We start from the raw sequence: 56758 nt of genomic DNA, 5'->3' as shown, positions 1-56758 counted from the left end.
ATCTCGGCCATATAGTCCACATAGTCGTCAGACAGGGCGTAATCGGCCACGATGGTCTCGCGATCCACCTCCAGAAGGCTCAGCAGCAGCGCCGCCGCGACGCCCGTGCGGTCCTTGCCCGCCGAACAATTGAAAGCCAGGGGCAGATCGCCCTCGGCCAGACGGTCAAACATCACCGCATAGCGGTCAGCGAACTCGTAAGGCGTCTGACGATAAAAGCCCATGAAGGCCTGGCGGGACCGCTCCGCGCTCATCTCGCCGTCTGCAAACGCGCTCATGAAGGCGGACGGATCCATCTCATAATCCCAGGCGACATAGTCGATTTCGCCGGCCTGCCAGTCCGTCGGCTCGTTATCGCGTTCGGACGCGGCGCGAAAATCACAGATGACGCTGATGCCGAGCCCCGACAGATAGCGGTAGTCATTGGCGGTCAGGCTGTTCATCACGCCCGAGCGATAGATCTTGCCCCATTGAACGGTCCGCCCGTCGCGGGTCTGGTAGCCGCCCAGATCGCGGAAATTGCGGCCGCCTTCCAGCGGCAGCAGGCGCAGGGCCGTGACGGTTTCAGCGCCGGTTTCGTCGCGGAGCAGGAAATAGGTGCGGTCTTGCGTGTCAGAGCGGGGCATCGTGTGAGTCCCATCTGAGTCGTTCTCGCTGACAAGTTGTGCGTCGTCGCCGCTCGGCGAGCGGGCGACATAGACGTCGACCGGCGTTTCGGCGGTCCATTCGATCACATACTGGTCGGTCTCCAGCGTGGCGCTGGCGTTTTGGGGCGCGGCCGTCAGGGCGAGCGCGAGGGTCAGGGCGAACATGTCAGCTCCTTATTTGTTTTGAGAAAAGAAACGGCGCGCCAGACCCCTGCCTGGCGCGCCGTGGGTCTTGGATCAGAAATCCAGGCGCACGCCCGCCAGGAAGCGGCGGCCATAGCCTTCCACCTGGTTCGGCGTGGCGCGTTGCCCGGCGTAGCGGACATCGACTTCGTCGGTGAGGTTGTTGGCGTTGGCGAACAGGGTGACCGCCACGCCGCCCGGCGCGGTGGGCAGGCTGTAGCGCAGCGAGGCGTCCAGACGCTGCTGGGCGTCCCAGTATTCCGCCAGGGAGTCGTTCTCGGTCGTCGACAGCCAGGCGTCGCGATACTGGTAATTCAGGCGGGCGGAGAGGCCGAAGCGTTCGTAAAACACAGACGCGTTCCAGATCATGTCCGAAGCGCCCGGCAGTGAGAAGGTCACGCCCGACTGGGTTTCAAACTCACTGTCCAGCAGGGTGAGGTTGGCCGAGGCGCCGAAGCCGCTCAGCGCTTCAGGCAGGAAGCTGGCCTGGCCGATCAGGTTGATCTCGAGGCCGGAGAGCGAGCCGTTGCTGCCGTTCACCGGGCCGGACAGGGTCCAGACTTCACCCGCCGCGCTTGGCAGATAGACGCCGCCGTCAATACTGGTGCTGTCAGAATAGATGACATTGTCCACAGTGCGGTGGAACACGCCGGCAGACAGGATGCTTGCGGGGGCGAAATACCATTCCAGCGCCAGATCGCCGCCCCAGGTGGTTTCAGGGTCAAGCGTTGGATTGCCGCCCGCCACGGTCTGGCTGGTGGGGTCGACCGAGGCGCTGGCGCGCAGTTCGTTATAGGTCGGGCGGCTGATGCCGGTGGACGCCGAAGCGCGGAATTTCAGCGTATCGGTCAGATCGAAATTGAAGTGCAGGCTGGGCAGCACGGTGACGTAATCGTCTGAATAGGCGGTCTGCAATTGCGGGCCTTCGGACGTATAGTCGGTGTGCTCGACGCGGGCGCCGAAGACGACGCTGCCGCGGCTGAGTTCAACGGTCGCCATGCCGTAAAACGCGATGATGTCTTCTTCCAGCGCGATCAGCTGATCGTCCGCCGGCGTGACGGCCAGCCCGCCGGCGGCGTCAGACCAGGCCTGACGCAGGCCTTCATTGTCGTAATAGGTTCCGCCAATGGAATTGTTGAAGTCCGACCGCCAGGGCGTGCCGTCATCAAAGCTCGCGATATCGACACTGGCGGGGAAGCCGCCAATCGCTTGCGTGACGCCATAGCCGGTGGCCTCGCGCGCGTCATATTGCAGGCCGAAACCGATGACGCTGTCACGTCCGAACAGGCTGACATCGCGTTCGACATCGCCTTTCAGCTTGTAGCTTTCCGTATCGAGGGTCGCATCGACGACCAGGCCAAGCGTCGCAGCATAGCTGAGGGCGTCCAGACCAATCTCAGTCTGGCTGAACGGCGCGAAGACGTTCAGCTGCGGGTCTTCGACATTGGTGATGTCATAGCTGACCGCAGCCTGACCCGCGGCGGAATAGGGGATGGGCAGGAAGGTGCTGTTGCGCGTCTCGGTATAGTTGAGCCGCCCTTCCATCCGCCAGTCGCCGAACTCGCCGTCCAGGCCCAGCGTGTTGGTCCAGGTAGAGTTGTGATACCGGCCGTCTTCCAGCAGGCGATTGACCAGCGCCAGCGGCTGATAGCCGGTGTCGCCGGGCGCCACGGCGCCGCCGATGGCGCCGGCGCCGCCCGCCAGATCAAAGACGTACTGATTGCGTTGTTCGCGATCGATGAATTCGCTGAAGAGCGTGGAGAAGAAGACCCGGCTCACCGCGCCATCGGGGCGGAACTCGGCTGTGCCGCCATAGGCGTTGTCTTCGCGCTCGACGATGTAATTGCGGAAGTCGACTTCGTTCAGGATCAGCTCGCCGGAGCTGTCCAGCTCCAGATCAAACTCGCGATTGTCGGTGATCTGCTTGCGGCGATTGTGAGAGCCGAACACCACCAGGCCGAACTGGTCGCCAGACCAGGAAGCGCGGAAATTATACTTGTTGATCGGGCCGCCGCCCAGTTCCTGCTCGCCATAGCCTGCTTCGCCCGAGGCGGAAAAACCCTCCCGGTCAAACGGGTTGAAGGTGTTGATATTGATGAAGCCTGAGACCGCTTCGCCGGGCATGTCAGGCGTGATCGCCTTGTTGGCTTCCACTGATGAGGTGATCACGGACGGGAAGGAGTCAAAGCGCGGAATGCGGCCGTTCTCGGCGCCCAGCACGTCAATGCCGTCAAAGGCGATCGCGGTCCAGCGGAAGGGCGCGCCCCGGAAGTTGATGAAGCGCGCCTGTCCCTGGTCGCGCTCAATGGCGAGGCCCGGCAGGCGGCCCAGGCTGTCAGCCAGGTTCTGATCGGGGAAGCGCCCGATCGTGTCGGCGGCGATGATGTCGGCGACATTGTCCGCCGCGCGCTTCTGATTCAACGCTGCAGCCTGGGAGTCGCGGATCGGCGTGCCGGTCACCCGGATCACATCAACGGTTTCATCGGTGGTCGCCGATTGCGCCATGGCGGGCGCGGCGGAGAAGAGAACCGTCATGGAGACGGTGGAAATCAAAGCGCTACGAAACATGGTTTCCCCCTTGAGCAGCGATTGGAACGCATGGGGCTCATGCCAAATATATACACTTGTACGAAGTGAACTTTTGATGGAGGATTGATGATGCTTTGGTGTTCAAATCCAAGACACTTTTATAAGTACTTGTAATTAAACAAGTTAAAGGCGCACTTTTTGACGTTTTTATAACCGCGTAATGGTTTGAAGGGGGTGGTTGGGTTGGTGGTGTATACGAATGTGCAACACGTGTTCGGCGCTGGAATCTGCCGTGTCGCGGGACTATGGTCCGCGCATGAAGCGCTTGAGAACTGATTCAAAGGGATCCGCCGCGTCGCGGTTGATCGACGCTGCGGCCCGTCTGGCGGCGGAAGGCGGGGTCAAGGCCGTCACCACGCGCGCCGCGGCGCAGGCCGCCGGCACCAGCGCGTCGGCGGTGACGACCGCGCTTGGCGGGCGGCAGGAGCTTCTGGTCGCGGTTTTCGAGCATGCAAGAGCGCAAGCGCTGGCGCGTGATCAGGCGGCGCTGGCGGATTTGAGCGGTCTTGGCCTGACGCCGTGCATGATGGGGGACTGGCTGTCCGCCTATCTCTATGCCGAGGCGCATGAGGGGCGCGGCGGTCTCTTGCTGCGGCGGGAGATGTATCTGCAGGTCGGCCGGATTCCCGAATTGCTGCCGACGGCCCGGCTCTGGCGAGACCAGGATCTGGCGTTCGCGCGCGCCGTGCTGGAGCTGTTTGGTGTGGATGCGGAAAAGGCCGGGGTTCTGGTCGAGGGGCTGCACGCTCTGGTCGGACTGTTTCCGGTCGTGACGCCCTCGATCAGCCGGACCGCCTGGGCGCAGCAGGCGATCCGGCATTTCTGTGCGCGGCTCTGCGAAACCTCGCCGCCATCTGCGCCCTGGCGGCCTTTGATCGAGGCGCGCGCGGGTGAAATGGCGGCGTCCTTTTATGAGGACGAAGCCCTGTCGCCACAGGCTGAGCTTATACTGGAAGCCGCGGTGCGCTTGCTGGCGCATGTGGGGGCGGCGGGCCTGTCGCATCGGCAACTGGCCTCGGAAGCCGGCGTGCCGCTTTCGGCGACCACCTATTATTTCAAGAACCGCGAAGCGATCCTGGAAGCGACGTTCAAGCGCGTCTATTCAGGGCTGGCCTCGGAGGCGCGCGAGATCACGCCGCAAATGAGTGCGATCAGCATCGACCAGCTGTCCGAGGCCAGCTCAAGCATTTCGCTGGATGCTCAAGGCGGGCTGAGCGCTCCGATGGTGGTCATCGACGAGTTGCTGGCCGCGGCCTTTCGCGACCCCGAGCTGGAGCCGTTCGCCGCGCACATCCTGTCGTCCCGGGGGCAGACCACCGCCTTGATCCTCCCCCATCTGACCGGAGTGACGCTTGACGACTGGGTCCGAGAGGATGCGTTCTTGCTGTCCTTGCTGGGATTGTCATCCATGAGCGCGCTGCAGGTTCTGCCTGCACAGGCCCGATCAGCCGCCGCACGGGACTTCTACCGTGACCGTCTGCTTACGCTATTGCCCAGGGCTTAGGGCGTGAACCAGTTGAGCATGGCGGTAGTCTGGCTGCCGCTGGGCTGGGCCGCGCCGCCGATAGTGGCGATTTGTGATCCCACCGTGACCGCGCCCAACCCATGCCGCGGCGTGGGCATGCGGCCCATCTCGGTCCAGGCGTCGGTTTGCGGATCATAGCGCCAGACCTGGGCGTAGACGCCGCCGCCGGAATTATCAAACCACTCGCCGCCAAACACATAGAGCGCGCCATTGACGCTGGCGGCGGCGAGGCCGCCGGCGCCGCGCGGCCCGGCTTCAGGCGCGGGCAGGGGCGCGCGGGTCTCCCAGCTATCGCTTTGCGGGTCATAGGCTTCATGAACCGGCGTGTTGCCGCCTGTCACGGTGCGCCCGCCCACCACATGCAGGCGCCCGTCCAGCTCTGCGCCCGCCGCGGAATTGCGCGCGGTGGGGGCGGGGGCTGCGACCGACCAGGTCTGGGCGGCGGGGTCCATGACGATATGGGCGTTGGTGTCGGCGTGATCAGACCAGGCCTTGTTTGACAGCCCTGCCGGGCGGCGGCCGGTGACCACGTGCAGACGCCCGTTCATCGCGACGGCCACCGTCTCGGCGTAAGGCTCGGCCATGGGGGCGCCGTTGCGCCAGCGATTGCGGTCCGGATCATAGACCCGTACGCCATTGCTCATCGCCCACATCCCGCCGGTCTGCGCGGTGAAACCGCCGACGGCGTAGATCAGGCCCTCAAGCCCGACCAGATTGGGGTGGTGCAGCGGCACGGGCAGGCGCGCCCGCTCCCGCCAGCGATTCGCGCCGGGCGCCAATGAGAAAACACGATCCGAGACGCCGATCCGGTCGCGCCCCACATCCGGGCTCAAGCCGCCCGCCACATACAGCACGCCGTCAAGGACAGCCGGATAGATTTCCTGAACGCGCAGCGGCAGGTCGGGGCCGGCGCGCCAGGGCGATGCGCCCGCGGCCTGACCGAAAGCGCGGCCTGGCAAGGTCAGAGCCAGGCCGGCAGCGCCCAATCCGGCGAATGTCGCGCGCCGGGTCAGCATCAATGCGCCGCCTCGACCACGCCGCAGACATGGCGCGCGCCAGCGCCGCCAATGGGCTGGGTCGAATGATCGTCTTCATTGTCATGGATGACGAGCGCGGAGCCGTTGTCGTCCAGCAGGGCCGGGGCGTCATATTCGCCATTCAGGCTGACGCGGTCCGTGAACAGCTGAGCGCGCAGTACGCCGTCTTCATGCACATAGATATTGGGCAGGTCGGCGTTGTCCGGGCCTTCGGGGTTCAACAGGCCGTGGCTGCGACCTGACGGATTGATATGGCCGCCGGAGCTGGTGAAGTCCGCGTTCGAGCAATCGCCGATCATATGCAGGTGTACGCCGTGCCAGCCGGTCGCGCTGTCAGGCAGGCCGTCCATCTCGATGGTGATCAGAACACCGGTCGGACCTTGCTGGAGGCGGGCCTGGCCAATTTCGTTGCGCTCCCGGTCGATCAGCGTGGCGTGCGCTTGCATCGCGCCGGACATGCTCTCGGCATGATGGTCGGCGGCGAGCGCGGGGGCGCTAAACGTCGTGGCGGCGAGGGCTGTCGTCAGGGCGAGACTGCGAAGGGCGCAGGTCATGAGGCGTCTCCTTTGAAAGCTACGCTATCAACGTAGGCGGCGTCGGGCGCGATGCGACCCTTAGAGCGGCAGTCTGTGATGATTTTCAACAAAAAACAGGCCAGGTCGCAAATCTGTCGGAAATCGGTGGAGGCAGCCGCGCACCGTGTTTGCCGCCTGTCTCTGGCCTTGCTAGACATAACCCTTAACCGTGCGCAGGTGATTCACGCCTTTTGGGGTGAACTGCGACCGACCGACGCCTCTTTACGCGCGCTGTCCCGCTTGGCGAAGACAGGCGCGCGCCAGCCAGGACGAAACGACTTTGAGCGATTTGCCCCCTGAAACGCCCATGGATGAAGACCTGCCCGCCGCTCCGACCGGCCCGATGGTGTCCATCGAAGACGAGATGAAGCGCAGCTATCTCGATTACGCGATGAGCGTGATCGTCAGCCGCGCCATCCCAGATGCGCGAGACGGGCTGAAGCCCGTGCACCGCCGCATTCTGTGGGCCATGCATGAGGGCGGCTACACCAAGGACAAGGCGTACAAGAAATCCGCCAACGTGGTCGGCGACGTGATGGGTCGTTATCACCCTCACGGCGACAGCGCGATCTATGACGCCCTGGCGCGTATGGCGCAGCCCTTCTCCATGGGACTGCCGCTCATGGACGGCCAGGGCAATTTCGGCTCCATGGACGGCGATCCGCCCGCCGCCATGCGTTACACCGAAATCCGCATGGACCATCCGGCCGAAGCGCTGCTGGCCGATATCGACAAGGATACGGTCGAGTTTCAGGACAACTATGACGGCTCCAAGCAGGAGCCGATCGTTCTGCCGGCGCGTTATCCGAACCTGCTGGTCAACGGCGCTGGCGGCATCGCTGTGGGCATGGCCACCAATATCCCGCCCCATAACCTCAACGAGGTGGTGGACGCGACCATCGCTCTGCTCGACACGCCGGACATCACCGATGTGGAGTTGCTGGAATTCGTGCCGGCGCCGGACTTCCCCACGGGCGGCGAGATCATCGGCCGCTCCGGCGCCCGCAAGGCGCTGCTGGAGGGTCGCGGCTCGGTCATCCTGCGCGGCAAGACCTCGATCGAGGATATTCGCCAGGGCCGTGAAGCCATCATCATTCACGAAATTCCCTATCAGGTGAACAAGGCGTCGATGATCGAGAAGATCGCCGAGCTGGTGCGGGAAAAGCGCGTTGAGGGCATTTCCGATCTGCGCGACGAGTCCGACCGTTCGGGCGTCCGCGTCGTCATCGAGCTGAAGAAAGACGCCAACGCCGAGGTGATCCTGAACCAGCTGTATCGCTGGAGCCCGCTGCAAACCTCGTTCGGGGTGAACATGCTGGCGCTGATCGGCGGTCGCCCGCAACAGGCGGGGATGCGCACCTTCCTTGAGACCTTCATCAGTCACCGCAAGGAAGTGGTGGTCCGCCGCACCAAGTTTGACCTCAAGAAAGCGCGCGACCGGGCGCACGTCTTGATCGGTCTGGGCGTGGCTGTCGCCAATATCGACGAAATCATCGCCATGATCCGCAAGGCGCCCGACCCGCAGACCGCGCGCCAGCAATTGCGTGACAAGGCCTGGCCGGCCAAGGACATCGCGCCGCTGGTGGAGCTGGTGGCTGATCCGCGCTCGCGGATCAAGGATGGCGAGATCCGCCTGACCGAAGAGCAGGCCAAGGCGATTCTGGATCTGCGCCTGCACCGCCTGACGGCGCTGGGCCGCGACGAGATCGGCGATGAAGCCAACAAGCTGGCCGAGACCATCGCCGAGCTGCTGGAAATCCTGCGCAGCCCGACCCTGATCCGCGACATCATCCGCAATGAGCTGCTGGACGCCAAAGCCAAGTTCGGCGTGGAGCGTCGCTCGATCATTATCGAGGGCGATCTGGGGATTGAGGATGAAGATCTGATCCCGCGCGAGGACATGGTCGTCACCCTGACCCATGGCGGCTACGTCAAACGCACGCCGCTCTCCACCTATCGCGCCCAGAACCGCGGCGGCAAAGGCCGCGCGGGCATGGCGATGAAGGATGAGGATTTCGTGGCGACCCTGTTTGTCGCGTCGACCCATGCGCCGCTCTTGTTCTTCAGCTCTGACGGCATGGTCTACAAGACCAAGACCTGGCGCCTGCCGCTGGGCGCGCCCAACACCAAGGGCAAGTTCCTCACAAACCTGCTGCCCAGCCTCAATGAAGGCGCGTGGATCACCTCGGTGATGGCGCTGCCCGAGGATGAGGATCAGTGGAGCGAGTATGACGTGATGTTCGCCACCACGGCGGGCACGGTGCGCCGCAACAAGCTGTCGGACTTCGTTCAGGTCAACCGCAATGGCAAGATCGCCATGAAGCTGGACGAAGACGGCTCCGAAATCCTGGATGTGCGCCTGTGCAACAAGGATCAGGACGTGCTGCTGGTGTCAGCGGCCGGCCGGGCGATCCGCTTCTCGGTGGAAGATGTGCGCGTCTTCGCCTCGCGCAACTCCACCGGCGTGCGCGGCATTCGCCTCAAAGAGGGCGATCGCCTGATCTCCATGGCGATCCTGAACCATATCGACGTCACCACGGATGAGGCCCGCGCCTATATGAAGCACGCCAACGCCATGCGGCGTGCGGCCGGGCTGGACGAGGACGACGCCGTCGTCAGCACGCCGGAAGACGGCGAAGCGGCGGCGGAGGTGGCGCTGAGCCCCGAACGCATCGCCGAGCTGGGCGCCGCGGAAGAGTTCGTGCTGACCGTGGCCCAGGACGGCTTGGGCAAGCGGTCCAGCGCCTATGATTACCGCGTCATGGGACGCGGCAATCAGGGCGTGGCCGCCCATGACATGAGCAAGGTCAAGGAGCTGGCGGCGTGTTTCCCGGTCATCGACGGCGACACCGTGATGGCGGTCACCGATGGCGGTCAGCTGATCCGCTTCCCGGTGGACACTGTGCGCATCGCCGCCCGCGCCACCAAGGGCGTGCGGCTGATCCGACTGGCGGAAGGCGAAAAAGTCGTGTCTGTTGTGCGCATCGCGGAAAGCGATGACGACACCGGTGTTGATGAAGGCGATGAGGGCGAAGCCCCGGCGCCGGATGCGCCGCAGGACGAGCAATAGACCGAGCCAAGACCTTACGGGCTTTGGGGAGTACGCCATGAAACGCCGCGTCGCGCTGTATCCGGGGACTTTTGACCCGGTGACCAACGGCCATCTCGATATTATCGGCCGGGCTGTGAAGCTCTATGACAAGCTGGTGATCGGGGTGGCGCGCAATGACGCCAAGAACCCGCTCTTCAGCTTTGACGAGCGGGTCGAGATGGCGCGTGAGCTGGCGGAATCCGTGGCGGGCGACACCGAGATCGAAGTGTTGCCGTTTGAAGGCCTTTTGATGCATTTCGCCGAGAAAGTCGGCGCCAGCTCGATCATTCGCGGTCTGCGCGCGGTGTCGGACTTTGAGTACGAATTTCAGATGGTGGGGATGAACCAGCGCCTGAATGCGGATATTGAAACCGTGTTCCTGATGGCCGATCCACGCCATCAGGCGATCGCTTCGCGCCTGGTCAAGGAAATCGCCAAGCTGGACGGGGACATCACGCCTTTCGTTCCCGAATTGGTCAAAGCGCGTTTGATGGAGAAGTTCGTCTAATGGCCCAGTGCGCCCGTTTGTTCGCCACCGCCTGCCTGTCCGCCTTGATGTTGACGGCGTGCGCGGAAGCTGAAACCGACAGCCAGACCCAGGACGCGGCGCCAGCAAGCGAAGCGACTGAGCCCGCTGCGCAAGAGCCGGTCGCAACGCCGGGCGCTGACATCATTGCGGATGCGCCTGACAGCGCCTGGCGGACGGTGGACGCTGAAGACCTGATCCACATGGTGACCAGCAAGGGCGAAGTATGGATCGAGCTGCAGGACGAGTTCACGCCGGTCCATGCCGCCCGTGTGCGGGAGCTGGCCGAAACCGATTGGCTCGACTGGAAAGTCTTTCACCGCGTCATCGACGGCTTCATGGCCCAGGGCGGCGGAGCTGTGGACAATCCCAGCATTCAGGCGCCGTTTGATCCGATCCAGGCGGAGTTCGGCATTCGCCGCGATCCCAACGCCATCATCGTCAATGAGCTTCAGGAACGCCGCGCCACCCGGGACGGCCCCATGGCCCAGGCCGGGTTCTGGGACGGCTTCCCCGTCGGCACCCAGCCGTCAGCGCTGGCCGGCATCGTCGCCGATGGGCGTGTGGAGAGTTGGCTGCTTCATTGTAACGGCGCCGCGGCCATGGCGCGCACCAATGATCCCAACTCCGCCAACGCCCAGTTTTATATCGTGCGGGGCGAAGCCGAGCATCTGAACACCCAGTACACCGTCTGGGGCAAGGTGCGCGTCGGGCAGGATGTGGTGGACAGCCTGAATGTCGGCACCCAGGGGCAGACCCTGGGGTTCCGCCCTGACATCATTGAAGAGTTCGAACTGGCCCGCGACATGACCGATGCGCCCACGGTGCAGGTCATGGACACGCGGTCCCCCAGCTTCACCGCCTATCTCGAAGCGTTGGCGGCCAGCCGTGATAACGGCCGCCTGCCGGATATTTGCGCCATCGACGTGCCTGTGCGCGTCCTCGATTAAGAACCCATCCTCCAAAGGAGACCGTCGTGTCCGACGCCAAGCAAGAACTCGTGTTCACCCTGGAAGGCGGCGATGTCGTCATTCGCCTGCGCCCCGACCTAGCGCCCAAGCATGTCGCCCGGATCTCTGAGCTGGCCGCTGACGGCTTCTATGACGGTCTGACCTTTCACCGTGTGATCGATGGCTTTGTCGCCCAGGGCGGTTGCCCGAACGGCAATGGCATGGGCGGCTCAGGCCAGAATATCGAGGCTGAGTTCAGCGAAGAGCCGCATGTGCGCGGCACCATGTCCATGGCGCGCGCCATGGACCCCAATTCCGCCGACAGCCAGTTCTTCATCTGCCTGGACGCCGTGCCGTATCTCGACAACCAGTACACTGTCTGGGGTGAAGTGATCTCCGGCATGGAACACGTAGATGCGCTGCCCAAGGGCGAGCCGCCCGCCGAGCCGGGCAAGATCGTCAAGGCGTCCGTGCGCTAGATCTGGTTTCTGCGATGATGTGTGAAACGGGCGGCTCTCAGAGCCGCCCGTTTTCGTTGTGGCGATCAGTCAGGCCTCGCACCGCTCCACCAGCGTGAAGACGGGGCGGTGATCAGAGCCTGCGTCGGGCGCAGCGCCGGTCTGGGAGGCGCAGAGCCCGTCACTGACCCAGATATGGTCAATCCCCAGCATGGGCAGAGGGATCAGGCGTTTGGACGGCCAGGTCCGTAAGCCATGGGTGACGCGTCTAAGCGGCGCCAGCGCCTGTGTCAGCGCCCGCATCGAAAACCCTTTCTCTGCGGTATTGAAATCCCCCGCCACGATCTGGGAGTGCTCAGATTGCGCTGCGATCAGCGCGGACAGGCGTTCACGATGATACTGGTAGAGGTCCGGGCGTGTCGGGCGGGCGAAATGGGTGCTGGTCAGCCGCAGGGGCGCGCCCTGGAAGTCGATCTGCATGAAGGCGATGGGCACGGTCCGGTATTCATCACAGCCCTGATCCAGCACCGGCAGGCGAGAGATCATGGTCGCCCCCCAAGGACAGCGCACCTGATAGGGATAGGCATCCTGAAGGCTTGCAGGGACATATTGCAGCGCGCCGCCGGTTTCCTGAAGGAAGACCAGGTCAAAATCGCCGTCGCGCAGGAAGGTGATGGCGGCGTCCGGGTCGCGATTGAGGTTCCACAGATTGAATGTGACGAGCCGCAGGGCCTCTCCGGTTTCACTGCGCGGCGGCAGACTGTCTGGATGCGGGCGAAGCTGGGCGTAGGGAAAAGCCAGAACGATCAGCAACGCACTGGCGGCGAGGCCGACACGGCGCAGCAGCGTCAGCCCTGTGGGGCGCAGGACAAACAGCGCCGTTCCCGCCAGGGCGCCGGCTGCTGCAGGCACGGGCCAGATCATGTTGAAGACGTCGGCTTTGGGAAAATAACTGCCGGACATCAACACGCCATAGGTCAGCGCCAGGCACATGCAGGCTCCCAGACATGCCGTGTATGCGGCAAGGCGATAGACCGCAGTCAATAAGGGGGGCGGTTGAAGCATGTGGGATTTATGTCCGGGTGTCTGGCGGGCTGGCGTTGCTATGCGTATATCACCGCCAGCTTGAAGGAATGTTATGACTCAATTGCGACTGACCGATTTTGATTTTCACCTGCCCGAGGACCGGATCGCCTTGCGTCCGGCGCGTCCGCGCGACAGTGCGCGCCTGTTGCAGGTGAAGGATGGCGGATTGTCGGATCTGGGCGTTCTTGACCTTCCGGACCTGCTCGAACCCGGTGATCTTCTGGTTTTCAATGACACCCGCGTCATTCCGGCGGCGCTGACGGGCGTGCGCCCGGCCCGCGCTCATGGCGGCGGCGGTGATGTGGAGATCGAGATCAATCTGCACAAGCGTGACGACGAAGCCGTCTGGCGCGCCTTTGTGCGTCCCGCAAAGCGCCTCAAAGAGAACGATACGCTGCAGTTCACAGGCGGGCTGACCACTAAGGTGTCTGAGAAGCGCGAGGGCGGCGAGGTCGTGCTGACGTTTGATCGCGCAGGCGTTGAGCTCGATAAGGCGATTGTCGAGGCGGGCGCGCCGCCGCTGCCGCCTTATATCGCCTCAAAGCGCGCCGCCGATGCGGCGGACCTTGAGGACTATCAGACGGTCTATGCCGCGCCGGACAAGGCGGGATCCGTGGCGGCGCCGACCGCCGGCTTGCATTTCACCGATCGCTTGTTTGACGCGCTTGATGCGCGCGGGGTCAAGCGCACCCATGTGACGCTGCATGTGGGGGCGGGCACGTTCCTGCCGGTGAAAACCGATGATCTGTCCGAACACCAGATGCACGCGGAATATTATGAAATCAGCGAACAGACGGCGGAGTTGATCAACCAGACCCGCAAGGCGGGCGGCCGCATCATCGCGGTGGGCACCACCTCGATCCGCACCCTTGAAAGCGCCGCGGAGGATGACGGCACGGTCCGCGCCGAAGCCCGTGACACCGCGATCTTCATCACGCCGGGTTACCGGTTCAAGGTGATCGACGCGCTGATGACCAATTTCCACCTGCCCAAATCCACGCTTTTCATGCTGGTCAGCGCGCTGGCGGGGTTTGAGGAGATGCATGCGGCCTACGATCACGCCATCCGTGAGCACTACCGCTTTTTCTCCTACGGGGATTCCAGTCTGCTCTGGCGCAAAGGCTAGTCCTGCGCGCCGCAAACGCCGCCCGTATCCACCTCGTCATAGCCCTGACGGCTGAGATAGACCGCGCAGCCGCAGGCGAGATCGGGATCCGCTTTCACGGTGGCTTCGTCATCCAGCACCATCAGGCACAGATATTCGTATTCGTCTTTCATCATGGCGGGCTCCTTTGTGTTGAGCCCATCCTGCGCCTGCCCTGTGATCACGGTCCAATCGATAGTCTGTGTAGTTTGTAGTGAGCCGGTCTATGGTGCGCTCAGCTGATAATGGGACATGCGTCATGACGGCGAGCTGGACGGAATGCAAAGCAGGGAGCGGCGTCTACCGGGCGGTCTATGACTGCCCGGCCTTTGGCGAGGTCAATGCGCTGGCCGTGAAGCTGGGGGAGCTGGAAGTGGGCGTGATCAGCCCGCCGCCGGATCCAGATGGCGCGTATCTCGAGGCCTTGAGCCATCTGGGACGCGTCACCGCCCTGATCGCGCCGAACGCGGCGCATACTTCGGGGCTTGCGAGCTGGAAGGCGCGCTGCCCGGACGCGGTGATCTATGCGGCGGACGCCGTGACGGCGAAAGTGTCCAAGGCGTGCGCCGCGCCGGTTCAGCCCATCTCCAAGCTGGTATGCCCGGACGGGGTGAGCGTCTACTCGGCGCCGGGCGTGTCGAGCGGCAGCCTGTTCATGGTCTCGGCTCGTGGCGGCAAGGTCTTCGTCTATCTTGATGAGCTTGTCGTCTGGATGACCGACTGGCCGCGCAACTGGCTGTCAATAGCGCTCTATTTCCTGACGGGGACCCATCCCGGCCTGACCCTGAACGCCCTCTTCCTGCATGTGTTCGGGCAGGACAAGCTCGCACTCCTCAACCATGCCGAAAGGCTGGCGGGCAAGGCGGACGTCATTTGCGGCGCGCACGGGAGCCTTGTTGAGACCATCGAGGATATCAACAGGGTGCAATCCCTGATCCGGGCCGAGCGAGAGCGCCGCGATCAGGGTCGATAGCGCGTTCCCGGCTTCTCCCGCGTACGCAGCTTGGCGGTCAGGTTCGCGAATTCTGTCAGAAGCGGCCGGGTCTCGGCGGGATCAATGATCTCCTCGATCCAGAACCGCTCGGCGGTTTTGAACGGGTCGGAGAGGTCACGCATCCGCGTGCGCAGCTCTTCTTTCAGCGCTTCGGGGTCTTCAGCTTTTTCCAGCACGGATTTGAACGCGGCCTCCACACCGCCTTCGAGCGGCAGGGAGCCCCAGTCGCCGGACGGCCAGGCATAGCGATAGCGAAAGCGGGTATGGTCCATCATCGCAGCCCCCGCCACGCCATAGGCCTTGCGGATCAGCATGGTGCACCAGGGCACGCTGGCTTGATAAATGGCGGATAAAGCGCGCGCGCCATGACGGATCGTGCCGGCGCGCTCGGCCCGGGTTCCAATGACAAAGCCCGGAACGTCCACAAAATGCACCACAGGCAAGCGGAAGGTTTCCGCCAGGTCCACAAAGCGGATGATCTTTTGCGCCGCTTCCGCTGTCCAGCCGCCGCCATAGACATTGGGATTGCTGGCGAGCACAGCGACCGGCCAGCCATCGAGGCGGGCGAGGGCGGTGATCACCGAGCTGCCGAAATGACGGCCCATCTCAAACACGCTGCTCTGATCGAGCGTCGTATTGAGGATGGCGCGCATGTCATAACCGAAGCGCTTGTCGCGCGGCACGATCTCACGAAGGCTTTCGTCAATGCGCGCGGGATCATCGCTGGGCGGCGTGCGGTCCGCCGCATCGCCCGCCATGTCGGGCAGATAGGAAAGAAACCAGCGCGCCGCCTCCATGGCGTCCGCTTCGCTGGCGTAGGCGTCGTCCGCGGCGCCCGCGGCGAGCTGCAGGTCCGATCCGCCCAGCTCTTCCTTGGTGACATGCTCGCCCACGCCCGCCACCACGGGCGGCCCCGCGATGAACATTTGCGACTGGCCTTTGACCATGACGCAATAGTGCGACGATACCGCCCGCGCCGCGCCTAGACCCGCCACGGGGCCAAGCGCGAGGGAGACTACAGGCACGCGTTCGAGATTGGCGACCACCTGATCCCAGGCCGGATTAAACGGCACATAGCTGGCGCCCATGTCGAGAATGGATTTGACCGAACCGCCGCCGCCCGTGCCCTCGATCAGACGGATCAAGGGCAGGCCCAGCTCGCCCGCCATCTTCTCGGCTTCGACCTGTTTTTCGACAATGGCTGCGTCCGCCGCGCCGCCGCGCACGGTGAAATCATCCGCTACGACCGCCACCGGGCGCCCGCGCACCGTGCCGCGTCCGAAGATGCAATTGGCCGGAGAGAAGCCCTCAAAGCCGCCGTCTGCATTTGTGCGCGCCTTGCCGGTGAGCGAGCCGATTTCCCGAAAACTGCCCGGATCAAGCAAAAGATCCAGTCTTTCCCGAACGTTGAGCCGGCCTGCAGCCTTTTGACGGGCGAGCTTTTCAGCTCCGCCCATGTTATGAGCCAGCGCCTGACGCTTGCGCAAATGGGCGATTTCGTCTTTCCAACTCACTCAACTCTCTCCCGCAGTATCGCCAGGTTCTGATGCCCAGCTTTGATTTTGATCTTCACGCCACCGACGGCGCCGCCCGCACCGGCGTGCTCAAGACCCCGCGCGGGGATATTCGCACGCCCGCCTTCATGCCGGTCGGCACGGCGGCGACGGTGAAGGCGCTATATCCTGAACAGGTCAAAGCCGCCGGCGCTGACATCATTCTGGGCAACACGTACCACCTTATGCTGCGGCCTGGGGCGGAGCGGGTCAAACGTTTGGGCGGCCTGCATCATTTTATGCGTTGGGATGGGCCGATCCTGACTGATTCCGGCGGCTTTCAGGTCTGGTCGCTGTCTGATCTGCGCGACATGACCGAAGAGGGCGTGGCGTTCAAAAGCCATCTCGACGGCTCCAAGCACATGCTGACGCCCGAGCGCTCCATCGAGATCCAGGCCGACCTTCTGGGCGCGGACATCTCCATGCAGCTTGATGAATGCACGCCCTATCCCTGTGAGAGGGACGCGGCGGCGAGCTCGATGCAGCTGTCGCGCCGCTGGGGGCTGCGCTCCAAAGAGGCGTTCGGCGAGCGCTCAGGCCAGGCGCTGTTCGGCATCGTTCAGGGCAGCACCTATGAGGATTTGCGCCGCGAAAGCGCTGAAGGACTGATCGAGATCGGCTTCGACGGTTACGCCATTGGCGGCCTCGCGGTGGGCGAGGGGTTCGAGATGATGTGCCAGGTGCTCGACGTCACCACGCCGCATCTGCCCCATGAACGCCCGCGCTATCTGATGGGCGTGGGCAAGCCGATTGATCTGGTGGAAGCGGTCGCCCGCGGCGTGGACATGTTTGACTGCGTGCTGCCCACCCGATCAGGCCGCCATGGTCAGGCGTGGACGGACTGGGGGCCGGTGAACGTCAAGAACGCCCGCTTTGCAGAAGACACGCGCCCGATGGACGCCACGCTCGATTGTCCGGCCAGCCGGGATTATTCGCGCGCCTATCTGCACCATCTGATCCGGGCGGGCGAGTATCTGGGCTCGATGCTGCTGTCCTGGCACAATATCGCGTATTTCGAGAACCTGACCGCACGCATGCGCGCCGCTATCGCCGCGGGTGAATTTGAGGCCTTCCGAGCCCAGTTCCATGCCCGCATGGATGAGGGTCCAGACGCGATCTAGTCTTCGGACTCCCCCTCAACTTCATTCAGCAGCCCATAGGCGTCCATCGCCTCGATCAGCGTCGCTCGCTCACAATTGAGCGCATCAAAACCGCCGCGCAGCCAGGCGCGGCGTTTGAGCGCCAGCTCGCGCTCCTGCGCGGCGGCGGCTTCAATTTCGCCCGCCCGCCCGAGGAAGCGCACGACCGGACGTGTCGGGTTCAGCCCCACAATCGTGTCGCGCGCTGTATCGGCGGCGAGATCCGGCGCATCCTCGGCGATGGACGAGGCGAAATCGCGCGAGCGGTCCAGCATGCCCTCTGAGTCTTCGTCCGTTGCGGTCTGCACCTCCGGACGGGGCGCCTCGATATCAGGACCGAGCAGAGAGGTGAGACGCGCGATGTCGCGGGCGAGGGCCGGGCAGCTGATCGGTGCGCCAGAACCGCCATAGGGGGTGGGCACGGTTTCATCGCCATTATCGATCACGATCTGGCCGGGCCGCGCCCGCGGCAGGCCCACCGTGTCAGACGCGACCGATTCCGTGCGCCCCAGAGGCGTTTTCGGCAGGTCGGGCAGGCTGGAGCAAGCCGTGAGGACAAGCGCGGCGGCGCCGGGGATCAGCAATTTGGACAGGGTGTTCTTCATGCTTATGTCCTATCATGATCGTGCAACTGTAAAAGAGGGGGTTTCCCGCATATAGCCGGGTTGACCGTATGGGGCGCCGGTTATAGGTTCCGCGCCTCTCGAGACGGAGAGCCGATAGCTCAGCTGGTAGAGCAACTGACTTTTAATCAGTAGGTCCAGGGTTCGAATCCCTGTCGGCTCACCACTTCTCCCTGAAAACATGGCGTTTTGTGGGTGGTGGTGATTGTTTCTTCGCGCAATTGCGCGTCCTCATTCCTGACATCGCTATCTCATCAAGCGTTGACGGTGTCGTCAGGCGCGCTCCACCCTGTCTGTCGTTCGTAGGAAAAGCGCGGCGAGATTTGCGTCAGCGGTCGGGCTTTTGCGTAGTCCGTCAAATGATTGAGAGGCGAGGGGCGCGGCAGGCGTTCCCCAGAGCGGCGACAGCGCGCCGTCAGGCTAGCCTTTTGGGCGAATGTGTCTCAAGGTAAATGGAGAAACGTTGGGAGGTCGCTGTGCCTAGATTCACCCTGCCGGACGGGTCCAAAATCGAGATTGACGCCACCGCTATTGCGCGCGCTCGGCCCACAATACCTAACGAGATTTATGGCAAGCCGGGTCATGAGGGGACAGCCTTGTTCGCCCCGAAACGCCTGGTGCTTGAACCGATCGACACTGTGGGCCCTGAGCTGCAGAAGACGGCGCCGAGTTTCACGCGTCTTCATGCACCCAATGGCCAGAGCATCTGGTGTCAGGCCAGCAAGGCCTAGGACGCCGAGGCGCCCCTGCCCACCGAGGTTTCACCGACAACCAATGCCGTTGTGGTTATGGGCGGCGTGCGGCAGCGCGTCCGGGAGACGGTTTCGGAGGCGCAGGCAATCCTCAATTCCGCCCGCGCCAAGGCGTAAGGCAAGCTTCGGGGTGGTGATTTGGAGTGCGGTCGGTCAGGATGGAGGACGCCTTCGGGCGCGATATTCAAAGCCATAAGGTCTGACAATGTTTGCTCCATCCCTCGTTATTCTAGCGCTGTCGCTGACCCAGCCTTCCGATCCTGTCTGCACGGGAGACGGGGCCGACATTGCGTCGATCTGTGACGTGCTGAGCGCCCAGCAGGACGCCTGGAACACGGGCGACATTCCCGGCTTCATGGCGGGCTATCTCAATAGCGAGGATTTGCGTTTCGCCTCGGGCGGATCGGTGACCACGGGCTGGGCGGAGACCCTGGCGCGCTATCAGGCGCGCTATGACACGCCGGACGCCATGGGCTGGCTGGCGTTCACCGATCTCGACGTCACCCAGCTGTCAGATGACGCCGCCTATGTGTTCGGGCGCTGGACGCTGTACCGCGAGGCGGACGAACCCACCGGGCTGTTCACGCTGATCGTCCGTAAAGGCGAGGAGGGCTGGCGCGTGGTCCATGATCACACCTCGGCGGCGGATTGAGCATGTATGTGCGAATGATTCACAGTAAAAGGTGCGGATAATTTCCCAAGTTTTTGAAAAACAATATCTTGCTGAAATTTTAGTGCACGTGTTTTAGGATTTGCTTACTTATTTCTCGCCACTTTGGGTTTAGGCGCCCCGGGGGATGAGAGATGCTTCATAAATTACCCATTGCGATCTTGTTTGCATTGATCAGCTTGCTGGGATGTCTCACGCTCGGCGTCGTGCTGGGCGGCGCAGCCATTTTGGAAAGCCGTTCCGCGGAACGCCATTCTGCGATTGCTCGCCTTGAAACGGTGGAACAGGCGCGCCTGTCGGAAATCCGGCATTATCTCGAATATGTCGAAGATGATGTGCATCTGCTGGCGCACAGCACAGCGGTGATACATGCCATTGAGCGCTTTCACGACGCCTGGTCATTGCTGCCGGCTGGCGAAATGCGCCGCCTCTATCATGATCAGAACCCGTATCCGAGCGAAGAGCGGATCAACCTGTCCGATGCGGGCGACGGGTCAGAATACTCACAGGTCCATGAGGATTTGCACCCCTGGTTCCGCGATTATCATAACAAGCGCGAGTATGCCGATATCTACCTTTTCGATCTTGAGGGAAACCTTCTCTATAGCGCCCAGAAGGAAGAGGATTTCGGGACCAATATCCTGACGGGCCCTTACAGGGACACAACTCTGTCAGACGTCTTTCAGGACACGCTCGCCTTGAACGAAGGCGGGGCCGCCTTGTCAGATTACAGCGCCTATGCGCCGGGCGGCGGGCATCCGGCGAGTTTCATGGGGGCGCCGGTGTTTGACCATTCAGGTCAGCGTCTGGGCGCGTTGATCGTGAAAATGCCGACGCACCAGCTCGATCTGTTGATCTCTGAAGAGATTGGACTGGGGGAAACCGGCGACGCCTATCTGATCGGTGAAGACGGCGTCATGCGCACCGAGCCCCGGTTTCACAATAATGAACCGCGTTTGAGCATCGCACTGCCCGAAGACATCGTTCGCGCAACATTCCACGGCGCCGGCGAAGACCATGTGGTTGAAGCCGATGACTGGCGCGGCGTGCATGTGATGGCGATCGGTGACGGTTTCGAGTTTCTGGGCGTGCATTACGGGGTCGTGGTGACGAAATCCACGCATGAGACGTTTGCCGAGGCGCGTCAGTTGACCTGGACGATTGCGCTTACGGCGGCCGGCTTGACGCTTCTGATCTCGGCGGCGAGCTTCTTCATGGCGCGCCTCGCCGCGCGGCCCATTGGCAGGCTGGCCGCGGTGACGGATCAGATCTCTGACGGTGATCTGGGCCTGAAGGTTCCCTATTCCGATGCGGGCAGCGAGATCGGCGCCTTGTCAAAAGCGCTGGAAGGTTTTCGGCAGAGCCGGATCAAGCAACAGGAGCTGGAAGCGCGCCAGGCTGAGCTGGAAGAGCAAGCCAAGTCCGCGCGAAAGGCCGAACGCCATCGCCTGGCTGATGAGTTTGAAACCAATGTGGGCGGCGTGGTCACCATTGTCAGCTCGGCCGCGACCGAACTGAACGCGGCCTCCCAAAGCCTGTCGGCGGCGGCGGAGGAAACCTCTGTTCAGACAAAGGTCGTCTCCTCGGCGGCGAACGACACGACCAGCAATGTCCAGAACGTGGCCGGCGCCGCTGAGGAGATGGCCGCGTCGATCGCCAATATGCGTGCACGCGCCCAGACCACCGCCGATCAGGCGCGCAATGTGATGGGTGAAACCGAACTGACGGTTGAGAAGGTCAGCCATTTAACGGCGGCGGCCAGCCGCATCGGGGAAGTGGTGGATCTGATCCAGTCCATCGCCGAACAGACCAATCTGTTGGCGCTGAACGCCACAATCGAGGCGGCGCGCGCCGGCGAGGCGGGCAAGGGCTTCGCTATCGTTGCACAGGAAGTCAAGCAATTGGCGTCCCAAACGGCGTCGGCGACTCAGGACATCTCAGATCAGGTTTCGCAGATCCAGTCGGCAACGGGCGAGTCCTCGGCCGCTATCCAGAATGTGGCGGATGTCATTGGACAATTGAGCGCGACCGCGCAAGATATCGCCGCCGCTGTGGAAGAGCAGGCGGCGGCGACCTCAGAGATCGCCCGAAGCGCAAACGGCGCTGCTGAAAACACCAAAAACGTCTCAGACAATATCGATGGGGTCGTGATGGCGGCGACGGAATCGTCCTCGGCGGCAGCGCAGGTCAGCACGGCGTCCAGTGATCTGACCGTGCAGGCCGAAGCGCTGCGGGCTCAGGTGGACAGCTTCGTGGCGGGTATCCGGGCGTCGTAACCTAAAGACGGCCCCACCAGCTGATGACATGCAGCGTCAGGGCGCCGGCGCCCAGCAGGACGCCAAGCCAGGCGATATCCGCCAGACCGCCCTTGGGCCTGTAATCCGGCGCGGATGCAGGCGGGGCCGATACGGCCGGCGGAGCGCTCGTCTGTGACGCAGAAAAGCCTGAGGGGGCCGGTCTTTCACGCAGTTCCTTCATGGCGAGTCGTCTGGCGCGCACATTGTATTTCTGATGCGCTATGAGCAGACGCAGATCCATCTCTGACAGGGTTGTGAGCGTCTCATCAGACGGGATGCGGAACTTCGGTCGCATGGCGCGCCTCTGGCGGCTGGGGGTAACAGACAAGTGGTCTGAAACGGCGTCGCCGTCTCAGACCACCCATGGACAAAGCGTTGTCTCTAGAAGGCTTTGGAGATCGTGAAGACGGCGGTTTCATCCGATCCGTCCGTGTCTTCGCTGGTGTCGATATAGGCCAGCGACCAGTCCACGCCATAGGCCGAGCCGCCGATGCCGATCGTCCAGTCGACCTTGTCGTCGCCATCGCCGTCCAGATCGCCGAAGGCGCCGGTTTCATAGCCGACGCCCGCCATCAGGCTGAGCCCGGATTCACCCAAGGGCGCTGAGCCTGAGAGGTTCAGATACAGATTGTCGTCATCACCCAGATTGTCCTGTTCGGGCGCGTAGGCGAGTGTGCCGGTGGTCTCCACCAGACCGATCATGCCGGTCAGGCTGCCATAGACTTCGGCATAGGCGACGTCTTCCGCACCGGGATAGAAGTAACCGATCACGCCCACATCATAGCTGAGCGCGCCGACCGTGCCGCCATATCCGGCGTACAGGTCCAGCTCAATTTCCGAATTGCCCACGGGCTCGATGCTCGATCCCCAGGTCCCGGCGTAAAAGCCGGAGTCAAATGCAACGTCAAAGCCGCCCTGGATGGCGATGGCCTCATCGCTGAGCGAGGCGCCGCGGAAGCGGTAATCTGTGGTCATCGCCACATTCGCCGAGACTTCCTGCGCCTGTGCGGCTCCAGCGGAGAGGCTGGCTGTGGCCGCCAAGGCCAGGGGAAGCACGCTGGCTGCGAGTAAATATGCGGGTTTCATGGCTATTCTCCATTTAAGATTGTGTAGGCGGTCATAAGGCTGACCGGGGCAGGCGAGGCGACGCTTCCGCCGCCTCGCCGATCCGGTTACTCAGCCGGTTTGGGGGCGCTCTTGGGTGTGAACTCGGGGTAGGCGCTGTGTCCCAGTTCGGTGAGATCGCCGCCGATCTCTTCTTCATCAGGGTTCAGGCGGATGCCGAGCGTGACTTTCAGAGCCAGCCAGAGAACGAAGCTGGTGACGAAGACGAACGCCCCGATGGCGCCGACGCCGACAGCTTGTCCAAGAAAGCTTGCATCAGAGTTTGTCAGCGGTACCGCCATGGTGCCCCAGATGCCCGCCATGAGGTGGACCGGGATCGCGCCGACCACGTCATCCAGACGGATGGCTTCCAACAGCATCGCGCCGAAGGTGGCGATCACTGCGCCGACGCCGCCGATCAGGATGGCTTCCAGAATGGTGGGGGTCAGCGGTTCCGCCGTGATGGCGACCAGGCCGGCGAGGGCGCCGTTCAGCACCGAGCCCAGATTGGCTTTGCCCTTGCCCAGCAGCATGGAGACGATGTAGGCGACCACGACGCCGGAGGCGGCGGCCATATTGGTGTTCGCGAAGATCTGCGACACGGCGGTGGCGTCCGCTGCGCTGCCCAAGGCCAGTTGCGAGGCGCCGTTAAAGCCGAACCAGCCAAACCACAGGATGAAGGTGCCCAGCGTCGCCAGCGGCAGGGATGAGCCGTGCATGGTCACGGGCTTGCCGTCGACAAAGCGGCCGCGGCGTGCGCCCAGCAGGATGACCCCGGCCAGAGCCGCCCAGCCGCCCGTGGAGTGGACCAGGGTGGAGCCGGCGAAATCAGAGAAGCCGAACTCGGAATCCAGCCAGCCTGCGCCCCATTCCCAGGATCCCTGGATGGGATAGATCACCCCGGCGAGCACCGCCGTGAAGATGAAGAACGAACCGATGCGCACGCGTTCGGCGACGGCCCCGGACACGATGGACGCGGTTGTGGCCACAAACACCATCTGGAAGAACCAGTCAGAGGCGCTGGAATAACCCGCTGCGGTGATGTCGATGGCGTCATCCGCCGCCGTCTCGGAGGGCGACCACATTGATGGCGTGCCCAGAAGGCCGCCATGATCACCGACGCCGGAATACATCAGATTATAGCCGATGACGAAGAACATCAGGCCCGCTACAGAATAAAGGCCGATGTTTTTCAGGCAGATGACAGCGGCGTGCTTGGTGCGCACAAAACCGGCTTCCAGCATGGCGAAGCCAGCCGCCATCCACATCACCAGAAAGCCGCCAATCAGGAAGAGAAGCGTGTTGAAAATATAAGCTGTTTCATCGCTTACCTGGGCGAAGGCGGATTCAGACGCCAGGGCCGTGAAACTCAAAGCGGTCAGCGCCAGAGCCCCCAGGCGCGTGGCGCGCGCGCGCAGGCTTGTCTGCGCGCCAGTGTAATCGGTCATGATGATGTCCTCGGTCGCACTCTGACGGGACGGAGCAAGGCCGGCCTCGTCCAGTCGGGTCGAATGAATACGACGAAGGATGCGGCGCGCTTGCGCGCCGATGAGCCGGACGCTGCCGGTCTGGTCCTGTTTCATACTTGCCTCCGTCGCGGTTTGCGGCGGCCGGCGGTGCGTCTCTAACTCCGCGCAGCTTGGGCTGCGTCTGTCGTTAACAAAACCTTTGCAGAGCGTTTGTTGCATCGCAACAGAAAAGTGAAAACTTTTGTTTTCCGCCGCATATCTATGGCGGTGATGCCACAGTTGGCGTGAATACACTTCTGGATTTCAAAGGAAGAAAAAAAGGCGGGACCAGCCCGCCTTCTAGTTTTAGAGACGACCCCGAGGCCGCAGAAGGACGGTCTCAGGCAGGTAGGACTTTAGTCAAAGATTATAAAAAATATGCGGACATATGGATATGCCATGCTCGATAAGCGGGCGCTCAATCCTGATTTTTGGGCATAGAGGTCGCTCGAAATGGCATTTATCGCGTTTGGCGAGATTCTAAATCTCGTTTTCAATTATAGCGAGAAACTCCTCGCCGTAACGCTCAAGCTTGCGGGCCCCCACGCCGAAGACGCGTGACAAGTCCTCGAGGGTTTGCGGTTTACTCGCCGCCATTTCAATCAAGGTGCGGTCCGCAAAGATGGTGTAAGCGGGCTTGCCGGACTCCTTGGCGAGCTCGAGACGCTTTTTGCGCAGCGCAGTATAAAGCGCCCGGTCCGTCTCCGACAGCAACTGGTCGGCGGCGTCGCTGGGCCGCGCCCGGGCGGAGCGAACGCCGCGCTGTTCCTCGGGCGGACGCAACATGACCGATTGTTTGCCGAACAGGATCTCTTTGCCCTTGGGGGTGATGATCCACTCGCCATGTCCATCGATGGGCTGGTCAATGGCGCCGGAGGCGAAGAGCTGGCGAAACACGCTCATCCATTGTTCCTTGGACAGGTCTTCGCCAACGCCGAACGTGGGCAAGCCATCATGACCGCGCGCCAGCACCTTGTCGGTTTTCAGGCCGCGCAGAACGCTGATCAGGTGTTCCAGGCCGAAGCGCTGGCCCGTGCGGGCGATCGCCGACATGGCTTTTTGCGCCAGAACCTGACCGTCGATCAGCTTGGGCGGGTCATCACACAGATCGCAATGGCCGCACGGTTCGATCTCGTCGCCGAAATAGCCCAGCAGGGTCTGGCGGCGGCACTGAGGGGCTTCGCAATAGGCGATCAGCGCGGACAGGCGCCGCAGCTCCATGCGTTTACGGTCTTCGTCTGAATCGCCCTCATTGATCTGGCGGCGACGCAAGGCTGCGTCAGACAGCGACCACAGCATCAGCGTGTCGGCCGGGTCGCCATCGCGTCCGGCGCGCCCGATTTCCTGGTAGTACGCTTCCATGGAGCTCGGCAGGGCGGCGTGAAGCACATAGCGTACATCGGGTTTGTCCACGCCCATGCCGAAGGCGATTGTGGCGCACATCACCACGCCGTCGCCCTTGACGAATTCGTCCTGCCGAAAGCTCCGTGTTCGGGCGTCCAGACCGGCATGATAGGAGAGGGCGTAAACATTCTCCGCTTGCAGCTTGGCTGCGATATCGTCGCAGGCCTTGCGGCTGGAACAATAGATTATGCCGGCGCGATCGGGGCGCGCCTTGACGAAATCGATGATCTGGGCGGCGCCGGATCGTCGGGCGCCCACCGCCAGATGCAGGTTGGGGCGGTCAAATCCTGAAACGAATTCGTCGGGGGCTTGCTCGAACAATCGCCCGGCGATGTCGCGCCGTGCAGCGGCGTCCGCCGTGGCGGTGAAGGCGGCGATTTGCGGCCGGCCGGCAGCCTGGGCGAAGTCTGAGATCCTGAGATAATCGGGACGGAAGTCATGGCCCCATTGCGATACGCAATGGGCTTCATCCACAGCGATCATCGACAGGCCCGCCCGGCCCAGCCGTTCGGCCAGTCCGGGAACCGCCATGCGTTCGGGCGCCATGTACAGAAGGCGCAAGCTGCCGTCATCGAGGGCGCGCCACGCCGCTTCGCGGTCTTGCGCTTCATCGGTCGAGGTGAGGGCGGCGGCGTTCACGCCCACGGCCTGCAAGGCGCTGACCTGGTCGCGCATCAGGGCGATCAGCGGGGATATCACCACCGTCAACCCGCCTCTGAGCAAAGCGGGCAATTGAAAGCACATGGATTTGCCGCGCCCTGTGGGCATCACGGCCAGCACGTCGCGGCCCTTGAGGACGCTGTCGATGATCTCGGCCTGGCCGGGCCGGAAATCGCGATACCCGAACACCTCCGCCATCGTCTGACGGGCCTGGTCGAGCTGAGGGGGAAGAGTCGAATCGCTGTGCGCCATGGGTGCAGGCTAGGCGGCGGGAGGCCCGGAGCAATACGCAAGGGCTGCTTGCGCTGGCGTGGACACGAGGGTAGCCCAGAGCGCTAAGGGTCTCAACGCGCTGACAGGGGGTGTCCATGAGCATTGCGCCATTGTCTCACATACGGGTTCTGGATTTGTCACGCGTGCTGGCAGGGCCCTGGTGCGCCCAGATTCTGGGCGATCTCGGCGCGGATGTGATCAAGGTCGAAAACCCCAAATCCGGCGACGACACCCGGCGTTGGGGGCCGCCGTTTCTAACCGATGAGCATGGAGAGGCCGCGGACGCCGCGTATTATCTGTGCGCGAACCGCAACAAACGCTCGATCGCGGTGAATATTGCGGACGCTGAAGGCCAGGCGATGCTGAAGAGACTGGCGGCTGAAAGCGATGTCGTGATCGAGAACTACAAGACAGGCGGTTTGAAGAAATACGGCCTTGATTATGACAGCCTGAAAGCGGTCAACCCCGACCTTGTCTATTGTTCGGTGACCGGATTTGGTCAGACCGGCCCCTGGAAGAACCAACCCGGCTACGATTTTCTCATCCAGGCCATGGGCGGGCTGATGAGCGTTACGGGCGAAGAGACTCCCATGAAGGTGGGCGTTCCGGCTGTGGATTTGTTCACGGGCGTTTACGCCGCCGGCGCCGTGATGGCCGCCTTGATCGCCCGGACAAAGGGGCAGGGCGGTCAACGTATCGATATGGCGCTGTTTGATGTGCAGACAGCGATGCTGGCCAATCAGGCGGCCAATTATTTCGTCTCAGGCAAAACTCCGGGGCGACAGGGCAATGCGCATCCGAATATTGTTCCTTATCAGGACTTTCCGACCTCCGATGGCCGCATAGCGGTCGCTGTCGGCAATGACGGACAGTTCCAAGCGTTCGCACAGGCGCTCGGCCGGCCTGACTGGGCGAGTGATTCGCGTTTCATGCGTAATGCGGACCGTGTCGCCAATCGAGAGGTCCTTATTGCTGACATCACGCTCACTTTGAATGCGGAGACGACGGCATGCTGGACAGAGCGCCTGCACGCCGCAGGCGTGCCGTGCGGTCCGATTCTGGCTCTGGATCAGGTGTTTAGTCATGAGCAGGCGCAAGCTAGAGAGCTGGCCTTCAGCTTGCCCATGACGGGGGTGGGGGATGCGCCCATGATCGCCAATCCCATGAGGCTGTCCAAGACCGGGCCGCAATACTGCAAAGCGCCCCCGCGCTTTGCAGAACACACGTCTGAGGTGTTGCAAGAACGCCTCGGGTTGACTGAAAATGAAATACAGAGCCTCCGAGAGCGCTCTATCGTGTGCTGAGCACCCCGATTCCACAACAACGCCAGTGGTGTTGTGCAATTAAATCAGGTATCGATGGTTATGACATGGAACTGGAGCGCATCGTGATGCGTTGGGGCCTATGTTAAACTTAATGCTCACACGAAGGGCGTTCTCCGCCCGGAGGGGGATAGGATGAAAACAAAGCTTCTTTCGGCAGTCGCCGTTGGGGCCATCCTCGCCGCGCCGTCCATGGCGGTTGCGGATGAAGGTTGGTACGTCAGTGGTGCGCTGGGTTATGGCGCGCCGGGCGACGTTGACGTCACTGGCAGCCTGAATGGTGAAATTCAGGGCGCTGGCGACATTCGCGAAAAGCTGGCCCTGGGTTACCAGTGGAACAGCAACTGGCGTCTGGAAGGTGAGCTGGCTCACCGTTTCAACGACACCGGCGCCGTCGGCAATTTTGAGAACAGCAGCTCGGACTTCCAAGTCTGGTCCGGCATGCTGAACCTCATCTATGATTTCGACACCGGCTCGTTCTGGACCCCCTATATCGGTGGTGGTCTGGGCTGGGTTCAGTCTGACATCTCCGCAATGGGTTGGGACACCGGCACGTACAACGCGTCGTCCAACTTCGTCGCGGTTGACGATTCCGACGTGGCGCTCGGCTATCAGCTGATCGCTGGTATCGGCTGGGAACTGGCCCGCAACCTGACGCTGGACACCGAGTATCGTTACTTCGGTTACGGCGAGACGGATTACGCGCCGAACCTCGAGCTGGATCGCGTCGGCGGTCATGAGGCCTGGATCGGCCTGCGCTATCTGTTCTCCGCTCCGGAGCCTGCAGCGCCGCCGCCCCCGCCGCCTCCTCCGCCTCCGCCCCCGCCGCCTCCGCCGCCCCCGCCGCCTCCGGCGCCGGTGTGTGACGACGCTGGCTTCGTGGTCTACTTCGCTTGGGATCGCTCCGAGATCTCCAGCCAGGCAGCTGCGGTGATCAACCAGGCCGTCAACCAGGCTCGCGAATGTGGTGTGGCGTCTGTGAACATCGACGGTCACGCTGACCGTTCGGGCGCAGCCTCCTACAACGTCGGCCTGTCCGAACGCCGCGCTCGTGCGGTCCGCGACGAAATGGTGCGCCTTGGCGTTCCGTCGTCCGCCATCTCTCTCGACGCCTTCGGCGAAAGCCGCCCGGCTGTTGAGACCCCGGATGGCGTGCGTGAGCCGCTGAACCGTCGCGCTGAAGTGATGATCGACCTCAACTAGGTCTATCGCACTGGCGAAAGATTGCGGCCCGGCGCTTCATGCGCCGGGCCGTTTTCGTTTCTGCAAAGTCTCCGGCCCGCAAGGCCATCCGGCTCTGGTGTGCGATCACTGCGCTGCAACATAGCGCGTCTGTGAGCGCCGGGGCTGGACCTGGTCGACGGCGGCGGGTTGACCCCACGGGGCGCGCGTCGCAAGAACCTGCCATCACCGTATTCGATCTGCACGCCCGTCCGTTCGCGTCGGGGCGTCTTGAAGAAGGACTGGCCCATGAGCAAGCCGGACACCCCTTATCGCAAACGCGCGCTGGGCGACCGCGCGCTGAGCCCTGAAACCCTGATGATGAGCTATGGCTTTGACGCGAAAATGTCAGAGGGCTCCATCAAGCCGCCGGTGTTTCTGACCTCCACCTTCGCCTTTGCGACGGCGGAAGAGGGTGCGGCTTACTTCCGCATCATGGGCGGCAAGAAAGAAGCCGGCGACCCGGAAACCGCCGGCCTTCTGTATTCACGCTTCAACAACCCCAATATGGAAGTGCTCGAAGATCGCCTGGCGGTGTTTGAAGGCGCTGAAGATGCGTTGGTGTTCTCATCGGGCATGGGCGCTATCTCTACGGTATTGATGGCGCATTCGAAGGCTGGCGACGTCATTCTGCAATCCACGCCGCTTTATGGCGGCACGGAGACCCTGATCCGTTCGATCCTGCCGCAATACGGCATTTCCAGCGCAGATTTCTTCGCGGGCGCTTCTGAAGACGAGCTCCGCAAGGTCGTCGACGCCGCCATGAAGCAAGGCCGCATTTCGGTTCTGTATTGCGAGACGCCGACCAATCCCACCAATGAAGTGGTCGACCTTCAGCTGATGGCCAAACTCGCCGATGAAATCGGCGAACGCCAGGGTCACCGCCCGCCGGTGGTGGTGGACAACACCATTCTGGGCCCGATCGGCCACAAGCCACTCGAGCTGGGCGGCGATATCGTCGTGTATTCGCTGACCAAATATATCGGCGGCCATTCTGACCTGATCGGCGGCGCTGCGCTGGGCGCATCTGAGCTGATGCTGCCGGTGCGCAAGCTGCGCTCGGGCATCGGCACCAATCTCGATCCGCACACCTGCTGGATGCTGGCGCGTTCGCTGGAGACCGTCACCCTGCGCATGCGCGCCGCCTTTGAAGGCGCCCGCAAGGTGGCTGAGTATCTTCGCGATCACCCCAAGGTGAAGCGCGTGCGGTATCTGGGCTTCCTTGAAGAAGGCTCGCGCGATTACGAAGTTCACAAACGCCAGTCGGGCGACATGCATGGCTCGACTTTCGCCTTTGACGTCGAAGGCGGGCAGGACGCCGCCTTCCGCATGCTCAATGCGCTGAAAGTGGCCAAGCTGGCCGTGTCGCTGGGCGGCACCGAAACCCTGATCTGCCATCCGGGCAGCACCACGCACGCCGCTGTGGCGCCGGACCTTCAACAGCGCCTTGGCTTTGATCCGGGCATGGTTCGCGTGTCGATCGGGGTGGAGAATCCAGACGATCTGATCGCTGATTTCGAACAGGCCCTCGCTGAGGTCTAAACCAGAAGGATAGCCATGACTGACATCTCCCTCGACCAGGACGAACGCAAGATTCTCGACTGGGTTGAAAGCCGCGGCGATCACATGATCGACACGGTCAAAGCCTGGTCGCAGATCAATTCAGGCAGCCGCAATCTCGACGGGCTCGAAACGATGCGGTCTGTGTTGTCTGACGCGTTTTCCGAACTTGAGGGTGATGTCAGCGCGGTCGAGCTGAAGCCGTCAACGACCGTGGAGCTCGATGGCGAAATCAAGGAGGTGCCGTATACGCCCTCCATGAAGGTCTCCAAACGACCCGATGCGCCTGTGCGGATTGTCCTGACAGGCCATCATGACACGGTGTTCCCAAAGGGCTGCGGGTTTGAAGACTGGCGCCTTCTGGATGATGACACGATCAACGGGCCGGGCGTCGCTGACATGAAAGGCGGCCTTCTGGTCATGCTTCACGCGCTGCTGGCGCTGGAGCGCAGCCCCTGGGCTGATCAGATCGGCTATGACGTTCTTGTCAGCCCGGATGAAGAGATCGGCTCTCTGGGGTCGGGGCCGGTGTTGATGGATCTCGGCGCCAAGGCGCATGTGGGCATGACCTATGAGCCGGCGCTGGCGGATGGTTCGCTCGCCGGCGCCCGCAAGGGCTCGGGCAATTTCTCGCTCCGGTGCCGGGGGCGGGCCGCCCATGCGGGCCGTGAGCATCATCTGGGGCGCAACGCCATTGTCGCCGCGGCGGATTTCGCCCGCGGGCTGGACCTTCTGAATGGTCAGCGTCCGGACATCACTTTCAACGTTTCGCGCATTGACGGGGGCGGAGCGCCGAACGTGGTGCCGGATCTGGGCATTTGCCGTTTCAATGTGCGGGTGAAGACGGAAGAGGACGCCCTGTGGGCCAAGACCGAGATCGAGAAACTGGTGCGCGCCGCCGATGCGCGTGACGGGATCACGGCGGACCTTCACGGTGGTTTCACGCGTCCGCCCAAGCCGATGAGCGCCGCCAACCAGCGCATGTTCGACTGGACGCGCACCGCCGGACAGGCCATAGGTCTAGACATAAAATGGGCCGATACGGGCGGCGTTTGCGAAGGCAATAATCTGTGGGCGTCCGGCTGTCCGAATGTGGATACGCTGGGAGTGCGCGGCGCCGACATTCACTCTGACCGCGAGATCGCCAAGCTGTCGAGCTTTGTGGAACGCGCACAATTGTCAGCGGTGATGTTGATGCAATTTGCTCGGGGCCGGTTCAACGCATCAGACGCCCGCGCGCTCAGCCCGGCGGGTTGATAATAGTAAAAAGGGGGACGCGCCATGCTCGTGGTGCGCGCCGCACGGTCTGACGACCATGCCGCATTTGTCGATCTGGCGAGGGCTGCAGGCCCTGGCTTCACCAGTCTGTCGCTTGATGACGAAGCGTTGCACGCCAAGCTGCTCAAGTCTGAACAGGCGTTTGAAGGCAAGCTGCCGGACCGGTCAGACTGCGTCTACCAGCTGATGCTGGAAGATGATGTGACGGGCCAGGTTTACGGCACGGCGGCGGTGAAGGCGGAAGTAGGGGTGAAGAAGCCCTATTTCGATTTCAAGATTTTCACCATCGCCCAGTCGTCCCATGAAGCGGAGCGTCGCTTCGACATGGACGCCATGTTGCTGGTGAATGATTTCGCGGGCTGCACCGAAGTGGGCTCGCTGTTCGTCAGCGACGCCCTGCGAGGATCGGGGGCCGGGCGGCTGACATCGCAGTGCCGCTACATGCTGGTGGCTGCGGACCGGTCGCGCTTTGGCTCGCGGATCTTGTCGGAATTGCGCGGTGTGGTGGACGAGGCGGGAGAGTCTGTCTTCTACGAGCACGTCACCCGGCCGTTCTTTCGCATGACGTTCGAAGAGGCGGATTCGCTGTCGGCTTCGACGGACAACCAGTTCATCCTCGACCTGATGCCGCGCAGCGCGATCTTTCTCGACCTGCTGCCCAGCGAGGTTCAGGCGGTGATTGGCAAGACCCATCCCCATGGCGCCAACGCCTTGCGCCTTCTGGAGGATGAGGGCTTCCGCTATGATCGCTATGTGGACATTTTTGATGGGGGGCCGCTGGTCAGCTGCGAGACTGACGATGTGCGCACCATCAAGGACAGCCGTCTGATGACGGTGGCGGACAGTGCGCCGGGGCCTGAGCGGGTTCGGGCGCTGGTCTCAAACAATCAAATGCCTGATTTTCGATGCGTGCATGCAGAAGTCAGCGTCACAGGCGACGCTGTGTCTCTGGATGCCGATGCAGCCCGGGCGCTGAAAGCCAGCGCAGGGCAAACCGTACGTCTGTGGACGAAGGAGCTCAGCTAATGGCGCATTCCGCATTTATCTCGGGGCAGTGGGTGACGGGCGGCGGCGCCGGCATCGTGTCGATCAATCCTGCGGACGGCGAGACGGTCTGGACGGGATCCAGCGCCTCCCCCGACAGCGTCCGGCAGGCCTTCGCCGCCGCTCGCGCGGCCTTCGAAGACTGGGCGCTGACCTCTTATGACGAGCGCCGCGCCGTGGTTCAGGCCTATGGCGATATCGTCAAGGCGGAAGCCGACCATATCGCTCAGTTGATCAGCCGCGAAACCGGCAAGCCGCTCTGGGAGACCAAGGGCGAAGCCGGCGCCATGGCGGCGAAGGTGGGCGTGTCGATCCAGGCGCATGACGAGCGCGCAGGCCGCAAGGTCACCGAAACCGAGTTCGGCGAAGCCGTGCTTGATCACAAGCCTCTGGGCGTGATGTTCGTGTTGGGGCCGTATAATTTCCCCGGTCATTTGCCGAACGGCCATATCATTCCAGCGCTGCTGGCGGGCAACACCATTGTGTTCAAACCGTCTGAACTGACCCCGGCAGTGGGCGAGTTCATGGTGCAATGCTGGGAGAAGGCGGGCCTGCCCGCCGGCGTGCTGAATCTGGTGCAGGGCGCGCGCGAGACCGGCGCGGCGGCGCTGGACGATCCTGATCTTGACGGCGTGCTGTTCACCGGCAGCTGGAATACGGGCGCCTTCATTCACAAGAAATTCGCCGGTCGCACCGGCATCCAGCTGGCGCTGGAAATGGGCGGCAATAACCCGCTTGTGGTGTGGGACGCTGCGGACGCGGAAGCCGCGGCGCGGATCGCCGTCTTGTCGAGCTATATCACCGCCGGCCAGCGCTGTTCGTGTGCGCGTCGCCTGATCCTGCCCAAGGGCGCGGCGGGCGATTCGGTGGTCGAGCATCTTGTTGAGATGATCCGCAAGCTCAGTGTGAATGTCTGGAACGCCGATCCCGAGCCCTTCATGGGGCCGCTGGTGTCCGCGCAAGCGGCGAGCCATGTGCTCAAAGCGCAGGATGATCTGATCGCGCTCGGGGCCAGGCCGATCGTGAAGGCCGAGCGCATGGCGCTGGGCGACGCCTTTGTCAGCCCGGGCCTTCTGGATGTGGACGGTGTGACCACGCCGGACGAGGAAGTCTTCGGTCCGCTCCTGCAGGTGCGCAGGGCGGACAGTTTTGAAGCGGCCCTCGCAGAAGCCAACAACACCGCCTACGGCCTCTCGGCCGGGCTGGTGTCAGACTCAGAAACGCTGTGGAAGCGGTTCTGGGCGGGCAGCCGCGCCGGCATCGTCAATCGCAACCGCCCCACGCCGGGCGCCGCGTCCTCCATGCCGTTCGGCGGTCCGGGCCAGTCGGGCAATCTGCGTCCGAGCGCGTATTATGCGGCGGATTATGTCGCCTATCCGGTCGCGACACAGGCGGCTTCGACGGTGGAGAAAATGCCGGTGAAAGGGCTCTAGGCATGACGGCGGTGGAAGCCAATTTCGACGGTCTGGTCGGTCCGACTCATAATTATGGCGGGCTTGCGCCGGGCAATCTGGCCAGCGCGAAAAATTCAGGCTCCATCGCTGCGCCGCGCGCCGGCGTTCTGGAAGGGCTTGCGAAAGCGAAGTCATTAGCTGATGCGGGCCTGGTCCAGGGTGTGCTTCCGCCGCAGGAACGCCCTTACATTCCGCAACTCAAAGCGCTGGGGTTCTCAGGCGCCAGCGACGGCGCGATCTGGGAAGCCGCCTACAAGGCGCAACCGGCTCTGGCGCTGAACATGTTGTCGGCCAGCTCCATGTGGGCGGCGAACGCCGCGACGGTCAGCCCGAGCGCCGACACATCTGATGGACGTCTGCATTTCACCCCGGCGAACCTTCTGACGGCGCTCCACCGGTCCATCGAGGGCGAGCAGACCCGGCGGGCGCTGTCTGTGATCTTTCCCGATCCAAGCCGGTTCGCTGTCCATGACACGCTGCCCTATCAGTCCGCCTTCGCCGATGAGGGGGCTGCCAATCATGTGCGCCTGTGCGCCGAGCATGGCGGTCAGGGTGTCGAGATTTTCGTGCATGGCCGCGACGCCTTTGAAGCCTGGGCGGGCAAATACCCGGCGCGGCAAACCCTGCAAGCGTGCGAAGCGGTTGAGCGCCGTCATGGTCTGAAGCCTGACCGCACGGTTCATATTCGCCAGTCGCGCAAGGCCATCGACGCCGGCGCCTTTCATAATGACGTGGTGTGCGTCGGCACGGGCCCGGTCTTGTTCTTTCACGAACATGCCTTTGAGGACAAAGCCGCGGCGCTCGACGCCATCCGCAAAGCCGCGGACGGTCTGTTCGAGCCGATCTTTGTGGAAGTGCCCGACGCCGAGGTGCCGCTCGGCGATGCGATCACCTCATACCTCTTCAACTCCCAGCTTCTGATCATGCCGGGAGTGGACCGTCAGGTCCTGCTGGCGCCCAGCGAAACCGAAGAGACGGATTCCACCAACGCCTATTGCGCCTCGATGGTGGCCGGCAACGGTCCGATCGGCGCGGTGAAATTCGCCCATGTCCGCCAATCCATGCGCAATGGCGGCGGTCCGGCCTGCTTGCGCTTGCGCGTGGTTCTGACCGAGGCCGAGCTTAGGTCAGTCAATCCCAAGGTGATGATGAATGACGCGCTCTATGCGGCGCTGACGGCTTGGGCGAAGACCCATTACCGCGAAGAACTGGCGCCGGGTGATCTGGGCGATCCGGCGTTGGTGACGGAAAGCCGCGCCGCACTGGATACGCTGACCGGCATTCTGGGGCTGGGTTCGGATTTTTATCCCTTCCAGCGCGCGGGCGCCTGAGCCTTTTGGCCTGACAGCTGACACAAAAAACCCCGGCGCTCAGCGCCGGGGTTTGTCTTGATGGGCCCGCTTTACGATCAGCGAACGCAGAGCACGTCAGCCAATGCTTCACGGCCTTGGACCGTGCGGCGTTCATCCAGCGACCAGACGGCCCCCCGAGCGCGCACCGTGCCGTAATAGACCGCGCGGTTCATCCCGCTGGCCCGGCACAGATCATCCGCGGCGCTTTGACCGCAGCGGCCATAGCCTCCGCCTTCACACGCGGAAATCGCATAGCCGTTGAGGGTGGGTTCAGCAAAGAAGACCGTCGCCACGCCGCGCACGCCGCCATCCACACGGTTGGAGCCATAGCCGGGACGCGGGCCGTAATCATCATCGCGCTGGATGCGCTGATTGGTGGCGGAGGTGATCTCGCGGTTCAGGTTCAGCGTGCCCAGATTGCGCACATCGCGATCAATCTCCACACAGCGGCCGCCAAAATCATCATGCTGGCAGAAGGTCCAGTCGCCCGAATGCACCTCGATGGACTGGGCGGCGTCGTTGAAGCCCAGCCGGCTCAGATTTCCAACCGGTTCGATCAAGGTGACGCTGCGGCCGGTGAAGTTCGTGCCGGACCACAGGGTGACGCCATTGTCGCGCGTGCGGCCGCGGCGGCCCTGGTCGTGAACCGGGCGGATCGAGCTGATGCGGTCGTTGAACGCCCATTGGGTCATGTTCGGCAGATCGGAATCAATCACCTGACAGGAGCCGCGATAGCTGGCGTCGACACAGACTTCCCATTGCCCGCCGCTGACGCGGATCGAGCTGGCCATGTCGTTGAAGTTCACCCAGTCGAGGTTTTCCGCGTCAGAGTCGATCACCACGGACCGGCCCTGATAATTCGGCGCATCGAAAAGGGTGATGCTGGCGCCCCGCTGACGGTCGCCGCGATCCCCGCGGCCATTGCGCTGGGCTTCGGCCAGATCCGCCGTCACGACCAATCCGGCCATGGCGGCGAGCAAAACAGGGGCGAAACGCATTTCAGTCTCCTAACAACCAGATCAGAGTATGCCTCACCTTATGAAGCCTCCAACCTGAACCGGGACTGAAAGCGTTTTCGCCCCGCCATTCATGTAATAGCCTAGTAGCCTTGGGCGTTTCCGTCCTTGCGCATCTCGCTGGCGCCGTACAGCACGCCGGTTTCGCGATCGCGCCAGATGGCCTGATAGCCGCCGAATCCGCCATCGCTGTCGCCGATCACATGGCCGCGGGCTTCCAGCGCGGCGCGGACTTCTGAAGGCACGCCGCTTTCCAGATGCACGACGCCCACGCCCGCGGTTTCCCCCGCATCACCGGTTTCAGACGTCGAGCCTTCATGGCGCCAGCGCGCAGCGTCGCCCGCTTCCTGAACATTGAGGCCGAAGTCGATGATGTTGGAGACGATCTGCACATGGCCCTGCGGCTGCATGCCGCCGCCCATCAGGCCAAAGCTCATCACGCCGTCGCCGTCCTGGGTGATCATGGCGGGAATGATCGTGTGGAAGGGGCGTTTGCCAGGCGCGTAGACATTGGGATGGTTGGGATCAAGGCTGAACAGCTCGCCGCGGTCCTGGAACATGAAGCCCAACCCGTCCGGCACGAGGCCTGAGCCCATGCCGCGGAAGTTCGACTGGATCAGCGACACCATCATGCCATTGCCGTCCGCCACCGTCAGATAGGTGGTGTCGCCGTCTTCCAAAATCGCCGGATCGCCATGGGTGACGCTCTGCATCGCCTGCTCCATGGAGATCAGGGCGCGACGCTGGTCGGCGTAGGCTTCGCTCAGGAGCGCCTCGACCGGGGCCGGCGCGAAATCGGGATCAGCGTAGAAGCGCGCCCGGTCTTCAAAGGCGAGACGCTTGGCCTCGATCTGAACATGCAGGGCGTCCGCGCTCATATAGCCCATGCTGGCGAGGTCATAGTCTTCCAGGATTTGCAGCATTTGCAAGGCGGCGATGCCCTGACCCTGGGGCGGCAATTCCCAGACGTCATAGCCGCGATAATTGACGCTGACCGGGGCCACCCATTCCGAACGGTGATTGGCGAGATCCTCATAGCGGATCCAGCCGCCGATGCGCTGCATATAGGCGTCGATCGTGCGCGCGATCTCGCCTTCATAAAACGCATCGCGCCCGCCCTCGGCGATTTGCTGCAAGGTGTTAGCGAGGTCGGGATTGCGGAAAATCTCGCCCTCAAACGGCGCGTCGCCGTCTTCTGTCAGATAGGTGGCGCGCGCATTGTCGAACTCCTCGAACTGGTCCTGCGCGAACCGGTTTTCGAGGATGGTCATGTTGCGGTCCCAGTAATAGGCGATGGTCTGGGTGAGGGGGAAACCCTCTTGCGCGTAATGGATGGTGGGGGCCAGCACGTCCGCCATCGGCATTTCGCCAAAGCGCTCGTGCAGGGTGAACCAGCCGTCCACCGTGCCGGGCACGGAGACGGGCATGGCGCCCAGCGGCGGAATGGCGCCGTCTTCGCCGACGATCTCGACAACCTCGTCATAGCTCAGCCCCAGGGGCGAGCGGCCGGCGCCGTTCAGGCCATAGACCTGGCGTGTTTCGGGGTCATAGACGATGACGAAGATGTCGCCGCCAATGCCGTTGCCCGTGGGCTCCATCAGACCCAGAGCCGCGTTGGCGGCGATGGCGGCGTCCACCGCATTGCCGCCAGCCTTGAGCACGTCCAGCGCGATCTGGGTGGCGAGCGGGTGCGCGGTCGCGGCCATGCCGTTCGTTGCGGTGACCGGTGAGCGGGTGGCGAAATGATCGCCGCTGACCCGGTCGCCAGGGTAAAAATCCTGCGCGCCTGCTGACGCTCCGAATTCACTAAAGGCCATGGCGGCGACCACTCCGGCGGCGGCGATCTTTTTCATCTGCTGGCTCCCCTTGTGTGCGACAGGCTTCACGCCTTTGCATTTGGGGGCAAGTAGATAAGCCCGAGCGGTCAGGATCAAGACCTAGTTTGGCGTTTCTCCCTGGCCTTCACCTTCATCCGGCGTCTCGTCGGAGCCGTCGTCGTCATCATTGCGCGCATTGTTCAGGAGCTGGCCAAACAGGCCGCGCACCACGTCTTCGGGCGATGCGGGCTCTTCATCGTCGCCGCTATCGCCGGTCTGACCGCCGATCAGGCGCCCGGCTTGCTGGCGCAGCAGATTGCGCGCGACGGCTTCAAAGTCGATCCCGGCGGAGACCGAGTTGAAACCGCCCCGCAGACGCACCGGCACTTCCAGCCCCTGAAGGTCGAGCTCGCCGCCCTGACCGGCCAGGGACTGCACCGCACGTGCGGTGAGGCGATAATCAATGCTTTGACCGCCCAGATCGATTTCGCCATTGCCCAATACGCGCAGGAGCGGGCTCAGCATGGTCGTGTCGCTATTGCGCACCACGCCGTTGGTGACGGTGAAGCTGCCGCCCAGGCTGGAGAAATCCGTCTGCTCGGTGTCGGCGAAGGCCGTGGGCAGGGCGCGGTTCTGCAGCGCGGTCTGAATGGTTCGGATCATCTGGGCCAGATTGACGCCGCGCAGCGCGCCGTCGGTGAAATCAAACCGTCCCGTGCCCGAGAGCGAGTTCATGATCGCCGCCGGGCTAGCGCCGCTGGCGGTGAGGTCCATGGTCATGCCGCCATCGCCGATCAGGCGATCAAAGTGCGCCGCCGCCTGCAAGAAGGGCTGCGCCTCCAGCCCGTCCAGGCTGGCGTTGAAGGAATAGCTGGGCGTGTTCGACCGCGCATTGATCACCGCGACCGCCTCACCCGACCCGCCATAAAGCTGGAACCGGTTCAGACGCGCCGTCATCCGGCCCCGATCCACACTGATCAGAGCGGTGACGTCGCTGATCTCGATATCGCGCGCTTTCAGCTCATCGGCGCGAATGGTCAGCTCTGAATCCATTGTGCGCAGGGGCGCCAGATCAATCGGTTCGTCGCTCCATTGCGACACGCCTGAATTGGTGTTGCGGCCCGCCTGTGGTTCGCTGTCAGCGGGGATGTAGGGGGTGAGGTCGAGCATGGCCGTGCTCAGATCCCCCGTGATGCGCGGCCGTGCGCCAGCATAGTTCAGCGTCATCGCGCCATTGGCCGCGATATCGTCAAACCGGATGGCGGCATTGCGCAGGCGTACGACGCCGGGTTCGCCCGACAGGGCCGAGCGGGCGCTGAACTGGCGGAAAATGTCGCCATCGGGCAGGTCGGCGCCCAGATAGCGCGCCAGCGCCCGCAGCGGCAAAGTCACATCCACATCGCCGTCAAAGGCCAGCTCAGGGCTTTCCAGGAAGCGGCCCTCCAGCGTCAGATCCGCCAAGGGACCGTTCAGCGTGGTCAAGAAGGGCGTTTCCTGCCCCTCAAAGAAACCGCGCAGGGAGCCGAGCTCGATATTGAACGTCATCGGTCGGCCATCCGCCTCAAACGAACCGCGCAAGCGCACGGGATCATCGACGGAGGGCAGCTCCACGTTCAGATCCAGCGATTCGATCCGGCGGCTCTGGGCGCCGTCCTCAAAATAGACGGCGCCGTTCTCGATGCGCACATCGCCAAAGCTGGCTTCAAAGGGCAGGGCGCCGGGCTGGCGCCGGAAGCCCTCGCTGGAGGACGCCTGCGCTGTCTGGTCAGCGGAGTCGCCGAAGGTCCAGTTATTGCCGCGGGCGTTCGACTGAAGCCGGATCACCGGCTCGACCAGCACGAACTCCTCGATCTCCACCTGGCGTGACAAAAGCGGGATCAGCGCCACCGACACCCGCATTTCCTGCATCTCGGCGAACGGCGCCTCGCCAAAACCGGGCGCATTGGCGATCTCCGCGTTTTCGGCGCGCACCTGAAGCTGGGGCAGGATTTGCAGGCGGATATCGCCGGTCAGCCGCACCTCGCGACCCAGGGTCTGGCTGGCGGCGGTCTGGGTGCGTTCGCGAATGAGGTCCGCGGGGATGAGCGCGGGCGCCAGAACAGCCACGCCGATCACCAGAACGAACAGGACGAGCAGGGCGATAATCAGACGGCGCATGGGCTCAGCTCCAAAAATAGTACGTTCAAGGGCGGGCGCGGCCCGTCCCCCGCTTGCGGATTTCCCGCGATGAGCGACAATGATTCACCATATCGCTCAGTCTGGCCACAGCAGGTAAGGGCTGGAAGCGGCGATTTAATGGCGAACAGGCCGGAAGATCATACAGGGGGAGACCATTATGACCGAAGACGAACTGAACGCGTTGCCGCGCGTCACCATGGGACGCCGCGAATTGCTGGTCGGACTGGCGGCGGGCACGGTGTTTCCGCTGGCGGGCTGTGCGACCGATGGCGGCGGGCTTGGCGCGGCGCTCGTGTCTGACGCCCAGATCATGCAGGCCTCGCAAGCCGCCTGGGAGCAGGCGCGCCAGCAAGAACGCATCAGCCAGGACCGCAACCTGAACAACAAGGTCCGCCGCGTCGGCCAGCGCATCGTGCCGGCGTCGGGGCTGACCCAATACCAATGGGAATTTGTGGTCTTTGACTCAGACCAGCAAAACGCCTGGGTGCTGCCCGGCGGCAAGGTCGCCTTTTATCGCGGCATTCTTGAGACCATGAGCAATGATGATCAGGTGGCCACGGTCATGGGCCATGAAGTGGCCCATCTTAGCCGCAATCACGCCGCCCAACGCGCGCGGCAACAGGCTGCGGCGGGGCTGGGGCTCGCAGTGGTGAACGCCGGTCTCGGCGCCGCCAATGTGGAGAACAGCGACACCTGGGCCGGCATTCTGGGCACGGGCGTGACCTATGGCGTGCTGTTGCCCTATTCGCGCCAGCACGAGCTGGAAGCGGACATTCTGGGCGTCGATTACATGGCGCGGTCGGGCTACCGTCCGTCAGAAGCGTTGGCGTTCTGGCGCGCCAAGGCCGCGCAAAACGCCCGTCGGCCGATCGAGCTGATGTCCACCCACCCCTCGGACGCCACGCGCATCGAAAATCTCGAGCGCCATATCGCCGAGCAGGGCTATGCCTGAGCACTGAAACGGGTGTGCGCAAAGCGCAGACACGGGTCTTGCGCGCCGCCGCGCGCGGCGCTAGTTTCCGCGCCCTGCCGACCGGGCTTCCAAGCCCCGGCAGGGCGCATTGCGTGCCGCCTTAGCTCAGTTGGTTAGAGCGCTAGATTGTGGATCTAGAGGTCCCCTGTTCAATCCAGGGAGGCGGTACCATTTTCTCCAGATTTCTTGATCTCACGCAGGGCCTTGATCTCTGCTAGCTCAGCGCCTGTCTCAGCGCTTTGACCGCGTCCTCCCGTGAGCCGGAGACGTCGACGCGGGTCCAGTCTTCGGGCTCTGCTTCCTTCAATTGCATGTCGAGCACGTCCACGCTGGCGTCGGATGCATCCCCGCGACGCGCTGCGACGCGGGCGCGCAGCACGTCTGTCGGCGCCTCCAGCCAGAGCGTTTTCACCACGCCGTCAAAATCCTGGGTGATGTCGGCCAGATTCGCCTCTGACTTTTCCGACAGGAAGGTCGCATCCAGGATGCAGGCATAGCCTGCGGCGAGGCAGGCGCGGGCCTGAGCCGCCAGCTCTGCATACACGCGGGCTGAGGCTTCAGGGGTGTAGGCGCTGGGCGGCAAGGGGTCTTCCGGCGCCTGTCCGGCCATGACCTTGCGGATGACGTCGCTGCGCAAGATGATCGCGCCGGGGCGCTTGCCCAGCGTTGGCGCGATGGCGCTGGCGAGGGTGGATTTGCCGGTGCCCGAGCGGCCGCCCAGAGCGATCAGCAGGGGCGCCGGCGCAGGGGCGAGACTTTTCAGCGCCAGATCAAGATAGGCGTCGGCCTCTGCCTGTTGACCGGACAGACCGTTCGCCATGGCGCGCACGGCGGCGCGCAGCGACAGATACAGATCAAACAGCGGCAGGCCGTCATAATCTCGGCTCCGGGCGAGATAGCGATTGAGCAAAGCGTTCGCCGCCCAGCCCGCCTTGAAATGCAGGAAATCCATGACCGGGAAGGCGGCGTCGTAGAGCACGTCAATCGTGCTCAGCGCATCGTCAAATTCCAACGCGTCATAACCGACGAGCCGGTCCCGCCAGACACAGATATTCTTCAGATGAAGATCGGCGTGAACCTGACGCACCTTGCCGTGTCGCGCCCGGTCTTCGCACAACGCATGATGCGCCTTCAGCGCTGAGTGCGCCAGCTCGCGCCAGCGCGCGCTCCTGTCCCTGTCGTGTTGATCCGTCTCCACTTTTTGCAGATCGCCGCCGATTTGATCAATCAGGCCTGAGACGGTTTCCGAGGCGCCGGTCTGGGCGCTCTGCGGCGCGCGCTCATGATTTGCAGCCAGATCGTCGGCGAAGCGCTCGACCTGCGCCCGTGTCAGCCTGCCGGCCTCCAGACGCTTGTCGAGTCGGTCTTCATCCGCGAACCGGTGCATCCGCACAAGCCAGTCCACGGGAGTGTCGCCGGGCCTGTCGCCGCCGATCTGAAATCCATCTGGCGTTTTCCAGACCGGTGCGACGTCCAGATACAGCGATCGCGCCCAATCGGTATTGGCGGCCAGCTCCCGCTCACAATATCTGCGGCGCTGGTCGGGCGTGGAATAATCCACAAAGTCGAATGTGAGGGCGCGTTTGAGCTTCAGGACAATCTGCGGGCCCATAAACACGTGCGACAAATGCGTGTCGATGCGCTGGGGCGTTTCGCCATCATGCGCCTCTGACGTGCTCAGATAGGCGACAAGCTCAGCCTGTTCCGGGGCGATGGGGCGAGACCCTGCAGGCTCAGTCATGAGAGGCGACTCCGGCCGATCTGGTCGCGGGAGAGGTGACGATAGGCGCTCCTGCCGTCCGCTGTCATCCGCCTCTCACCTGTTAAATTCCCCGGAGCCGAGAAAATGTGATTGCTAACGCACTGCATAAAAAGCTGAAAGCCAATTGGTCCACAGCTTCCGCCCAAATCGTTAACGCGGGGTCTTGCGAGTTTGGCGAATTGCGACACCATTATTTCTTCACGCGAATCCCTAAGCTCGAAGAGGCGGATATGGGACGGTTGAGTTCAGGCGGGACGACACAGTTTGTCATTATCGAGAGTGATCCGATTTATTCGGAGTCAGAACTCGACCGGATTTGCGCGCGCCATGAGATCGCGCCAACGCATCGCAGCGCGCTGAAGCGGGTGCTGGAAGAGGCGGGGCAGGTCTATCTCGACCAGATGCAGCTCAATGGCCGTCCGACCCAAACCATCCGACTGCGTCAGGATTTGCGCAAGGGCCTGTGCCTTCTGACCGAGCTGATCGAGCTGGTGCCTGATCTAAGAGAACCGGGGCAGACCGGGGCTGATTCCGCGCATGCGGCGGCCTTGCGTGAAGGGGACCGGCAGGTCAAGGCCGCAGCGACCAGCAGTCTCGCCTTGCTGGCGGATGCGCCTTCCACCTTGTCCTATCTGCGCGATGTGTACGAACTGGCGCTGGAAAGCGCAGCTCGCGGCGCTCGCGGCGCGTCAGAGCGCGCCCGGACACTTGATCGTTGGCGCAGCCCGATCATCGAGTTCTACACCCTGACGCTGGGGCGGACCTGGATGGATACCGGAACCGAGCATGACGGCGAGCGGTTTGTCCGTGATTGCCTGTCCGTGCTTGAAGAGGGCGCCTCCAGTGAAGAGCTCGACGTCGCCGCCGCAGAGGCGACGGGCTGACCTTGAGCCGCTTTCTGAGACGGCGGCCGCTCTATCGGCTTTCACCCTCTGACTGAGCGGCGCGCTCTTCGATCAGCCGCCGGGCCATCTGTGCGTCATCCACCTCTTCGATGGTCTGGATGCGGCATCGCCCGCCATCGGGAACCACCAGATATTCAAGCCGGGCATTACAGATGCGGGCCGTGTCGGCAAAGCTGAGGCCGATCTGCATGCCGTGTTCCAGCCCGTAACAGGATCGACGGGTCGTCACGAGATAATGGCGGTTCGCGCCGCCGCTCAGCAGCAAATGCTGGTCATCCAGCGTGCTGTAGCCGTTGATATTGACCAGGCGCACGCAGGTTGAACCCTCGGAGGCCTGAGGCGTGGATGCAGCTTGCGCCAGCGCGGCGTCGGACAGCAAACTGGTTGTCAGCAGGGCGGCGCCCAGCACGGTTGCAGCAAGTCCCATGGCTATGCCTTTCGTCTCAGATTACATCACTGGGGCCGATATTCGTTTCGTCCCGTGGATGCGCCCGCCCCATGTCAGCTCGCAGTCTAACCCAAAACCTGGCCGAACACATCGTTATCGTGGGCGGTGGCGCGATCGGACTGGCGAGCGCCTGGGCGCTTTGCGACAAAGGCGTGCGCGTTACGGTTCTTGAAGCCGGCAAAGCGGGCGAGGGCGCGCTCTGGGCGTCCGGGGGGATGCTGGCGGCGGGGTTTGAAGCCTGTTTCGAGCTGGACCCCGGTCACCCGCTGGCGGAGACCTACGCCCTTTTTCTCAGCCGGTCTTTGCGTTTGTGGCGCGACTGGGCGCCGGCGCTGCAGGCTTTGAGCGGGCCGGCGTTGGGCTATGACCTTCAGGGCTCGGTCACTCCGGCTTTCACGCGCGCCGACGAGGAGCGGCTTGATCTGGCCGAGACGCTGGCCAAGCGGTTCGACGTGCAGGCGACGCGGGTCAGCGGCGATGAGCTCGCTGACCTTGAACCCGCCTTGGCGAAGTCGCGTGGCGCCTTGATTTTTTCACATGACGGGCAACTCGATAACCGCGCCTTGGGCGGTGTCTTGTCCGACGCTGTTCGAAGCCGGGGCGGCGAGGTTGTCGAGCACTGCCGGGTGGCGGCGCTCGACCGGGTCGCCGGGCAGGTGCGGGGCGTTGTTTTGGAGACGGGTGAGCGCTTGGCCGCAGACGCCGTGATCCTGGCGACCGGAGCGGAGCGCTTCGCTGATATGCCAGCCTTCGCGCAGATGACGCCGGTCAAAGGCCAGATGATCCGCTTTGACGCCACCGACCTGCAGCCGCCCTCACGCGTGGTGCGCGGCTTGTCGATCTATCTGGCGGCCAAGTCGGGCGGGCGGCTGATCGCCGGCGCCAGCTCTGAACCGGGGGAATGGGCGCTGGAGACGGATCCTGACACATTGGAGCGTCTGAAATCTGCGGCGTGCGCGGCGATGCCGACGCTGGCCGGGCGCCCGGTGGTGGAGAGCTGGGCCGGACTGCGACCCTCTTCGTCTGACGCCATGCCGATTGTGGGCGAGGTGGAACCCGGGCTGTACCTGGCGCTGGGCGCATACCGGAACGGGGTTCTGACGGCGCCGGGCATGGCGGCGTTGCTGCTGCAGGCGTTAGGGGCGCAGCCACGCACAAACTTGGCCAGCGCGTTCTCGCCTGCGCGGCTCGGGCTGAAGGCTTAACGAATGTTTACCACATGGCTGTCAGTCTGGATCGGTAACGATTCGCGGTGTCAGTCATGTCCGATCCAATCAGCAATTCAGGCGCAAATGCGCTGTCTCCCTCGAGCCTGATCGCTCGAGCGGCGCAAAGCACGGGCGCGGACTTTGACTTTCTTATGCGCACGGCGGCGCGCGAGAGCAATTTTGACGCCAGTGCGCGCGCGACCACCTCCAGCGCGGCGGGCATGTTCCAGTTCATCGAGCAGACCTGGTTCGCCATGGTGTCGCGATACGGCGCCGAGCACGGCCTGGGGGATGCGGCGGCGTCCATTGAGCAAAACACGGACGGGCGGTTTCGCGTGTCTGACCCGGCCCAGCGTGAGGCGGTGCTCAATCTACGCCTTGATCCGCAAGCTGCGTCCGTCATGGCGGGCGAGCTGGCGGCGGAGAATGCGAGCCGCATCGAGAGCGCCATCGGGCGCAAACCCACCAGCGGTGAGCTGTATGCGGCCCATTTTCTGGGCGCGGGCGGGGCGGTGCGGCTGATCGAGGGGGTTGAAGCCAACCCCAATCAGCGCGCGGATCAGTTGTTTCCCAACGCCGCTGCGGCCAACCGGCCTGTGTTTTATGACAACGGGCGTCCGCTCAAGGCCAGCGAACTCATGGAGAAGCTGACCGGAGAGGCTGTGACCCTGACCCGTGAAGTGGCCTCTGTGACGGACGCCTCTTCGCCTGTGACGGCGATGGCGGCGTCCTGGGCGCGCTATGCGCAAGGCGCTTACGGATCGGCCCGAGTGGGCGACGGCGTGTTGACCCCGGCAGTGGTGGAACTGCTTGCATCTCTTCGCGCTCCAGAGCGCTCGTCTTCCGAAAGATAAATCGGCGATAATTCGCGCAACAGGTCATTAACTTCTTGTTGAGACCCTAGGGGCGCGAACAGACCAAGTATGAGGCTCGTATTGCCATGACTGTTCAGACCCTTCGTGCCCGCCTGACCCGCGATGATATCCAGCGCTTGTCAGACGCCACCGATGCAGAAGGCCGCGCGCTGGCTGCGCGCAAATTCTGCGCCCGCTTTGCGTCCGTGGACCTGAGCGACGACGAACGCAAGATCGGATCGGAAGTCGTCCGGCTTCTCGCCGATGATGCCGCCGAGCTGGTCCGCCGCTCGCTATCGGTCACCTTGCAGCGTTCCTCGCACCTGCCGCCAGACGTGGCGCGCAAACTGGCGCGCGACATCGACTCTATCGCCATGCCCGTGATCGCCGGCTCTCCGGTTCTCAGCGACGAGGACCTGGTGGAGATCGTGCGCACATCGCCATCGCGACGGCAGGCGGCGGTCGCCGCCCGATCAGACGTGTCCGAGATCGTGGTTCATGAAATTGTGGAAGTGGGCGACCGCGAAGCGGTCAAAATCCTCGCTTCTAACAATGGCGCCCGGTTCGACGCCCGCGGCTATGCGTCTGCGCTCAACCGGTTTGACGGGGATGCGGACGTTCTGGACCAGTTCGTGCTGCGCAGCTCCCTGCCGGTCACGATCACTGAAAAGCTGATCGCGCATATTTCTGACAGCGCGATGCAGACCTTGGTGAACCGCCATGCCTTGCCGGCCCAACTGGCCGTCGAGCTTGCGGAGGGCGCGCGCGAGCGCGCGACAGTGGATCTTGTCGAGCAAGCGGGTCTGTCAGACGAACCGCGCCGGTTCGTTCAGCAATTGCAATTGAACGGGCGTCTGACGCCGTCCTTGATTCTGCGCTCGCTCTTCCGCGGTCATATGAGCTTTTTTGAGCATTGTATGGCTGAGATGGGCGGCGTCACACACGAAAAAGCGTGGCTGTTGGTCCATGATGCGGGATCGCTGGGGCTTGAGACGCTGTTCAAGCGCGCCGGCATGCCCGAGCGTATCCTGCCGGTGGCGCGCTCGGCTGTATCAGCTTGGCATTCGCTGGAGATCGGCCCGAATGGAACGCCAGACATCATCCGGTTCCGACGCCTCCTGGCCGAACGTATCCTGACCCAGTTCCAGGGCGTGCCTCAGGCTGAGCTGGATTACATTCTAGACCGTCTCGACGCCGATGAGGCGGAGCTGGGCCAGATGCGCCTGTCCGCCGCCAGCTAAGCGCTGACAGGCAAGACGTCTTGTTCAATTGAAAGAAGTCGCGAGGTCGGCGGGGATTAATCCGCGCCGACCAATGCGATGACTTGCGTTTCCAGCTCTTCAGCGAGCTGACGGCCCACCGGATCATCTTCAGAGCGGATATTCTGGATCAGCGCGGCGCGGATCGAGCTGGCATGAGCGCGAACCAGAGCCAGAGGCGCGATCGACCGGCGCTCCTTGGTCTCGATCAGTTTGGCGAGCGAGCCTGAAATGCGCGAGATGATCGGGAATTCATAAGTGGAGCCCAGGCCGCGCAGATCATGGGCGGAGGTGAACAGCATTTCGCCGCTCTCGCCCAGAAGGCCGTCCTGGCTGACAGAATCGATCAGGGCTTCCATTTTGGTGACTTCTTCAGCCAGCCAGTCCTGGAATTGGTGCTTGATCTGCCCCAGAGCCATTTCAGCGCGTTCGATGGCCGCCTGGTCCGCTGGAGGAAGTTTCCCGCCAACCTTGGCCTTGAGCATGTTCGGCGGATTGATGATCTCAACCGACTTATCTGGTTTTGCCATGCTTAGAAGGCTCCGCTTCCCATGTGTTCGTCTTGATCTCTACGCACCACGACGTTCTTCATCCGCGTGCGAGTCTACCTTACGGCGTCGGTCAGGTCCAAAAAAGCTGTCAGAATCCACAAACCGCCGCGGTTTTTTGAATATCGCGGAAATGTGTTGGTAAATGCTTTCCGGGCTGAATGGTTTGACCATAAATTCTGTCACGCCGGCGTCACGGGCGAGTTTCACGCGTTCAACTTCCGCATAACAGGTGAGCATGATGATCGGCAGCGTGGGGCAGGGGCTTTTGCGCGGATCGCGCACCCAGCGCACCAATGCGATGCCGTCCACGGGTTCCATCTTCCAGTCACAGATCAGCAAATCCACATGCTCGTGCTGCAAGATGTCCATGGCCGCGCGCACATCGCCGGCTTCGTAAATCCGCGGAGCGCCCATGGCGGCGTTGTCATCAACAATCGCCACCGTCATGCGGTCCAGTGCGAGATAGACGTCCTGCGGTTTCAATCCGGGCTCCCTGCCAGTGTAGGGTTTTGGTAGCAGCCAGACTTTAATGCCCGGTAAGCCACGAGGTTAGGTGGCGAATTGCTCGAGCAGAATACGCTCGTCCAGCGCACGCCCCTTATCAAACAGCATTGTCAGGGTGTGGCCCGGCGCCTGACAGATGGTGACGGTCTCAGCATCCCGGAACTCCTTGTTGTCGGCAACGACGGCGACCGGACGCTTGCGGGGTTCCAAGACGTCAAAGCGAACCATGGAGGACTGGCGTAACAGCGCACCGCGCCAGCGCCTGGGGCGGAAAGCGCTGATCGGCGTCAACGCCAGCAAGGTCGCGTCCAGCGGCAGGATTGGCCCGTGCGCGGAGAAGTTATAGGCCGTCGACCCTGCAGGCGTCGCCACCAGCACACCGTCCGCCGCGAGCTCTTCCAGGCGGGTCTTGCCATCAATGCTGACACGGATTTTTGCGGTCTGTCGGGTCTCGCGCAGCAAGGAGACCTCATTGATGGCGAGCGCTTCAAAGGTTTGCCCGCGAGTGTCCCGGACAATGGCGCGCAGGGGGTGAATTTCGGCGCGTTCGGCCTGTTCCAGGCGGGCGATGAGATCCTCGACGCACGGCTCGTTCATCAAGAAGCCGACGGAGCCGAAATTCATGCCGAATACAGGGATCTTGCGGCCCATGACGGAATGCAGCGCGTCGAGCATCACGCCGTCGCCCCCCAAAGCGATCAGCACATCTGCGTCCAGCAGATCGCTTTCACCATAGCGTTCGACAAGTTCGGCCTTGGCCGCTTGGGCGTCGTCACGATCAGAGACGTGGTAGGCCAGGCGCATAACGGCTCCTGTCTGCTCGCCGTGAAGGCGCTGCGGGAAAAGAGAGAGGCTTAGTGGATTGAACCGTCTGCGCTCATCCGGTGCAAGGCCTGACGTGCGGTGTCTCGGGAGTATTGCTGATACAATTCCCCGACAGCCTTTTTGGCGGCGTCCACAGGCAAGGGATGCGCGCGGCCCTGGTCGCACAAGGCCTCAAAGAACAGATGGGCGTGATCGATATTCATCGCCATGGCGCGCGCCGCCAGTATCGAGACGCGAACCGGGGAGCGGCGCAGCGCTTGTCGCCAGTCCGCAGGCTCCAGACCGGTCAAGCGCGCTACGGCGTGGTCTGAAATATCGGCGCGACCGTTCTGGGTGGCGCGCAAGACGTCTTCGGCGTTCAGCGCTTCAACTTCGTGCAGTTCCTCGCTGAGGCTTGCGCCGAGATCATCAAGGCTGTCCTCATCATTGTCTGCGCCGCAACCGTTGAGATGGATCAGGGCTTCGGGGCAGACCTCTTCCAGCAGGGCGCTGACCGCTTCCCCGGCCGCCTCATAGAGCGCTTGCGCGAATTCAAGCTCGAGCGAGCCTCGTTGAGACAAGGCGTTCTGCAGCATGGCGTCAGCCATGATGATGTCGGCGGTTTGCTCGGCGCAGAGTGCGCTCAGTTGGGCGCCGAGATTGACAAAGAGCTGCGCCAGACAGTCAGGTTCGCGAAAACCGCTCAGCCGCTCCGCCAGGGTTTTGCTGATGGACCGGCGCTTGGCCAACGCCAGTCTCTGTTCCGCACCCAAGGCCGTCAGCGCCAACAAATCCTGCTCTTTCAGGCACAGTGAATGCGACAGAACGGGGGCTGAAACTTCATAGGCGTCAAAGGCCAGAACCCGCACCGCTTCCAGCGGCGCCCAGTCGCATTGTGAGAGTTTCAGCGCCGCTTGAATGCGCACGCGCGCCTCGGCAGCTTGTAAAAAGCCCGTGAGGTGAGCATCGATCTCATCCAGGACCGGTTCAGGCAAAGGCCGAAGCGTGCAAAGATCGGTCAAGGCGAGCGCCTTGCGTCCCGCCTTGTCAGGCGGAAGCGCAGATGCGGTCACGGGGTCTGAGGTCGAACGCAGCATTTGCCCCTCATGCTAAATCGGCCTGACCGAACGAATCATCAGCCTCAAATTGACTGAATCTTGGTTAGTGAATCATTATCAACGGCGGAGATTAAGATGGCTAAAGACATGAATGCAGTCGCCTTTAGTGCTCTGAGAGACCGCTATAACGCTGTTCGGTCGCGGACAGAGGCCCTCGCTGCGGAATTTTCTGCAGAAGACTTGTGTGTCCAGACCATGCCGGATGTCTCGCCCGGCAAATGGCACCTCGCCCATGTGACCTGGTTCTGGGAGACGTTTCTGCTGTCAGAGGCGCTACCGGGCTATCAGCCTTTTGATCGGCGATTCAACTATCTGTTCAATTCTTATTATGAAGCGATTGGCGAACGCCATGCGCGCCCGGAGCGGGGCTTTCTGACCCGGCCAGGTCTTGAAGAGGTTCTGGCCTATCGCGCCCATGTGGATCGCGCTGTAAATGACTGGTTTGATCAGGCGAGCGCTGAAGCGATCGACACCTGCCGCACGGTGATCGAGACAGGCTTCGCGCATGAAGAACAGCATCAGGAACTCTTCCTCACAGACATCAAGCATGTGCTGTCACGCAACAGCTTTCCCGAGGCCGCCTATGCCCGGACGCTGGACACTGCGCCGGATCTGATCGCCACGCGCCCGGACCCGGTCTGGCTGACCTTTGAGGGCGGGCTCGCGGAGTTCGGGCATGAAGGAGACGCCTTCGCTTTTGACAATGAAGGCCCGCGGCACAAGGCGTGGCTGGATCCCTTCGCCTTGGCGAGCCGTCCGGTCAGCAATGCCGAGTATCTCGCCTTCATAGAGGATGAGGGCTATGGAAGGCCGGAATTTTGGCTCTCGGAGGGCTGGGCGCGGATGCAGGATGAAGGGCGCACTCAGCCCTTTTACTGGCGCCGTTGGGACGGTCGATGGACAGAATTCACCCTGCACGGCGAGCAGGCCTTGCACCCTGACGCGCCCGTCAGCCATCTCGACTACTTCGAGGCGAGCGCTTTCGCCAGCTGGGCCGGCGCCCGTCTGCCTGAAGAGCGCGAATGGGAACAGGCTGCGCAAGGGCTTGCCGTTCAGACAGGGCGGTGGGCGAGCGCTGACGGCTTGCTTCACCCCCAGCCGCAGACATCCGCCACAGATCTGCGAGCCATGTTCGGCGAAGTCTGGGAATGGACCCGGTCCGCCTATAGCGCTTATCCCGGTTTTGCGCCTGCAGCAGGCGCCATCGGCGAGTACAATGGAAAATTCATGTGCGGCCAGTTCGTCTTGAGAGGCGGTTCATGCCTGACGGCGCCCGACCATGCGCGGACCACCTATCGCAATTTCTTCCCGCCTGACGCCCAGTGGCAAATGACCGGGTTGCGCCTTGCGAAAGACCTTTAGTCGCGCCTGACCTTGCCCGCCGGGCATGGGCAGAGCCGGAAAAATGCGGTAAACAGTGTTCACACAACCGCCAAAGAGCGGGTGAGCGCACAATCGCCTGTCAGAGGGAGGAGAGCCTTATGGACGACGCCAGCCAAATCTCGGTGAAAGACCAGGTCAGCGAAGACGAGTGGAAAGCGCGGTGCGACCTCGCGGCGCTCTACCGTCTGGCGCGGATGCACAAATGGGATGATCTGTTTTTCACTCATATCTCCATGCGCGTTCCCGGCCCCGACGAGCATTTCCTGATCAACCCGTTCGGCCTTCTGTTTGAAGACGTGACGGCGTCCAATCTGGTCAAGGTCGATATCGAGGGCAATGTCCTGCCGCCGTCACGCTATGGCATCAATCCGGCGGGCTTCACCATTCACTCCGCGATCCACCATGCGCGTCCGGATGTGAAGGTCGCCATGCACCTTCACACCGACCAGGGCGTTGCGGTCGCGGCGCAAAAACGCGGCCTGCTGCCGATTTCCCAGCTGGCGATGAATGTGATGAAGGACGTGACCTATCACGACTATGAAGGCATCGCCCTGGATGCGGACGAGAAAGAACGTCTGGTCGCCGATCTGGGCACGAACAACCTGATGATCTTGCGCAATCACGGCACGTTGACGGTCGGGGACCACCCGTTCAATTGCTATCTGCGCATGTATCTTCTGGAGCGCGCCTGTTCGATCCAGACCCTCGCTCAGGGCGCAGGCGCAGAGCTGATCGAGTGGGATGACGCCATGCAGACCCGGGTCTTCAAGCAAGGCGAGGAAGGGGTCACCAATGAGCTCTTCCTGGAGATCGCCTGGCACGCCCTTCGTGGCCGAGTGGACCGGGAATGCCCGGGATATGATGTGTAGATTTCCCGTTTGAGGGGAATTTTCTGGACAAGTCGCCGCGCCTGAGTTTGGCTCCCTTCAAGGGGGCTAGGCGATGGGCGGCGATGGCCGGGCGAAGCGATCCATACTAGTGGCCGCGCTGTGGTTGTGCGGGGGCGTCCTCACTTTATGGGCGCTGACCTCCGCGCCCGCTTCAGCCGGCGCCTGGACACGTCCTGCCGGCAGCGGGCTGACGATCACCACCGCCAGTCATCATGCCTTCGCCCTCAGCAATCCCGATGCGGCGTTCTCAAAGATTGAAACGGCGATTTACGCCGAATACGGGCTGACGGACCGCCTGACTCTGGTCGGGCGCGTGGCGCGGGAAACGCGGTTTCGCCGTTCAGTGCGCCAGGTCAGCAAAGCGGGCTCCGTCTACACCCTGACGCTCAACACCGTCAGTCAGGGATGGGGCGAGATGGAGGCGGGGCTGCGCCTGAGCGCTTTTCAGCATCGCGGTTGGGTTCTGAGCACTCAAGTCAGCGCCACCCGATCGCCAACCGACCTTGAAAACGGTCTGCGCGCTCGCCCGGTCTGGGGATCGGACGCCCGCATTCTGCTGGGACGGAGCCTTGGCGGGCGCATGTTTGCGGACGCCCAACTGGCTTATCGCAACCGCTTCGTTGACGGCGGCGCCGAGCAACGCATGGATCTCACCTTCGGCGTTCGTCCTGCGGAGCGATGGTTGGTGATGGCGCAGACGTATTCCGCCTGGGGAGGGCGCAGCGGCGGCTCGAGTTATGAAAGTCACCGGCTTCACATATCTGTGACCGCACCGGTCGCAGACCGGCTTTCCTTACAGTTTGGCGCGACTAATTCCTTGTATAACGACGGAATAGCTCCCGAACGCGCGTATATGCTTGCGCTTTGGCGTGAGTTTTAAATTCATTTCAGCGTGCGAATTTTGTTTTTTGTATTAAACGGCGCATATCGAGCGCACAGAGACTTTCAGGAGACGAGCAGATGCAGCGTTGGCTTTTTCTAGCTGCGACAGCGGTGATTTTTGCAATCATGGCCCTGGCTGTGATCGTACGCGCCATGTCAGGCGGCGAGGATCAAGCCGGAGGATGGGGCGGTGGTCGCACCTTGGTGTCCGCCTACACGGTGCAGACGAGCACTTTCGCTGACGTCGTCGAGGCTCTGGGAAACGCTGGAGCCAATGAGTCTGTCAGCCTGACCGCCAAAGTGTCTGATGTTATCGCTCGGCTCGATTTTGATTCCGGCGCTCGCGTCGAGCAGGGCGAAATCCTTGTGGAGCTGGCGGACGCTGAAGAAGCCGCAGGGCTGAGCGAAGCGCGCGCCACACTGCGCGAGACGCAACGTGATATCGCGCGAATCCAGGACCTGACAGACCGGGGCGTCGCCTCCCGCACTCGACTGGACGAAGCGCAGGCGGCTCTGGATCGCGCCCGGGCGCGGGTGGCGGCGATTGAAGCGCGTGTGGCGGACCGCATCATCCGGGCGCCGTTTTCCGGCGTCATTGGCTTGCGAACCGTCAGTGTCGGCGAACTGGTTGGTCCGGGCGACGTGATCGCCCGGCTCGACGATACGTCTGTGATCAAGCTCGACTTCACCGTGCCCGAACGCTTTCTGTCAGTCATCGACGCCGGTCAGGTCGTGCGCGCCAAGAGCGCAGCGTTTCCCGATGAGGTGTTTCAGGGCGAAGTGAGCCAGGTGGACAGTCGTATCGATCCCGCGACACGAGCAGTCACGGTCCGCGCGCTGATCGACAATGCTGACGGTCGATTGCGTCCTGGCATGCTGATGACGGTCGAATTGCGGCGTGATGAGCGTGAGAGCCCCGCCGTGCCGGGCTCCTCGATCGTTCGCTTTGGCGAGCAGACCTTTGTGTATGTCATCGCCGATGGTGAGGCCGGGCCCATGGCGGTGCGCCGGGACATCGAGCTCGGCTTGCGCAACGCCGGCATGGTGGAAGTCGTGAGCGGGCTCAGCGCCGGCGAAACAATCGTATCTGAAGGCGTGCACCGTGTGCGCGAGGACGCCCCGGTCGAGATTGCGAACGCGCCCGCTCTGGGCGGCGGCCAGGGCCTTGAGATCCAGACCGGGGAGGCCGCGCGATGACCCTGACTGATATCGCCGTCCGCAGGCCTGTGCTCGCTTTCGTGGCGAGCGCGCTGATCATCGTGTTCGGCTTCATGGGCTTGCAAGAGCTTCCCTTGCGCGAAATGCCCGATGTGGATCGCCCCATCGTTTCCGTCAGCGCGGATTATCCCGGCGCCAACGCGGAAGTCATGGAAAACCGCGTCACCCAGGTGATCGAAGACAGCCTGTCCGGCATTGAAGGCGTGGACACGATCAGCTCGTCCTCGCGCGACGGCTCGTCTCGCGTCACCATCACCTTCACCCTGGAACGCAATATTGAGGCGGCGGCCAATGATGTGCGCGACGCCGTCTCCCGCATTCGCGACCGCATGCCCGAAGACGTGCAGGGCCTGGAAGTGTCCAAGCAGGACAGCGATGCGCGGCCCTTCTTGTGGTACATGCTCAGCTCTGACCGGATGACGCGGGAAGAACTGACCGATTACGCAGACCGCAATATCGTTGATCGCTTCACCGTGCTCGACGGCGTGGCCAATGTGCGCATTGGCGGACAGCGTCGCTACGCCATGCGCATCTGGCTTGATCCGTATGAGATGGCGGCGCGTTCGGTGACGGTGTCTGACATTGAAGCGGCGTTGCGCTCTGAGAATGTCGAGGCGCCCGGCGGCGCCGTGGAAACCTCCGACACCCAGCTTTTCGTGCGCGTTGAACGCTTGTTCGCGGATGAGGACGCCTTCTCGCGCATGCCGATCCGCGTGTCAGAAGACGGACATGTGATCCGTCTGGGCGAGGTCGCTGATGTGGAGCTGGCGGCGGAAGAGCACCGCTCCTTGTTCCGCGGCAATGGCCAGAACATGGTGGGCTTGGGCTTTGTGCGTCAGAGCAAGGCCAATTCCGTCGCCGTGGCCGAAGAGATCAACGCCGCCATAGACCGCCTGCGTCCGCAATTGCCCGAAGGCATGCAGATCGTCGCCGGGTCTGACGACACCATCTTCATCAAGGAATCCATCA

General features: G+C 62.9%; 49 protein-coding genes and 2 tRNA genes (2 of these 51 only partly in view). 30 read left to right on the top strand and 21 right to left on the bottom strand.

Annotated features, from left to right (window positions below):
• Positions 1 to 812: the 5' portion of a tyrosine-protein phosphatase gene (locus ACTIGF_RS00815; RefSeq protein WP_439635059.1), read on the bottom strand. It extends 226 nt beyond the left edge of the window; 812 of the gene's 1038 nt are visible here — the first part of the coding sequence; its start codon is at positions 810 to 812; its stop codon lies off the left edge, out of view.
• A 72-nt stretch (positions 813 to 884) separates the two neighbouring features.
• Entirely contained in the window at positions 885 to 3398 is a 2514-nt protein-coding gene (locus ACTIGF_RS00810; protein ID WP_439635058.1) for a TonB-dependent receptor, read from the bottom strand.
• A 277-nt stretch (positions 3399 to 3675) separates the two neighbouring features.
• Here ACTIGF_RS00810 and ACTIGF_RS00805 point away from each other — a divergent pair, with 277 nt between their 5' ends.
• Positions 3676 to 4923 (top strand): TetR family transcriptional regulator, encoded by a 1248-nt coding sequence (locus tag ACTIGF_RS00805; RefSeq protein ID WP_439635057.1) that lies wholly within the window; start codon positions 3676 to 3678, stop codon positions 4921 to 4923.
• Here ACTIGF_RS00805 and ACTIGF_RS00800 read toward each other — a convergent pair.
• Positions 4920 to 5960, bottom strand: a complete 1041-nt coding sequence (locus tag ACTIGF_RS00800; protein WP_439635056.1) for a Kelch repeat-containing protein — start codon at positions 5958 to 5960, stop codon at positions 4920 to 4922. The two genes, ACTIGF_RS00805 and ACTIGF_RS00800, sit on opposite strands and share 4 nt — an antisense overlap.
• Positions 5960 to 6535 (bottom strand): superoxide dismutase family protein, encoded by a 576-nt coding sequence (locus tag ACTIGF_RS00795; protein WP_439635055.1) that lies wholly within the window; start codon positions 6533 to 6535, stop codon positions 5960 to 5962. The genes ACTIGF_RS00800 and ACTIGF_RS00795 overlap by 1 nt, the downstream gene beginning before the upstream one ends.
• 328 nt (positions 6536 to 6863) lie before the next feature.
• Here ACTIGF_RS00795 and gyrA point away from each other — a divergent pair, with 328 nt between their 5' ends.
• The 4 genes from gyrA to ACTIGF_RS00775 are packed head-to-tail and all read left to right on the top strand — an operon-like array spanning position 6864 to position 11602.
• Entirely contained in the window at positions 6864 to 9626 is a 2763-nt protein-coding gene (gyrA, locus tag ACTIGF_RS00790) for a DNA gyrase subunit A (RefSeq protein ID WP_439636634.1), read from the top strand.
• Positions 9627 to 9663: 37 nt separating this feature from the next.
• Positions 9664 to 10155, top strand: coding sequence for a pantetheine-phosphate adenylyltransferase (gene coaD / locus ACTIGF_RS00785; protein WP_439635054.1), 492 nt, complete (start codon positions 9664 to 9666; stop codon positions 10153 to 10155).
• The gene (locus tag ACTIGF_RS00780) at positions 10155 to 11123 is read left to right on the top strand and encodes a peptidylprolyl isomerase (RefSeq protein ID WP_439635053.1); all 969 of its coding nucleotides are present in this window, start codon (positions 10155 to 10157) and stop codon (positions 11121 to 11123) included. The genes coaD and ACTIGF_RS00780 overlap by 1 nt, the downstream gene beginning before the upstream one ends.
• A gap of 26 nt (positions 11124 to 11149) precedes the next feature.
• Entirely contained in the window at positions 11150 to 11602 is a 453-nt protein-coding gene (locus ACTIGF_RS00775) for a peptidylprolyl isomerase (protein ID WP_439635052.1), read from the top strand.
• A gap of 69 nt (positions 11603 to 11671) precedes the next feature.
• Here the strand turns inward: ACTIGF_RS00775 and ACTIGF_RS00770 are convergent, their stop codons facing one another.
• Positions 11672 to 12574: an endonuclease/exonuclease/phosphatase family protein gene (locus ACTIGF_RS00770; protein ID WP_439635051.1), complete on the bottom strand. Its 903-nt coding sequence runs from the start codon at positions 12572 to 12574 to the stop codon at positions 11672 to 11674.
• 154 nt (positions 12575 to 12728) lie between these two features.
• Here ACTIGF_RS00770 and queA point away from each other — a divergent pair, with 154 nt between their 5' ends.
• Positions 12729 to 13793: a tRNA preQ1(34) S-adenosylmethionine ribosyltransferase-isomerase QueA gene (gene queA / locus ACTIGF_RS00765; RefSeq protein ID WP_439636633.1), complete on the top strand. Its 1065-nt coding sequence runs from the start codon at positions 12729 to 12731 to the stop codon at positions 13791 to 13793.
• Here queA and ACTIGF_RS00760 read toward each other — a convergent pair.
• The gene (locus ACTIGF_RS00760; protein WP_439635050.1) at positions 13790 to 13948 is read right to left on the bottom strand and encodes a hypothetical protein; all 159 of its coding nucleotides are present in this window, start codon (positions 13946 to 13948) and stop codon (positions 13790 to 13792) included. The two genes, queA and ACTIGF_RS00760, sit on opposite strands and share 4 nt — an antisense overlap.
• 122 nt (positions 13949 to 14070) lie before the next feature.
• On the opposite strand from ACTIGF_RS00760, the gene ACTIGF_RS00755 reads away from it, so the two are divergent.
• Positions 14071 to 14784: a hypothetical protein gene (locus tag ACTIGF_RS00755; protein WP_439635049.1), complete on the top strand. Its 714-nt coding sequence runs from the start codon at positions 14071 to 14073 to the stop codon at positions 14782 to 14784.
• Here ACTIGF_RS00755 and ACTIGF_RS00750 read toward each other — a convergent pair.
• Entirely contained in the window at positions 14772 to 16319 is a 1548-nt protein-coding gene (locus ACTIGF_RS00750) for an acyl-CoA carboxylase subunit beta (protein WP_439635048.1), read from the bottom strand. The two genes, ACTIGF_RS00755 and ACTIGF_RS00750, sit on opposite strands and share 13 nt — an antisense overlap.
• Positions 16320 to 16351: 32 nt before the next feature.
• Between ACTIGF_RS00750 and tgt the strand changes: the two genes are divergently transcribed.
• On the top strand, positions 16352 to 17479 hold the full coding sequence (gene tgt, locus ACTIGF_RS00745) for a tRNA guanosine(34) transglycosylase Tgt (RefSeq protein ID WP_439635047.1): 1128 nt from the start codon (positions 16352 to 16354) through the stop codon (positions 17477 to 17479).
• Here tgt and ACTIGF_RS00740 read toward each other — a convergent pair.
• Positions 17476 to 18102, bottom strand: a complete 627-nt coding sequence (locus ACTIGF_RS00740) for a hypothetical protein (RefSeq protein ID WP_439635046.1) — start codon at positions 18100 to 18102, stop codon at positions 17476 to 17478. The genes tgt and ACTIGF_RS00740 overlap by 4 nt on opposite strands.
• 108 nt (positions 18103 to 18210) lie before the next feature.
• Between ACTIGF_RS00740 and ACTIGF_RS00735 the strand changes: the two genes are divergently transcribed.
• The 4 genes from ACTIGF_RS00735 to ACTIGF_RS00720 all read left to right on the top strand — a co-directional run bounded on the left by ACTIGF_RS00735 (position 18211) and on the right by ACTIGF_RS00720 (position 21818).
• Positions 18211 to 18286, top strand: a tRNA-Lys gene (locus ACTIGF_RS00735).
• Positions 18287 to 18596: 310 nt separating this feature from the next.
• Positions 18597 to 18851, top strand: coding sequence for a hypothetical protein (locus ACTIGF_RS00730; RefSeq protein WP_439635045.1), 255 nt, complete (start codon positions 18597 to 18599; stop codon positions 18849 to 18851).
• A gap of 226 nt (positions 18852 to 19077) precedes the next feature.
• Positions 19078 to 19524 carry a YybH family protein gene (locus tag ACTIGF_RS00725; protein ID WP_439635044.1) on the top strand — a complete coding sequence of 149 codons (447 nt, stop codon included), beginning with the start codon at positions 19078 to 19080 and terminating at the stop codon, positions 19522 to 19524.
• Positions 19525 to 19676: 152 nt separating this feature from the next.
• Positions 19677 to 21818: a methyl-accepting chemotaxis protein gene (locus ACTIGF_RS00720; RefSeq protein ID WP_439635043.1), complete on the top strand. Its 2142-nt coding sequence runs from the start codon at positions 19677 to 19679 to the stop codon at positions 21816 to 21818.
• A 1-nt stretch (position 21819) separates the two neighbouring features.
• Here the strand turns inward: ACTIGF_RS00720 and ACTIGF_RS00715 are convergent, their stop codons facing one another.
• From ACTIGF_RS00715 to recQ, 4 genes are all read right to left on the bottom strand, one after another.
• Complete coding sequence (locus ACTIGF_RS00715) at positions 21820 to 22134, bottom strand: hypothetical protein (RefSeq protein WP_439635042.1); 315 nt, start codon at positions 22132 to 22134, stop codon at positions 21820 to 21822.
• An 86-nt stretch (positions 22135 to 22220) separates the two neighbouring features.
• On the bottom strand, positions 22221 to 22925 hold the full coding sequence (locus ACTIGF_RS00710) for a TorF family putative porin (protein ID WP_439635041.1): 705 nt from the start codon (positions 22923 to 22925) through the stop codon (positions 22221 to 22223).
• An 86-nt stretch (positions 22926 to 23011) separates the two neighbouring features.
• A complete protein-coding gene (locus ACTIGF_RS00705) occupies positions 23012 to 24391 on the bottom strand; it encodes an ammonium transporter (RefSeq protein WP_439636632.1) in 1380 nt (459 codons plus the stop codon).
• A gap of 540 nt (positions 24392 to 24931) precedes the next feature.
• The gene (gene recQ, locus ACTIGF_RS00700; protein WP_439635040.1) at positions 24932 to 26767 is read right to left on the bottom strand and encodes a DNA helicase RecQ; all 1836 of its coding nucleotides are present in this window, start codon (positions 26765 to 26767) and stop codon (positions 24932 to 24934) included.
• Positions 26768 to 26889: 122 nt separating this feature from the next.
• Here recQ and ACTIGF_RS00695 point away from each other — a divergent pair, with 122 nt between their 5' ends.
• From ACTIGF_RS00695 to astB, 7 genes are all read left to right on the top strand, one after another.
• Positions 26890 to 28092 carry a CaiB/BaiF CoA transferase family protein gene (locus ACTIGF_RS00695; protein WP_439636631.1) on the top strand — a complete coding sequence of 401 codons (1203 nt, stop codon included), beginning with the start codon at positions 26890 to 26892 and terminating at the stop codon, positions 28090 to 28092.
• Between the two features lie 153 nt (positions 28093 to 28245).
• Positions 28246 to 29313, top strand: coding sequence for an OmpA family protein (locus ACTIGF_RS00690; protein ID WP_439635039.1), 1068 nt, complete (start codon positions 28246 to 28248; stop codon positions 29311 to 29313).
• A 267-nt stretch (positions 29314 to 29580) separates the two neighbouring features.
• Positions 29581 to 30873, top strand: a complete 1293-nt coding sequence (locus ACTIGF_RS00685; RefSeq protein ID WP_439635038.1) for a cystathionine gamma-synthase family protein — start codon at positions 29581 to 29583, stop codon at positions 30871 to 30873.
• 15 nt (positions 30874 to 30888) lie between these two features.
• The gene (locus ACTIGF_RS00680; protein ID WP_439635037.1) at positions 30889 to 32148 is read left to right on the top strand and encodes a hydrolase; all 1260 of its coding nucleotides are present in this window, start codon (positions 30889 to 30891) and stop codon (positions 32146 to 32148) included.
• A 24-nt stretch (positions 32149 to 32172) separates the two neighbouring features.
• Positions 32173 to 33195 carry an arginine N-succinyltransferase gene (locus tag ACTIGF_RS00675; RefSeq protein WP_439635036.1) on the top strand — a complete coding sequence of 341 codons (1023 nt, stop codon included), beginning with the start codon at positions 32173 to 32175 and terminating at the stop codon, positions 33193 to 33195.
• On the top strand, positions 33195 to 34646 hold the full coding sequence (gene astD / locus ACTIGF_RS00670; RefSeq protein ID WP_439635035.1) for a succinylglutamate-semialdehyde dehydrogenase: 1452 nt from the start codon (positions 33195 to 33197) through the stop codon (positions 34644 to 34646). Before ACTIGF_RS00675 ends, astD begins: the two co-directional genes overlap by 1 nt.
• A gap of 2 nt (positions 34647 to 34648) precedes the next feature.
• Positions 34649 to 35998: an N-succinylarginine dihydrolase gene (gene astB, locus ACTIGF_RS00665; protein WP_439635034.1), complete on the top strand. Its 1350-nt coding sequence runs from the start codon at positions 34649 to 34651 to the stop codon at positions 35996 to 35998.
• 77 nt (positions 35999 to 36075) lie between these two features.
• Here the strand turns inward: astB and ACTIGF_RS00660 are convergent, their stop codons facing one another.
• The 3 genes from ACTIGF_RS00660 to ACTIGF_RS00650 all read right to left on the bottom strand — a co-directional run bounded on the left by ACTIGF_RS00660 (position 36076) and on the right by ACTIGF_RS00650 (position 41009).
• Positions 36076 to 37017: a beta/gamma crystallin-related protein gene (locus ACTIGF_RS00660; RefSeq protein ID WP_439635033.1), complete on the bottom strand. Its 942-nt coding sequence runs from the start codon at positions 37015 to 37017 to the stop codon at positions 36076 to 36078.
• A gap of 101 nt (positions 37018 to 37118) precedes the next feature.
• Positions 37119 to 38852, bottom strand: a complete 1734-nt coding sequence (gene ggt, locus ACTIGF_RS00655) for a gamma-glutamyltransferase (RefSeq protein WP_439636630.1) — start codon at positions 38850 to 38852, stop codon at positions 37119 to 37121.
• Between the two features lie 120 nt (positions 38853 to 38972).
• A complete protein-coding gene (locus ACTIGF_RS00650) occupies positions 38973 to 41009 on the bottom strand; it encodes an AsmA family protein (protein ID WP_439635032.1) in 2037 nt (678 codons plus the stop codon).
• A 178-nt stretch (positions 41010 to 41187) separates the two neighbouring features.
• Between ACTIGF_RS00650 and ACTIGF_RS00645 the strand changes: the two genes are divergently transcribed.
• Together ACTIGF_RS00645 and ACTIGF_RS00640 are read left to right on the top strand one after the other, a co-directional pair.
• On the top strand, positions 41188 to 41982 hold the full coding sequence (locus ACTIGF_RS00645; RefSeq protein ID WP_439635031.1) for a M48 family metallopeptidase: 795 nt from the start codon (positions 41188 to 41190) through the stop codon (positions 41980 to 41982).
• A gap of 115 nt (positions 41983 to 42097) precedes the next feature.
• Positions 42098 to 42174, top strand: a tRNA-His gene (locus ACTIGF_RS00640).
• A gap of 43 nt (positions 42175 to 42217) precedes the next feature.
• Here ACTIGF_RS00640 and ACTIGF_RS00635 read toward each other — a convergent pair.
• Positions 42218 to 43744, bottom strand: coding sequence for an AAA family ATPase (locus ACTIGF_RS00635; RefSeq protein ID WP_439635030.1), 1527 nt, complete (start codon positions 43742 to 43744; stop codon positions 42218 to 42220).
• A gap of 251 nt (positions 43745 to 43995) precedes the next feature.
• On the opposite strand from ACTIGF_RS00635, the gene ACTIGF_RS00630 reads away from it, so the two are divergent.
• Complete coding sequence (locus ACTIGF_RS00630) at positions 43996 to 44649, top strand: hypothetical protein (RefSeq protein ID WP_439635029.1); 654 nt, start codon at positions 43996 to 43998, stop codon at positions 44647 to 44649.
• A gap of 31 nt (positions 44650 to 44680) precedes the next feature.
• On the opposite strand, the gene ACTIGF_RS00625 is transcribed toward ACTIGF_RS00630, so the two are convergent.
• Complete coding sequence (locus tag ACTIGF_RS00625) at positions 44681 to 45097, bottom strand: DUF6491 family protein (protein ID WP_439635028.1); 417 nt, start codon at positions 45095 to 45097, stop codon at positions 44681 to 44683.
• A gap of 71 nt (positions 45098 to 45168) precedes the next feature.
• On the opposite strand from ACTIGF_RS00625, the gene ACTIGF_RS00620 reads away from it, so the two are divergent.
• The 3 genes from ACTIGF_RS00620 (at position 45169) to ACTIGF_RS00610 (ending at position 48421) form a co-directional block, all read left to right on the top strand.
• Positions 45169 to 46323, top strand: a complete 1155-nt coding sequence (locus ACTIGF_RS00620) for an NAD(P)/FAD-dependent oxidoreductase (protein ID WP_439635027.1) — start codon at positions 45169 to 45171, stop codon at positions 46321 to 46323.
• 56 nt (positions 46324 to 46379) lie between these two features.
• Positions 46380 to 47180, top strand: a complete 801-nt coding sequence (locus ACTIGF_RS00615; RefSeq protein ID WP_439635026.1) for a hypothetical protein — start codon at positions 46380 to 46382, stop codon at positions 47178 to 47180.
• Between the two features lie 86 nt (positions 47181 to 47266).
• Entirely contained in the window at positions 47267 to 48421 is a 1155-nt protein-coding gene (locus tag ACTIGF_RS00610) for a DUF2336 domain-containing protein (protein ID WP_439635025.1), read from the top strand.
• Positions 48422 to 48477: 56 nt separating this feature from the next.
• Here ACTIGF_RS00610 and ACTIGF_RS00605 read toward each other — a convergent pair whose 3' ends face one another.
• The 4 genes from ACTIGF_RS00605 to ACTIGF_RS00590 all read right to left on the bottom strand — a co-directional run bounded on the left by ACTIGF_RS00605 (position 48478) and on the right by ACTIGF_RS00590 (position 51395).
• The gene (locus tag ACTIGF_RS00605; protein WP_375548828.1) at positions 48478 to 48969 is read right to left on the bottom strand and encodes an Hpt domain-containing protein; all 492 of its coding nucleotides are present in this window, start codon (positions 48967 to 48969) and stop codon (positions 48478 to 48480) included.
• Between the two features lie 39 nt (positions 48970 to 49008).
• Complete coding sequence (locus ACTIGF_RS00600) at positions 49009 to 49473, bottom strand: response regulator (RefSeq protein ID WP_439635024.1); 465 nt, start codon at positions 49471 to 49473, stop codon at positions 49009 to 49011.
• Positions 49474 to 49539: 66 nt separating this feature from the next.
• Positions 49540 to 50298 (bottom strand): NAD kinase, encoded by a 759-nt coding sequence (locus ACTIGF_RS00595; protein WP_439635023.1) that lies wholly within the window; start codon positions 50296 to 50298, stop codon positions 49540 to 49542.
• A gap of 50 nt (positions 50299 to 50348) precedes the next feature.
• On the bottom strand, positions 50349 to 51395 hold the full coding sequence (locus ACTIGF_RS00590; protein ID WP_439635022.1) for a DUF2336 domain-containing protein: 1047 nt from the start codon (positions 51393 to 51395) through the stop codon (positions 50349 to 50351).
• Between the two features lie 96 nt (positions 51396 to 51491).
• Here ACTIGF_RS00590 and egtB point away from each other — a divergent pair, with 96 nt between their 5' ends.
• From egtB to ACTIGF_RS00565, 5 genes are all read left to right on the top strand, one after another.
• Complete coding sequence (egtB, locus tag ACTIGF_RS00585; protein ID WP_439635021.1) at positions 51492 to 52778, top strand: ergothioneine biosynthesis protein EgtB; 1287 nt, start codon at positions 51492 to 51494, stop codon at positions 52776 to 52778.
• Between the two features lie 119 nt (positions 52779 to 52897).
• Positions 52898 to 53668, top strand: coding sequence for a class II aldolase/adducin family protein (locus tag ACTIGF_RS00580; RefSeq protein ID WP_375548833.1), 771 nt, complete (start codon positions 52898 to 52900; stop codon positions 53666 to 53668).
• 73 nt (positions 53669 to 53741) lie between these two features.
• Positions 53742 to 54569, top strand: coding sequence for a hypothetical protein (locus ACTIGF_RS00575; protein WP_439635020.1), 828 nt, complete (start codon positions 53742 to 53744; stop codon positions 54567 to 54569).
• An 80-nt stretch (positions 54570 to 54649) separates the two neighbouring features.
• Complete coding sequence (locus ACTIGF_RS00570; protein WP_439635019.1) at positions 54650 to 55768, top strand: efflux RND transporter periplasmic adaptor subunit; 1119 nt, start codon at positions 54650 to 54652, stop codon at positions 55766 to 55768.
• Positions 55765 to 56758: the 5' end (the start) of an efflux RND transporter permease subunit gene (locus tag ACTIGF_RS00565; RefSeq protein ID WP_439635018.1), read on the top strand. The gene runs 2144 nt beyond the window's last position; 994 of the gene's 3138 nt are visible here — the first part of the coding sequence; it begins with the start codon at positions 55765 to 55767; its stop codon lies beyond the right edge, outside the window. The genes ACTIGF_RS00570 and ACTIGF_RS00565 overlap by 4 nt, the downstream gene beginning before the upstream one ends.

The sequence above is a fragment of the Oceanicaulis sp. genome, from assembly GCF_051859625.1.
GTDB lineage: Bacteria > Pseudomonadota > Alphaproteobacteria > Caulobacterales > Maricaulaceae > Oceanicaulis.
Note: the sequence above shows the minus strand (reverse complement) of the source record. Positions and strands in the feature narration are given on the sequence as shown.

Bases quoted from the DNA above. Each gene is read 5' to 3' on its own strand.
- ACTIGF_RS00810 (WP_439635058.1), bottom strand. From the start codon at position 3,398: ATGTTTCGTAGCGCTTTGATTTCCACCGTCTCCATGACGGTTCTCTTC.
- ACTIGF_RS00805 (WP_439635057.1), top strand. From the start codon at position 3,676: ATGAAGCGCTTGAGAACTGATTCAAAGGGATCCGCCGCGTCGCGGTTG.
- ACTIGF_RS00800 (WP_439635056.1), bottom strand. From the start codon at position 5,960: ATGCTGACCCGGCGCGCGACATTCGCCGGATTGGGCGCTGCCGGCCTG.
- ACTIGF_RS00795 (WP_439635055.1), bottom strand. From the start codon at position 6,535: ATGACCTGCGCCCTTCGCAGTCTCGCCCTGACGACAGCCCTCGCCGCC.
- gyrA (WP_439636634.1), top strand. From the start codon at position 6,864: ATGGATGAAGACCTGCCCGCCGCTCCGACCGGCCCGATGGTGTCCATC.
- coaD (WP_439635054.1), top strand. From the start codon at position 9,664: ATGAAACGCCGCGTCGCGCTGTATCCGGGGACTTTTGACCCGGTGACC.
- ACTIGF_RS00780 (WP_439635053.1), top strand. From the start codon at position 10,155: ATGGCCCAGTGCGCCCGTTTGTTCGCCACCGCCTGCCTGTCCGCCTTG.
- ACTIGF_RS00770 (WP_439635051.1), bottom strand. From the start codon at position 12,574: ATGTGCCTGGCGCTGACCTATGGCGTGTTGATGTCCGGCAGTTATTTT.
- ACTIGF_RS00760 (WP_439635050.1), bottom strand. From the start codon at position 13,948: ATGATGAAAGACGAATACGAATATCTGTGCCTGATGGTGCTGGATGAC.
- ACTIGF_RS00755 (WP_439635049.1), top strand. From the start codon at position 14,071: ATGACGGCGAGCTGGACGGAATGCAAAGCAGGGAGCGGCGTCTACCGG.
- tgt (WP_439635047.1), top strand. From the start codon at position 16,352: ATGCCCAGCTTTGATTTTGATCTTCACGCCACCGACGGCGCCGCCCGC.
- ACTIGF_RS00740 (WP_439635046.1), bottom strand. From the start codon at position 18,102: ATGAAGAACACCCTGTCCAAATTGCTGATCCCCGGCGCCGCCGCGCTT.
- ACTIGF_RS00725 (WP_439635044.1), top strand. From the start codon at position 19,078: ATGTTTGCTCCATCCCTCGTTATTCTAGCGCTGTCGCTGACCCAGCCT.
- ACTIGF_RS00720 (WP_439635043.1), top strand. From the start codon at position 19,677: ATGCTTCATAAATTACCCATTGCGATCTTGTTTGCATTGATCAGCTTG.
- ACTIGF_RS00715 (WP_439635042.1), bottom strand. From the start codon at position 22,134: ATGCGACCGAAGTTCCGCATCCCGTCTGATGAGACGCTCACAACCCTG.
- ACTIGF_RS00710 (WP_439635041.1), bottom strand. From the start codon at position 22,925: ATGAAACCCGCATATTTACTCGCAGCCAGCGTGCTTCCCCTGGCCTTG.
- ACTIGF_RS00705 (WP_439636632.1), bottom strand. From the start codon at position 24,391: ATGACCGATTACACTGGCGCGCAGACAAGCCTGCGCGCGCGCGCCACG.
- recQ (WP_439635040.1), bottom strand. From the start codon at position 26,767: ATGGCGCACAGCGATTCGACTCTTCCCCCTCAGCTCGACCAGGCCCGT.
- ACTIGF_RS00690 (WP_439635039.1), top strand. From the start codon at position 28,246: ATGAAAACAAAGCTTCTTTCGGCAGTCGCCGTTGGGGCCATCCTCGCC.
- ACTIGF_RS00685 (WP_439635038.1), top strand. From the start codon at position 29,581: ATGAGCAAGCCGGACACCCCTTATCGCAAACGCGCGCTGGGCGACCGC.
- ACTIGF_RS00680 (WP_439635037.1), top strand. From the start codon at position 30,889: ATGACTGACATCTCCCTCGACCAGGACGAACGCAAGATTCTCGACTGG.
- ACTIGF_RS00675 (WP_439635036.1), top strand. From the start codon at position 32,173: ATGCTCGTGGTGCGCGCCGCACGGTCTGACGACCATGCCGCATTTGTC.
- astD (WP_439635035.1), top strand. From the start codon at position 33,195: ATGGCGCATTCCGCATTTATCTCGGGGCAGTGGGTGACGGGCGGCGGC.
- astB (WP_439635034.1), top strand. From the start codon at position 34,649: ATGACGGCGGTGGAAGCCAATTTCGACGGTCTGGTCGGTCCGACTCAT.
- ACTIGF_RS00660 (WP_439635033.1), bottom strand. From the start codon at position 37,017: ATGCGTTTCGCCCCTGTTTTGCTCGCCGCCATGGCCGGATTGGTCGTG.
- ggt (WP_439636630.1), bottom strand. From the start codon at position 38,852: ATGGCCTTTAGTGAATTCGGAGCGTCAGCAGGCGCGCAGGATTTTTAC.
- ACTIGF_RS00650 (WP_439635032.1), bottom strand. From the start codon at position 41,009: ATGCGCCGTCTGATTATCGCCCTGCTCGTCCTGTTCGTTCTGGTGATC.
- ACTIGF_RS00645 (WP_439635031.1), top strand. From the start codon at position 41,188: ATGACCGAAGACGAACTGAACGCGTTGCCGCGCGTCACCATGGGACGC.
- ACTIGF_RS00635 (WP_439635030.1), bottom strand. From the start codon at position 43,744: ATGACTGAGCCTGCAGGGTCTCGCCCCATCGCCCCGGAACAGGCTGAG.
- ACTIGF_RS00630 (WP_439635029.1), top strand. From the start codon at position 43,996: ATGGGACGGTTGAGTTCAGGCGGGACGACACAGTTTGTCATTATCGAG.
- ACTIGF_RS00625 (WP_439635028.1), bottom strand. From the start codon at position 45,097: ATGGGACTTGCTGCAACCGTGCTGGGCGCCGCCCTGCTGACAACCAGT.
- ACTIGF_RS00620 (WP_439635027.1), top strand. From the start codon at position 45,169: ATGTCAGCTCGCAGTCTAACCCAAAACCTGGCCGAACACATCGTTATC.
- ACTIGF_RS00615 (WP_439635026.1), top strand. From the start codon at position 46,380: ATGTCCGATCCAATCAGCAATTCAGGCGCAAATGCGCTGTCTCCCTCG.
- ACTIGF_RS00610 (WP_439635025.1), top strand. From the start codon at position 47,267: ATGACTGTTCAGACCCTTCGTGCCCGCCTGACCCGCGATGATATCCAG.
- ACTIGF_RS00605 (WP_375548828.1), bottom strand. From the start codon at position 48,969: ATGGCAAAACCAGATAAGTCGGTTGAGATCATCAATCCGCCGAACATG.
- ACTIGF_RS00595 (WP_439635023.1), bottom strand. From the start codon at position 50,298: ATGCGCCTGGCCTACCACGTCTCTGATCGTGACGACGCCCAAGCGGCC.
- ACTIGF_RS00590 (WP_439635022.1), bottom strand. From the start codon at position 51,395: ATGCTGCGTTCGACCTCAGACCCCGTGACCGCATCTGCGCTTCCGCCT.
- egtB (WP_439635021.1), top strand. From the start codon at position 51,492: ATGGCTAAAGACATGAATGCAGTCGCCTTTAGTGCTCTGAGAGACCGC.
- ACTIGF_RS00580 (WP_375548833.1), top strand. From the start codon at position 52,898: ATGGACGACGCCAGCCAAATCTCGGTGAAAGACCAGGTCAGCGAAGAC.
- ACTIGF_RS00575 (WP_439635020.1), top strand. From the start codon at position 53,742: ATGGGCGGCGATGGCCGGGCGAAGCGATCCATACTAGTGGCCGCGCTG.
- ACTIGF_RS00570 (WP_439635019.1), top strand. From the start codon at position 54,650: ATGCAGCGTTGGCTTTTTCTAGCTGCGACAGCGGTGATTTTTGCAATC.